The following is a 57,671-nucleotide window of genomic DNA, read 5'->3' as shown; positions in this document are numbered from 1 at the left end:
TTGCAGTCCACGCTCGTCCACTCGCCCTGTTCGTCGAACTCCAGTTCCGCTCCGTCCGAGAGCCATGCCTCATATTCGGTCGTTCCATCGTCCTTGTCACGCACCGCACGGGTGCATTCCGCACCGGGGAAATACTGCGCGATGAACTGCCGCGCCTTTTGGGGCAGCGCGTCGTAGCCGATTTCCTTCTCGTCCTTGTCGCAGGATGCCCCTGCCAGTATCACGAGCAGCAGCAACAGAGGTTTGATAAATACCTGTTTCATTGTCCTTTTCTATTTAGGTTTCTGTTTGTTATTATTCAATTCTTATCCTTCTCAAAGCGTCTTTTTGTTCCGCCCTCCGGGGCGGTTGTTCAGCGGGCGGTTCATCCGCCTGAGCAGTGCGGCCTTCAGGCTGTCAAGGAAAGGCGTCTGCCGATTGCGGATGCGCAGGTCGCCGAATGTCCGGGACAGGTTCTTGTCCAACTCGATGTTGAATGCCCTCTGCACATACTCCGACAGCCTTGTCAACGGGACATCCCCGAATGCCTTGCGACTGTCCAATGCAAATAGTAGTTCGGTCAGTTCCGTCTTCGTCGCTTTCCACGTCAGGCACACCTTCAGCAAAGATTCTTCGGCTTGCCGCAGCTCGAACACCTCCAATTCTTTCGTCAGGTAGCGGATCAGCCGCTCGTTGGCGAGAAGCCGTGCCGCCATGAAGTCACAGTTGGTCGAGAAAGACGGATCACGCTCGTGATGGAACGACTCCAAGTAGAGTGCCGTGTCAAGGTTACCCCGCAGGTAATAGAGTGCGTCCAAGTGGGTCAGTCCGGAGCGGTAGTAACGCACGAAGTCCGAACGTTTCTCGTTGTAACGGTTGATGCCCCGTATCTCGTCTATCAGGTAGCTTCGCTGCGACTTGTTGCCTACGGGACGGTTCATCTCGATGTTGTATATCTTGCGGTAGTAGATGAGCCGGTGGCAGATTCGGGGTTTGACCGTCTTGAAGAACTCGATTTCCTCTGCCTCGTCACGGAAAGTATAGTCCGCGATGAAGGCTTTCAGTTGCAGGAAAGCGTCCGCGAGCACCAACGAGGCTTCGAATGATTTCTTGATCATGTTCAGGTCTCCGGCCTCTATCTTCTCCACCTTCTTTTCCGCCTCTTCCTCAAGCCTTGCGGCGAAGTCCTTCATGTCCGTTCGTTCAGCCATGCACGGGTATCTTCAGTTTCAATCTCTCGTCGTCCACCGCCACGCAGTAGTCGGCAAGGCCGTACCGCTCGAACTGTTCGGTGGTCACTTTCAGGTGTGTCACCTCTGTGCCGTCCAAATTCATCTTGTCCGTCAGCGCACGGAGTTCCAGGTTGATGCGTAGGGCGTTCTCCGCCGATTTGCCGTAGGCGTTCCAAGTCTCGTCCGCTTCGTTCCAATAGAGGTGGACGGCATCCTTGTTTTCTTTTTCTGTCTCCAATATCTTCGTTGTTTCCATCTGTATTCAATTTTATTGAAATAAAGGGTAACTTGCCGGTCTTTCACAAGGGCGGCAAGTTGTTAGGGTTATTATACATAATCCCTCCCGCTGTGCTGGGGAGAGTCTTGATGTAATTAAAGTGTATATATAATCTTGTTGGTTATTAAAGCGATTTGCCACTATTCGTTAACCGATGTTCCGGGAATGGGAGTGTCGTCTGTAGGGCGTGCGTTCAATCCGCAATGGGAGTCAGTGTATACTACCGGAATCCATACTGTAAGAGGTCCCGGATAGTTTTGCCAAGATGACCATCTCCAGTTACGACCATTTACGCCAATGGTGATGAATCGGCCGCCATTATAGACATCATTGTAATTGGGATTTTCAGGATCAGTAATGCAGTTTGCCTGATTGCATGCAATGTATGACCATTCCCCCGACATACTATTGCGGTAGATGCTTCTATTATTCCATCCGTTCCACTGTCTGGCACTACAGAATATCATATATAGGGCGTTCCCCATTATATTTGCATCAGCGTTGTCCCTAATTATAGACCATCTGTGCAAGCCAAACATCGGGTGTTTCTGATGCACTTCATAATAATCCCGGACTATTGGAAGTGCACCATTATCCCAATTATTACCACGTCCGTGGTATTGGTTATATCCTATTGCAAAATTATTTCCCCACGTGAACCTATCACTCATCAATCCGTCAGGTCCGCAATCGTACCACTCGTCCAAGTTGTCATTTTTCACCTGTACGTTTACCTTGCGTGTTCCATTGTTAGCCGTATTGTTTTGCAAGTTATCCCAACGTTTCTTCACGTAAGGAGTGGCAGATACACCTGTCGATGTTGCCTTATCCACAGATATGGCTACCGGATCACCGCAAGTAAGGTCACGTCCCAAATCTGTGATTTGCGTATCGGGAACATCGGACGAGATTACCACTCTGGCTTTCAGGTTTGTTACATCCTCCTTGAAATGTCCGCCGTTCAACACGATATTCCATTTCTCCGATTCGCGCGAGATATTGCGCTCGCAATCCTTGAACCCGAAATCGGCGGTAAAGGCTTTCTGCTCCACGCAGTACATCACATTTTGGTCAAAGTCCTCTTTGGTGGCAAGCAACGAGGCGAAGCGGTTCGCCGACGGGATGCTCAACGTCTGCAGGTAAATGTCGCCCTTTGAGGAGTTGTCATAAATGACCTGCGAATAATTGTCCTTCGTGTACGTAGGAGACGAGGTCATGGCTATCCAGTCCGATTCCGATGCGTTCTGCAAGCCGATGATGTCATTTTCCAAGTGCTGGCTGGTCGTCTCGGGCAGGGAATAGAGCCAATAGGCATCCCCTTCGGTGGGTGTCTGGCGGGACATAAGAATCTGTTTTTTCTTGCCAGCGAAAGAAATCTCCATGCTTACATAATTCCCCATGTCCTTGGGCCAAGTGACCTTCACGGAGAGGTTGGACGCTCCGCTTGCAAAAGTGGTGGGTGTAACGGTTACTCCAGCCGGGGCTAAGATTTCACCCGTAGTCCCGGCAGTAGTTGCGGACGCACTCAAGAAGAAAGCCACCTGATCCGTCAGGGTTTCATCCGTAAAGGCAACGAACTTGTCGTTGGTGGTAACCAGCGACACAAAATTGTTCGAGATGTGGTAGGTATAGGTCTTGCCCATTTCCCATTTCGTGCCTCCAATGGATGCGCCCACCGTAAAGTCGGCAGTTCCGTCATTCAGCACCACCTCGATCTTCGCGTCGTCGGACAATGTCTGCGGCATCATGAAGAGGGTCTCGCCTTTGCCATCCTCCGTAATGGCTCCACCGTTTCCTGCCACCACTTTGTTTAAACGCAGGGTAAAGGCTTGCGTGTCATCAGTCAATGTCCATGCGTCCGTTCCTAACGTGTAAGTACCTTTGTAGCGCACGCCATCCAGCTTGATGGACTTCACCACGCAGTTGGGCAGGTCATCCCCTGCCACGAACTTCACTGCCGAGAGGGCGTGGTTGAACGTCAGGCCGGTGGTGGCGAAACCGTCTACCGTCGGATTATCCTTTCCGATGACTACGGCACTCATCACATCCTATTGCTTCTTCACGTCGTCGGGCACGATATAGGTCATCACGGGTGCGCCCGGATGGGTATTGTCGGTGAGCGTCATGCCGTCCGCCGCACTGGGAAACCATGCGTAGAAGCTCAACCGCTTCTTGGCGGGCCAGTAGTATGTCCCCGTGGGATACCAACGGCCTTCGTCCTTGTTTAAGGTGACCGTCTCGTTGTACATGAAGTCGGGCGTGCCGATGGCATTGGTGTAAGCCGATATGGCAAAGGTCTCCATATTCGTCTTGTTGGTCTCGGAGATTTGCGTGCCGCGCGTTATCGGGCGGTTGTCGCCGGGAAATCCGTCCGTCACTTCTGCGGTAAGGTAGACGGTCTTCCCGTTCACCTTGCCTTCCATCTCAACGGTTTCCAGCTCGTACGTACTCTCCCCTAAATCGGAAGCCGCACGAGTGCCGGCTGTCGGTTTCCATGCGTTCGTGCCCCCCATACTTACGGCGAAGCTCAAACGCTGGTCTCCCTTTCCTGGGTGAGTGCCGTTCTCCATCTCGTTGGTACAGGCGGAGAATACCGCCAGCGCGATGAGCGAAAGGCTCATTAGTTTATTCCTGTAGTTCATATCTTGTCTTTTTTATTGTTCAAACTGTTATTGATCTTGCCTTGCCTGTTTCTCAATTTGAGACCTTTTCAATGGAGTAGTAGCCGAACTTGTTATTCTTGATGGTGTGGTAACCGGGATAGCGGAAAGTAGAACTACTATAGTCATACGCTTGGTCATATCCCCAGTTACCCATGGCAGTGCTTTGCCAAACAGGCAAATCCATACCCATGTCGTCTACGTGAGTCTTCACATTATAGTTGTCTTTGGTCACCGTCCATGTGCTACCTATTGGATAGTAAGTTCCACCCCAAGTCATGAAGTTCTTTTCATCGAAAGTTGAACCGCCATAGTTCTCCAAGGTGATTCTGGAAAGGTTCACCAAGATGGTCGAACCGTCGGCTTTGGCTCTGCGGATACCGAAGTAAGTGAAGACGGCCGGATCGCCATCATAAGAAGTTCCTCCAGTTCTTGTCGCTACCAGTTCGCGACTATATGTCACATCGGCACCTACCACCTTGGCTATAGCCGTGGCAAAGTCGGCATTATCGGGCAAGGTGGGCGTATCGGTGGTCATCAAGTCGTGGCAACTCATAGACCCTTGGGACAGTTTGTACCAGATGTCACTTCCTGTCGGATATTCCACCATCAGACTGGAAGTCAGCGTCACCTCTTTCTCTACCGTCTTTCCCGGTTTGGAAGGGAACGTAAACGTGAGCTTCACCTTGCCCTTGCGCGTCTCAGTGTCGGTCGGTTGGATGGTTTCAAGGGTGAGTTTCGCGTTTTCATTATCGAAACTGTCCGACTGCACTCCGCTGGTGCTACCTTTCAGCGTCGGCTTGCACAAGGCCGGTGCGGCGCTGCCGGTGATGCCGTTCGGGTCGCTCAGTGTACACTCCCAGTCACAGTTGCTCTTCACATAAATCACGGCGTCGGCACCCGAAGCCACGAAGACATCCTTGTTCAATTCCAACTCGACATTCTGGTCGAGCGAGATATTATATGTAACCGCTATTCCTGCTACCCAATAGCTATAACCAGACCCATTAGCCATAATGTCCTTCAACTTTGCACTCAATGTCTGTTCTACCCCATTCATCACCAACGTCACTTCCAAACGGGCTTCGCTGTCATCTCCAAATGTCTGCGGCATCATGAAGAAAGTCTCGCCCTTTCCCGTGAGTTCGGTCTCGGTATTCTCGGCTACCTCCTTTCCATTGGGAAAGTCCAAGGTGAAGTCTCTGGTGTCAGCATCCGGATTCCAAGATAATATAATGCTGTTATGTGCTTGCCAGTTATGATAGCCTTTGTATTTCACTCCTTTCAGGGAGATGGACTTGACGGTGCAGGCAGGGATGTTGTTGCTCGTCTTGAACTTCACCGCCGTGAGCATATGTCTGAAAAAAATCGGCACGCTTGATGTCTCGCTCACTTCATAGCTGTTGGCCATCATAAAGTCCTCTTGGTCGGCTACCTGTTCGGGTATCTCGTAGAACAGCTTTGTATCCTTGACATTGTTGTCTTTCGGGATGGTCAGGTTCTTCGAGTTGTAAGGATACCAAGCGAAAAAAGTCAGTTTCTTGCCGGTAGGCCAGTAATACGGCGTTCCGGTAGTCCATGTGGAAGAGGCGTTGTCTTTCGCCACCTTCACGTTGTACATCACATCCAACGTCTCGGGTTCAAAAACGTTAGCATCTAAAATAGCAGCCGACACGCTAAATTCATCCACCTGTGCGCCCCCCGTCACCTGCGTACCTCGTGTCAAGGGTTGGTCGTCACCCGGGAGACCGTCAGAGACTTCGGCAGTGAGGTAGACGTTTTTTCCGTCCAGCTTGCCCTGCATCTCCACGGAATTGGTCTCGTATGATCCGGCGGCATCCGGAAGGCTGCCGTCCGCCCGTGTCCGGGCATCGGGGGATTCCGTGCCCACGGCAAAGGTGATGCGGTGGTCGTCCGTGCCCGAGTCACGTCCTCCGTTCTCCACATCGTCCGTACAGGCGGAGAACGCCGCCAATAGGATGAGCGACAAGCCCATCAGTTTGTTCTTGTAGTTCATATCTGTCATTCGTTTTTTATTCGTAATTCGTTTTCTGTCTTACTGATTCACGTCCTGATGGCGAATCACCCAGTTATTCACCGTAACCGTGAAGCGGATGGGCTGTTCCAGCACCGGTTCACCGGGATCGGGGCTGTCCGGGGGCATTACCCCTGCACCGTTACTCAAGTCGAGCGTGTAGACAAACTTGTCGCCCGGCTGCCAGAGGTTCTTCTTGCTCTCCGCGTGGCCTCCGATGGACACTGCCGCCCAGCCGTATTCACCCTCGGCGGAGGGATAGACCTGTCTACCCGCTTCAGTGGTTATCTTCAACAGCAGGGCGATATAGGAACCGTTCTTTTTGTTTTCCTTGTCGTCTTTCGTGTCCCATGCCGTAAGTTGTTGCGGAAGGAGCATCGCCGTGCCACTGTCGTCCATCAGTCCTTTCGCGTCAGACGTGAGGCGTATCGGATCTGTCAGCTCTGCGGTGGTATAGGAGGCGTAGCTTCCGTCCTTCAGTGTCCAGCTGCCGTTGGCATTTGTTTCCGAAGGGAACGTGTAGTCGCCCGTGGAATGGACGGAACCGATGCGTACCGCCTTCACGTCGTAGCGGTAGGTCGCATTGGTGTTCTTGGCACGTACCTCTACCTGCGTGAGCACGTGGCGCAACTCTATCTCCGTCTTGGCGGCATTGTTCCTATCGCCCGAGGCATAACCTGCCAGCAGGTCTTTTTGTCCGGTGATGTCCGCTACCGGACTGAAGCCGGTCACTTTCAGCTCACCGGGCTTTTCGCCCTCGTAGGTGCCACCCCAAGCAGAGGCTTCGGGACAGACCGCCACGAAGCGCAACTCGCTGCCGTCCTCCGGCCAATACTTCACGGGGTCAGACGTCCAGTCGTTCTCCGTGCCGTCCTCGTGCGTGAACAGCAGGTCCCGAAATCCGTATTTCTCCTCGTTGTCAGTCGTGGCGAACGCCGACACGCTGAAGCCGGCGGCTTTCAGCCCGGCAAGGTCGGCAGGGAGGGCACGGGTGCTCATGCCCACTACCGTGCGGAAGTGGATGTCCGTCCCGGAGGCTACCTGCACCGTGTCATCGTTGGAACACGAGACAAGGAGCAACGCCGCTGCCGCCAATACATGAATCGCTTTATTTGCCATAGTTATTCTTTATTTTAGATTGTCTTTTCTGTGTGACCGGAAAAGGAGCCGCCCCGTATGTGGGCGGCCTTGCATTCAACCTCGTCCGGCCTGATGGGCGCACTCCCTACCTTGGCTGTACTGTGCTATCCAGCGGACAGCCACCGGGCGGAAGTGCGGTTTGGATTGATTCTTGATTATACGGATATCGGATTACATATTGATACCGTTATCCTTGGGATTCCAAGGAGTAACCGTAACGGTGAACTTGATCGGATCGCCAAAGATCTTGTCTCCCTTGTCCGGGTCTTTTCCGTCCGGTTGCGGTTTAACGTCTGGTCCGGGGGTTACAGGGTCAACACGTCCGGCACCGTTGGTGAAGTCCAAAGTATAGACATACTTGTTGCCCTTTTCCCAAGTGAATGAAGCAGGAACGGCAACCCAACCGTAAGCATCATCACCTTCAGCAGGGAAAACATTTTCAGTACCTTTCTTGATTTTCAACAGTACAGAGATGTATGTACCTTTGTTGGTATTTATCTTGTCGTTTTCAACGTTCCAAGCCGTGGTAGCTCCTTGCGGGATCAGCATGAGATTGTCACTGTAGTTAGTGCCGTTATCCGGCTTTTGTTCCATAATGCTCTGGGCAGTACCATTCAAAGTTACCGGAGTGGCATACTTCACTTCATAAATCTGGTCGTTTGCAGCGTTGTTGCTCCACGTACCATCTACGACATTGAAGTTGGCCTCTCCGTCAACATTTGAGATACGGATACCTTTCACCTGGTATGTGTAGACCGTATTGTCGCTCTTTGCAGAGATTTGGATCTGGGAAAGGGCGTGTCCCAATGTCAATGCGACACCGTTCGTTTCATTGGCAGCCTTGGTTCCGGTCACGCCTGTAACGTATACCATGTCTTTTTGGTCAGCTACTGTACCTGCAATCTTCACACCAGCCACGCTGATGGTATTCTTGTCTGTAATGGTTTTCGTTCCTGTCCAGTTGTCAGAGAAAGCGGTGAAACTCAACACTTCATTTTCATCTTTTGGCCAGAATTTTGAAACGGCAGAATTAAATACACCACCATCCTTTACATAATCAACTTCAGTATCAAAACCGTCGTACTTGTTGTTGTTCTTATCCCAAAAGGCTGTAACCTTGAGGGCACTCAGGTTGGCTGTTGTCACTTCAGAGGCACGTGTGTTTAGTCCTGTTACGGCACGAAAACTGATGCCTTTCTGCTGTGCCACTTCCACAGTCTCGTCGTTTGAACATGATGCCAGCGTCAAAGCAGCCGCTGCGCACAAATAAATCATTTTGTTCATAATTGAAAAAATAAAATTAAAATTAAAAAATATTTGATTGATAACCTTTTGTATAATTTTTCAGATATAAATAGATTTGTTCATATACTTGTATTTTTACTTTTCTGTTCCACTTGTTCTCTGCTTAGCTCATCGGCAAGCTGATGTGAACTTCCTCCCAGTCCTTTACGGTAGGCTGCAAGCCTCCGCCGCCGGTGATGGGTTTCGGAAGCGGCAGTTTGTCGATCACGATGACGATGTGCGTCGGATCCTGTGCCGGATCATGCAGCTGGCCGGTCACGTCCGCCTCGAAGTAGTAGGTGTTGCCGTCTGACATCAGCGCGTAGATCATCAGCTTGTGCTCTCCGGCTTCCTTCGGGCAGTGTCCGAAGAAGCTCAAATCGCCCGTCAGCATAGTCTTGTCCTCGTTGGCGCATACCTCGAACGGGATGGTCACCTTCTCAGTTGTCAGCTCGTCAATTCCTGCCAGCCAGCCGCCAGCCATGCCCGTCAGCGATGCGCTAAGGGCACTTACGTGACGCAGGTTCTCCACGTTCCTGACCTCCACCGAGCAGGTGTTCACCCGTGGCTTCGGGGTCAGGACGATCCGCCTCACGCCGCTCGCCGGGCTGATGTCCAATCTCTCGGCATGGTCGCTCCACAGGGCTTCGGGTTCCATTACGTTGCGTTCCTCTTCTGCTCCGCGTGCCTTCGGTGCCGTTTCCGACCTCGTGGCCAGTGTCCCACGCAGTGAGCGGGTGTTCCCCGTTGTCACTTGAAATGTCTCCATACGTTCCTTGTCAACTATGCGGTGCGTCTCCTTGTCGCTGTTTACGCAAAGGGCATCGTACATACCCTCCGGAACGACGATGGTACCGCCCTCGCGCTTGGTGAACTCGTAACGCATCGGCTCGGAACCGTCCTCCGGATAGAGGTAAAGGCTCATCGTGGCAGGGTGGGCGTCGGGAGCTTCCGTCCAGTCGAACACCACCTCCACGCTCGCCGAGTGCGGATGGTCGTAACACAGATCCTTGTGCTCACAGGCCGTGAATAAAGGCAGCAGCATTACCGCCAGACATCCTGCGATTACCTTGCGCAATTCCTTGTATATCCGTATATGTGTCATTTCGTTCCTCCTTTCTTGCTATTCTGATTGCCGTTTCCCAGCAACCAAATAAGTGAGATTTCAGCCCGGGTCGGACCGAACCAGTGGCGCTGTTTTGTCTCTTTGTACACGTAGCAATCGTCCTCCGGCTCATATACCTTGTACTTGCCGCCACCGTAGCCGATACAGAGACCGAAGTCTATGTTCAGACGCTTGGCGACAGGCAGCGAATAACCGTATTCCAACCCGAAACCGTAACTGAAGTTGCTCAGATATCCTTTGCCGCCCGTCTCGAAGTCGAAGGTCAAACCTTGGGCGTACACGCCGAGGTGGTGTCCCTGTAATGGCTTTTCGGCTGCCTTCCGTCCGAAGTACTTGCGGATGTCAAGCTCGCCGCCGTAGATACGCCAGTAGCGGTGACGGGTGTCGTTCTTCCACCAGGCGTACATCCAGTTCCCACTGATACTCCACCCCTGGCCGAGGTAGAACTCCAATCCCACGTTCGGAACGAGGGCCACGTCGTAGAGCAGGTTCGTCTTTACCGCCATGAAGAACGGTTTCTTTTCCGTTTCTTCCTTGTCCGCGTTGTCCTGCGGAATCGTATCGTCCTCCTTATTATAAAGTGTGGCTGTCGTATCGATCTCCTTCTCGGTGGTGTCCGCCGTGTCATCGGGGTTCATTACGTTGTCGGATGCCGGTTTCAATTCGGCCTGTGCCGGCTCGGGGTCCATCACCCGCTTGATTCGTTCCACCTCGCATACTACCAACACTCCGCTACGTAAGCTATCAAAGAGGTTCTCCTTCATGTATTGCCATGCGCGTCCGCCGGCAAGGTTCATTAGCTGACGTTTGCGACCGTCCACCACCTTGCCCTCGCGTACCACCCACTCGGGTGTGTCACGGATGATGGCGATTGCCTTGTCGCGCCAAGGGGCATCGGTACGTCCAAGCTTTTCAGCCAATTCGCTCCAGCCCTCTCCTTGCGGCTGGAGTGTGAAGATGCTGTCGGGCAGAGAGAGGTTGTCTTTTAAATAATCCCGCAAATTCTCGCCACGTTTCCGGGCGAGTTCCTTGTTGTACTTCGTGTTACCGTCGGGAGAGGCGGACCCCTGAATGAGGATACGCCTGAGCACTACAGCAGGGTCGGCTCCCAGAGAACGGATGCTGTCGCCCAGTGCCGCAAGGTGCCGGTCGTTGTCCATGTAGGGAAGCTCCAGCCGTGCGTTTGCCGTGCGGTAGTAGATCGTGGTGCGGAGGCTGTCCGACACGATACCCGCTTGCGCCTTTCCGGCGAGCAGTGCCGCCAGCAGCAGGGACGGAATGATTTTTTTTCTCATATCGTATTTTTTAATTTATTAATTCTCATGTGTCCATCGCCCGGTATTTTTCGGATGATTTATTATCTTATTGGTTTGCAGGGTTTTACCCCCCCCCGAAAATTCTTCCGTGGCGGCGTGGTCTTCGAGCGAAACGCTTGACAGCCGCGACCGAAGCTCGTCGAGCATATCCCGGAACACTCCGCAAACCCGACTGCTGTCTGTCTCGCACGAGCACTGGACGCAGGGGAGAACCGTGCGACAGCAGTCCATGCGGAAGTTGCCTTCCAACGCACGCACCACCTCCAACATCGTCACCTCCTCCGGTGCACGGCTGAGCATGAAGCCCGGTCTTGTTCCTCCGCATTGTGAGCGCAGGATGCCTGCCATCACCAACCGTCGCAACGCCGGCGAGAGGGCACGCACGTTCATGTGGTAACGCGCCGCTATCTCGGGGGCATTGAGCCAAACATTGTTGTGCCAGCCCCATACAAGGTAACGGCAGGCGATTAGCCCGTATCGTGTGGGGTTACTCAGCATGACCCGCCCCTTTCCTTCGTCATTTGTTTCATTTTATCGTCTCCTTATGTTTTCTTGCCTATTTGCCGTACATTTGCGAATAGTACGGCAAATACAACGGTTCACTGTATTTGGATGGGAAAAAGAAACAGGATTTGCTTTCCTGTCTATTTTTTTTCGCTTTTCCATACATCTTGGTGGCACTTTAATGAGCGTCCCTTTCTTAGCAAGAAAGAGACATTACGGGAAATAAACTTATATAATTCTGTGATACAGGCGGTTGAAAATGTGTTTCGCATCGCATGGAAAGAATAGAGGGCGGAAAGGCAGGAAGAAATATCAGGTGAAACAGAAAAAAAAAGCGGAAGAAAATTTGCTGCAAATGTATGAAATATATACCTTTGCAGCGAAAAATATTACGGTGTTCACGTGACACGAAACGAATGTCTCTTTCTTGCTAAGAAAGGGACATTTTTCGTTTTCGGGAGTTTGGGAAACATGGGGATGTGTGTTCCCGTTTTCCATCGGTTGCGATACAGGGGATTCGGATTTTCGATGGCAACCGGACGGGATGTCCCTTTCCTTTCTTTTATGTTTGGGCTTCCGTAGCATACGGTCGTACATGCCGTCCACAGCAGTATCAACCTTCCGGCTACTGATACGGGAAAGGTAGATCTGCGTGGTACGTATCGAGGTGTGCCCCATGCACTGGCTGATCAGTTCCACAGGCTGGCTGTCTTCCAACATTAATGTTGCCCACGTGTGGCGCAGCACGTAGGTTGTAAGAGGTACGGAGAGTCCCACTTTCCGCCCTATCATACGGGCTGTACGATTGATTCGCCGCAAAGCGGATTCTTCCGGCAGCTCCTTTCCGGGACATCCTTTCCTTGCCTCGTGCAGGAAAGGGAAAACGAAAGGCGAATCTTCCCGATGGTACCGTTTCATGATTTCTTCCAGTTCCGGCACTACCTCCACATCAATGGGCACGCCTGTCTTGCTGCGCAGGTAACGGATGTGCCGGTCCGTCACCATCCGGTGGGTCAACCCGTACACATCCTTGAATACCATTCCACGGGCGTAGAAGATGAACAATAACACATCCAACGCCTCACGCTGGTTCTCCGGCAGTGTCTGCCGCAAGCTGGGCGAGAGCAGACGCTGTACTTCTTCTTTCCGGAGCGCACGTTTGGCAGGAAAGCTGCCGCCGGTGTGATGTCCGCTGAAAGGTTTCCCGTCCGTGCCCTCGGAAGAAAGTGCCAGCGCATGGCCGTACACAGCCCGGAACGTGCGAAGATAAAAGTCTACGGTCTGAGGCTTGTCGCCATGGTGGCTTTCCAGCCATGTGGTGAATCTGTCCGTCCAACCTCTTGTGATGTCTTCTACCGTCAGATGTTCCCATCCATCACCCACAAATTCCTTTACCTTATTTATACTACTATGGTAGTTCTCCAATGTTTGCATGCTACGTTGTCCTTTCAACGCATCCAGTGTCCGCTCCAACAATGGAGAAAGCAACCTTTTCTTTTTCCTATCCATCATTATTCCTTGTTTTTAGTTTACTACTGTATTATAATGGTAAAGAAGGAAAAGGATTTTGGATAATTGGGATATTTAACATTTAACAGTATGGACATGCTGATAGCCGCATCCATGATTTTACACTCATGTGATGCAATTGGGAGGAGGCAAGTCATTTAAAGGAAATTAACGGTTTCCTATCAGGATAGTAAAATCACGATCCTGACAGCAAAAGAACAAACTAATATATTTATTTGAATAACCCGTAATGACAAATCAAGCGACTTCGGAGCTTAGGAAGCGGACGGTTTAGCGGCTTAATTGCCGTTAAACCGTCCGGTTTTCGTTTAACGAAAACACAACTTGCTGTCCGCAGGAGCGGACCACGTTTTGAATATCACGCTATATCCTGATAATGCTATAAAGCCTTTTGTCAGGGGCAAAACACATATGTTTTTTGCCAGTTTTTCCGTATTTTCGGTCTTTTGAAGACAAATACTTCATATCGGCTATATGGTTATTTGCGATAGTACTATAACCATATAGCCATATAAGAAAGAACCGGAGGTGAAATATCATTGATTGGCAGTATAATTCACCTATTTTTGGGAAATGTCTTCCCCATAGTCTTTAATTCGCTATATCACTATCGGCGTAGCTTCGCCTATCCCAATATCACGTCCTATGTGGCTCGCCATATCATGATATATTACAATCCGGCTAACCCGTTATACCGCTATCAGCATAACCCGGTCTATCCATATTCCGATATCATGTCCTATGCGACTCGTCATATCATGATATATCACTATTCGGTTAACCCGTTATACCGCTATCAGCATAGCCCCATCTATTCCTATTCCGATATCACGCCCTATGCGGCTTATCATATCATGATATACTCCTATCCGGCTGTTACGATATATTGTCGCCTTTTGTCATCCTGAACTTGCGGCTGATAAGATTCAGAAACCTCAAATAAGGACTTTTAGCCTAAGATAAAGTAAGCTAATAGCATGATAATAAGGCTCTTATAATTACGACTTCTCCTATAAAAGCATTACCTTAGTAGTGTAATAATAAAGGAGTTAACAAGTTATGAACGAGCAAATTAGAAGCATTTTAGCACAAGAGACAACGAAGACAAGCAAGATCCAGCAGCTATTTCTTCTGGGGGTTCCCCGTGCGGAAATCGCGAGGATGGTGACCAACGGCAATTACGGTTTTGTAGTGAACGCCCTGCGCCGGATGAGGGAACGTGAGGAGGGTCTGAATATCCATCCGGCGACAGCCGCACTGGATTACACTTTCAACCGCAAGTTTGGTATTGAGATCGAGGCTTACAACTGCTCCCGTGAACGGCTTGCACGCGAGCTCAGGGAGGCCGGTATCGAGGTTACGGTGGAAAGCTACAACCATACCACCCGTCCGCATTGGAAACTCGTGACGGACAGCAGTATAAGCGGTAACAACACCTTCGAGCTGGTCAGTCCGATCCTGGTCGGCGAAGCCGGCCTGCGGGAACTGGAGAAGATCTGCTGGGTGCTCGACCTGTGTGACGTGAAGGTGAACGAGAGCTGCGGGCTTCACGTACATATCGATGCCGCCGGTTTCAGCATGGAAACCTGGCGTAACCTGGCCTTGAGCTACAAGCACCTGGAACCGGTCATCGACAGGTTCATGCCGGCATCCCGCAGGGACAACTATTATTGCCGTGGATTGGGCCATGTCTCTGACGGGATGATACGTTCCGCCCGGACGGTGGACGAGCTGAAAGGAAGGATCGGCGACCGTTACCATAAGGTGAACCTCGAGGCCTACTCACGGCATAAGACGGTCGAGTTCCGCCAGCATTCGGGAACGACCAACTTCACAAAAATACGTAACTGGGTGCTGTTTCTCCACAAATTGGTTACCTTTGCCACAAGGGGACAGGTACCCGCAGCCACCGCACTTCAGGACATCCCCTTCCTTGACAGTGAACAGAAACTATATTATAAATTAAGAACGAAAAAACTATCGGCATGAACAAGCATATGTATATTTTGGCGGATGGCGGCAGGATTGTCGCCTCCGACCCTTCCGAGTTTGTACGCATCCTGCGTGAGGGCAGCTGGTTTGACAGCGAGTGCACCGACGAGGAGTACATGGTAAATTTCTCCGGGCGGTACAGGGAACTGCACGGGGTGACGGTGAGGACCGACACGCCAGAGCATTTCATGGACGACCTGAAAAAGTACGGTTACATCACGGGTTGAGAAGCCCGCTCCTTTATTATTGCGATCCCCGTCGGCCTTGAAGTGTGCCGGCGGGGATTTTTCTTTTTTCACGGTACCGGATGTCCGCCGTATCCTGTTTTCCCCAAGGGAGGCTGGCTCCACGACTCCCTTCGGGAAAGCCTTTTTTCTTTTCACCGCCCCTTCCGCCATGACAAAAACTGACTATCCATGACAATACATGACAGGGTATTTGAGGTCATTCCGCTTGTTATTTCCTTTGTGGCATGAAACGGCAGGAATCCCCTGCAAGTATAAACCATCAGAATAAAAAGACAATGGAAAAAGAACCTTTATTTATCGCATTCGCCAGCCAGAAAGGAGGAGTGGGCAAGACCGCCTTCACCGTACTCACGGCCGGTATCCTGCATTACCAGCGGGGATACAATGTAGCCGTGGTGGACTGCGATGCCCCCCAGCACAGCATCACCCAGATGAGAAGCCGTGACATGGAACGTATCGGGGAGAACGATTCCCTGAAAGTGGCCCTTTACCGCCAACATGAACAGCTCCGGAAACTTGCTTATCCGATTATAGAGAGCGATCCGGAAAATGCGGTGGCTGACTTCAACCGCTACCGGGAAGAACGTGGCATGGAGTTTGACATCGTGCTGTTCGACCTTCCCGGCACGCTCCGCAGTATAGGCGTAATTCAGACCGTGGCCTCCATGCACCACATTTTCATTCCTTTAAAGGCGGACAATATCGTGATGCAGAGTTCCTTACAGTTCGCCGCCGTAGTCGAAGAAGAACTGGTTGCCCGCCGGAATTGTGATTTGAGAGGAATCCACCTGTTTTGGAACATGATCGACAAACATGAGCGCAAAGAAACCTATGAATCATGGAACAAGGTCATGCGGGCCTCGAAGCTGCACCTGCTGGAAACATGCATCCCGGACACCAAGCGTTATAACAAGGAGCTGAGTGCCCTGCAAGGGAGTGTCTTCCGTTCTACCTTGCTGCCGGCCGACAACCGCCAGATAAAAGGATCAGGGCTTGTAGAGCTTGTAGACGAGATATGCGGTATCACCGGGCTGGGCAAGTATTCACCCTCACCAGACGCATAGTATGGAAAGTTCCGGAAGAAAAAAGATCAATCCCCGGCAGATTGACGAGAAGGCTATCCTGGAGAAGGTGGCTGCCTTGGGTGCGCAAGGGATATACAGCTCCAGCTCGTCCAAAGCAATGCCGGTCCGTAAGGAAGATGACATCCCTCTTCCGGAAGCCGGGGGAATATCTGAGGAACAGGACATCGGGGAATATATCAATTCCCACCTGAATGATTTCTCTTCCCCCGGACGTAATCCCCTGCATATCGATAAGGAAGCATACAGGCTCCTTTCCGACCTGGTCTGGATCGTCCGTCGCAAGGACTTTACAATAGCGGGAGTTGCCAGCCGGATCATCATAGACCATTTCAAGGAAAAAGCCGGCCTGATTGAGAAGATAAAGGAATTCTATAAAAAGCAATTATATTAAAATAATGGATATGAAAATGAAAGAAAACATCAGATCCACAAGGGAAAAAACTGGAAATGCAAATGCGGTTTCCTGCACCGTAACAATGAAACCGGTCCGTAAAGAGCATCCCGAAGAGATGGCGGAAGAAAGTCTGACGCGGCTCATTGAATCCTACCGACGCGCTTCCTATCCGTCAGAGACCACTATCCTGGATATCGACGAGGTAGTTTATGAACGTATGACCGGGCTTGTGCAGGCAATCGGACGCGAGGATGTCACGACAGGCAGCTTTGTCAGCCGGGTGATATTCGAGCACCTGGAAAGACATGCCGACTTGATCCGGAAGATAGAGGAACAGGATCCGAAACGACAATAACAACGGTATGGAGTACGCATTCATTCTTCTGTTCCTGTATGCTTCCTACCTAAGCATAGAGAAGTATGTCCACACGGGCAGCATCCTTAAATGGAGGGGAAACCGGCGTTCTGCCTCCAGTTTCCCGATAAAGGAAAAACCGGCGGAAGCACAGGAAGAAGCGTCTAAGGAAGCTGTCATCGGCAGGAGCCGGTACCGGTTATGGCAATCCCCGCCTATGGACGAGGAATACGCGATGAGCGAAAAGCGGACGGATACGGACACGAAAGAGAAAATGGTACCTGTGCCCGAATTTCCCAATCCTTTCGGAAGACCGGAGGACGGGGAAGTGCCGGAACGCTACGAGATCACCGGTTATGTGGAACGCCCCGATCCGCATCGCGCCAGAGGCGTGACCTTTGACGACATGGACCTGCTCTCCAGGTTCATGACCACGGACCGCCTTTCAGAACAGGAACAATCCCATGCCCGCCAGACATTGGAACGGCTGGAGGGGACCAACGTGGAACGACTTCTGCAGACCGGCATCCTAGGCAGCGACGAGACATTGAAACTGTACATAAGACTGTACGTGGACAGTGGCAGGGAGCCGCCCCTGCTAGCGGGAAAGGACAGGGAAAGCATAATCAGGGATTTCGATATCATGGATTTCATACCCCGATAACCAATAATATAATGTATGGAGAAGTATCATGATTCAAGCTGATCCGCTTTGCGGACATTTTCCCAAGAAAACAAAAGCCGCCGGGCGGCACGGTCCAATTTTAAAGAAGGAGGTAACGATGACCGGATATTACGATTCGGGATGATCCGGCGGACATCCCGTCCTGAAGAGAGCAACACGAGTAGCAAACAATTAAAGAAGGAGGCAACGATGTACAGTTATCATGATTCCGGCTGATGCCGACAGTAAACATACGGTTACAAGAACGGTCCGCGGATATCCGGATCCGCAGCCCGTTAAAAGAAAAATTTGACATAATAGAATACAGGCATGAAAGAATATCATGACTCGGGATGATCCTTACGGACATCCCGTCCCGAAGAGAGAGCGATACGAGTAGCAAACAATTAAAGAAGGAGGTAACGATGTACGGTTATCATGATTCCAGCTGATGCCGGCAGTAAACATGCGGTTACAAGAACGGTCCGCGGGCATCCGGGTCCGCAGACCGTAAAAAAGGAAATCCGACATAATATATAGGTATGAAAGTGTATCATGACTCGGGATGATCCTTGCGAACATCCCGTCCCGAAGAGAGAGCGACACGAGTAGCAAACAATTAACACAAGGAGGTAACGATGTACGGTTATTATGATTCCGGTTGATGCCGGCAGTAAACATGTGGTTGCAAGGACAAGCCGCGGGCCGGATGCCCGCGGCCTGTCAAAAAAGAAAGTCTGACAAACATTTATTATAAATTGGTATAAGAACAATGAGACATTCAAGAACCCATTCATTTTTACGATTCTCCCCTATGGGCAAAGTGACGGACGTATTGGTATCCCTTATCGGGCGCATACCGGCCAGAACAGCCTTCCTGCTGGCATGACTGGCCACATGAGCAGCCCCCGCGTTCGCCGCCGGTGACGGGTCCGCCGGGCTGGTACAGGCCACGCAGATGGTGAACAGCTATTTTGACCCCGCCGTGAAACTGATTTATGCGGCCGGCGCGCTCTGCGGGCTGATCGGGGCCATCCGCGTGTATTCCAAGTTCTCGTCGGGCGATCCGGATACGGGCAAGACCGCCGGAAGCTGGTTCGGGGCCTGCGTGTTCCTGATCGTGGCGGCCACGGTGCTGAGGTCGTTCTTCCTGTAACCCCCATGCCATATGGAATACAAGCTGAACAAGGGCGTCGGGCAGGACGTGGAGTTCTGCGGCCTGAAGGCGCAGTACCTCTACCTCTTTGCCGGCGGCCTGCTCGCCGTCTTCCTCGTGTTCGTCATCCTCTACATGGCGGGCGTGAACCGCTGGTTCTGCATCGCTCTCTGCGTCGTATCGGCCACGGGAATCACCCTGGGCGTGTTCCGCCTGAACAGGAAATACGGCCCCCACGGGCTGATGAAGCTGGCGGCGGCAGGTTACCGTCCCTACTACATCATCAACAGAAAACGTATCACCTCACTTTTTAAACGAAGAAAATATGCGAAACATACTCAAAGCGTCCACCCTGGAAAGTAAGTTTCCCCTTCTCGCCGTCGAGGACGGGTGCATCCTCTCCAAGGACGCGGACGTGACCGTCGGCTTCAAGGTCCGCCTGCCGGAGATCTTCACCCTCACCTCCGACGATTACGAGGCCATGCACGGCGCATGAGGGAAGGCCATTAGGGTATTGCCCTGCCATACCATCGTCCACCGTCAGGACTGGTTCCTTGAGGAGGGCTACAGGGCACGCACCGACAGGGAGGAGCTGGGATTCCTTGACCGCAGCTTCGAGCTCCATTTCAACGAGCGGCCCTTCCTGAACCACTTCTCGTACCTGTTCATCACCCGTACCACGAAGGGGCGCATGCGGCAGCAGAGCAACTTCTCCGTCCTCTGCAGGGGGCATATCCTCCCCAGGGAGGTCCGCGACAAGGACGGCGTCCTCCGCTTCCTGGAAGCCGTGGAGCAGTTCGAGCGCATCATCCGCGACTCCGGGCTGGTCCGTCTGGAACGGCTCACGACGGAGGAGATCACCGGAAAGGGAAAGGAGGCCGGCCTGGTGGAGAAATACTTCTCCCTCTCGCAGGAGGACACCACCACGCTGGAGGACATCCGGCTCGGGGGCGCGGAAATGCGCGTCGGCGACAAACGGCTCTCGGTGCATACGCTTTCCGACGCGGATGACTTGCCCGCCGCGGTGCGGACGGACGGGCGGTTCGAGAAGTATTCCACCGACCGCAGCGACTGCCGCCTCTCCTTTGCCGCCCCCGTGGGGCTGATGCTGCCCCATAACCATATCTGCAACCTGTACGTGTTCATAGATGATCCGGCAGAGACCCTCCGGAATTTTGAGAAAGCGGCCAGGAATATGCGCTCCCTCTCGCGCTACAGCCGCGCCAACGAGATCAACCGGCAGTGGACGGAGGAGTACCTGAACGAGGCGCATTCCTTCGGGCTGGTCCCCGTGCGTTGCCATTGCAACGTCATGGCCTGGTCGGAGGACAGGGAGAGGCTGAGGAACATCCGGAACGACACCGGCTCGGCCCTGGCACAGATGGGCTGCAAGCCCCGGCACAATACCGTGGACGCGCCGACCCTTTACTGGGCGGGTATCCCCGGCGGGGAGGGCGATTTTCCCGCCGAGGAGTCTTTCCATACGTTCATCGAACAGGCGGCCTGCCTCTTCATCGGGGAGACGAACTACGCCTCCTCCCTCTCGCCCTTCGGCATCAAGATGGCGGACCGGCTCAGTGGCAGGCCCATCCATCTGGATATCTCGGACGAACCGATGAGACGGGGCATCACGACAAACCGCAACAAATTTATTCTGGGGCCTTCGGGCAGCGGCAAGTCCTTCTTTACCAACCATCTCGTGCGCAACTATTACGAGCAGGGTGCACACATCCTGCTGGTGGATACGGGAAACAGCTACAAGGGGCTGTGCCGGCTCATCCATGAGCGCACCCGCGGGGAGGACGGGATCTACATAACATATGAGGAGGACCGCCCGATCACCTTCAATCCCTTCTACAGCGAGGACCGGCAGTTTGACGTGGAAAAGAGGGAGAGCATCAAGACGCTGATCCTGACGCTTTGGAAGCGGGAGGACGAGGTGCCGAAACGCTCCGAGGAGGTCGCCCTCTCCGGCGCAGTGAACGCCTATATCCGCAGGATTACGGACAACCCGGAACTCCGGCCGGACTTCAACGGGTTCTACGAGTTTGTCCGTGACGACTACCGCCGGATGATGGAGAAAAAGAGGGTGCGCGAGAAGGACTTCGACATCGACGGGTTCCTGAACGTGCTGGAGCCGTTCTACAAGGGAGGGGACTATGACTTCCTCCTGAACTCGGACAAGGAGATCGACCTGACCCACAAGCGGTTCATCGTCTTCGAGCTGGACAACATATCATCGAACAAGGTGCTGCTTCCGGTGGTGACGCTCATCATCATGGAGACGTTCATTTCCAAGATGCGCCGCCTGAAAGGCATCCGGAAGATGATACTGATCGAAGAATGTTGGAAAGCCCTGATGTCGGCCAATATGAGTGCCTATGTCTTGTACCTTTTCAAGACGGTCAGGAAGTATTTCGGTGAGGCGGTGGTGGTGACGCAGGAGGTGGACGACATCATCTCGTCCCCGATCGTGAAGGAGGCCATCATCAACAACTCGGACTGTAAGATCCTGCTGGACCAGAGGAAGTACCTTAACAAGTTCGAACGGATACAGACCCTTTTGGGGCTGACCGACAAGGAATGCTCGCAGATCCTCTCCATCAACCGTGCCAACGACCCCTCACGCCGGTACAAGGAGGTATGAATAGGACTGGGAGGCGTGCAGTCGGCTGTCTATGCCACGGAGACCTCCACAGCCGAGTACCTTACCTACACGACGGAGGAGGGCGAGAAGCTGGAAGTGGAACGGATGGCGGCAAAGACCGGCAGCATGGAACAGGCCATACGGGTACTGGCCGCCGAAAAGAACAGCGGCAGGAAATAATCTTTGTAAAACATTTAAAAGAACGATTCAATGAGACGAAAAATTTTCAGCGCATTGTGCGCCTTTTTACTTACCGTACCGGCCATGCACGCGCAATGGGTGGTGACCGACCCGGGCAATCTGGCGCAGGGCATCGTGAACAGCGTCAACGAGATGGTGGAGACCTCCGAGACGGCGCAGAACGCCATGTCCACCTTCAAGGAGGCCTCGAAGATCTATGAGCAAAGCCGGAAATACTACGACATGCTCAAGAGCGTGAACTCGCTGGTGAGCGGGAGCCTGAAGGTCAAGGAGTCCGTGCTGATGCTCTCGGAAATCTCGGAGAGCTATGTGACGAACTACGGGAAGATGCTCACCGACGGGAACTACACGCAGCGGGAGCTGGAGGCCATCGCCTTCGGCTACAACAACATCATGAAGAAAAGCAGCGCGTCCGTGGCCGGGCTGAAGGACATCATCAACCCCACCGGCATGTCCATGACCGACAAGGAACGGCTGGACCTCATAGAAAGGGTGTACCGCGAGATGAGGCATTACAGGACGCTGGTGAACTACTATACCCGAAAGAACCTGCGCGTCTCCTACCTGCGGGCCAGGGAGAAGGGCGAGACCGAGCAGGTCCTGAAACTTTACGGGGAGAACGAACGCTATTGGTAAACCTTTAAAAAGATACAGACTATATGGTATTACTATCCCTATCTTTCGACAGCCTGCACGGTATCCTGCGCCGGCTGTATGACGAGATGACCGAACTCTGCCAGCCGATGATGACGCTGGCCACGGCCATCGCCGCCCTGGGCGCGCTCTTCTACATAGCCTACCGCGTGTGGCAGTCCCTCTCGCGTGCCGAACCGGTGGACGTGTTCGGCATGCTGCGCCCCTTCTGCCTGGGCATCTGCATCCTGTTCTTCGACGTGATAGTACTGGGAAGCCTGAACGGTATCCTGAGCCCCGTCGTGCAGGGAACGGGTGCCATGCTCCACGACCAGACCTTCGACGTGAGGAAGTTCCAGGAGGAAAAGGACAGGCTGCTTTCCGAGATGCCCCTGAAGGTGGCCGTGACCGGGGAGTTCAACCCCACGGACGAGGAGCTGGAGAAGGAGATCGCCGACATGGGCTGGAACGGGGAGGACTACGCGGTGATGCAGCGGATGTCCCACACCTGTTACTCCTTCTCCCTGCAAAGCATCGTGCAGACCATCATGCGCAAGGTGATGGAGTTCCTTTTCCGCGCCGCCTCGCTGGTGGTGGACACGATCCGTACCTTCTTTCTTATCGTCCTCTCCGTGCTGGGGCCTATAGCCTTCGCGATCTCGGTCTTCGACGGTTTCCAGGGCACGCTCGTGCAGTGGCTGGCCCGTTATATCAGCGTATACCTCTGGCTGCCCATCTCCGACCTGCTCGGGGTGATGCTCGCCAAGATACAGACGCTGGTGCTGCAAAGCGAGATGGAAATGATACAGGATCCCCTGAGCGTCTTCTCCCCGGACGGATCGACGGCCATCTATCTGGTGTTCATGCTCATCGGGCTGGTGGGATACTTCTGTGTCCCTACCGTGGCGAACTGGGTGGTACAGGCCGGCGGCATGGGGGCGTACAACCGGAACATGAACAACACGGCAAGCAAGGCCGCCAACGTGGGCGGGGCCGTAGCCGGGGCATCCACGGGCAACGTGGCCGGAGTGCTGCTGAAGAAGTAAGGACGAACCGGGTAATAACATTCATTCATTTCAAGACATGGAATTCAAGAGCTTAAAAAACATCGAGTCCTCGTTCAGGCAGATCCGCCTGTTCAGCCTCGTGTTCCTTGCCGCCTGCACCCTCCTGACCGTTTTCTCCGTCTGGAAGTCCTACCGGTTCGCCGAGGAGCAGCGGGAGAAGATCTACGTGCTGGACGAGGGAAAGTCGCTCATCATGGCCCTCTCGCAGGACGCCGCGCGCAACCGCCCGGTGGAAGCGAGGGAGCACGTGCGCCGCCTGCACGAGCTGTTCTTCACGCTGGCCCCCGACAAGGCGGCCATCGAGTCGAATATAAACCGGGCGATGTACCTGGCCGACAAGAGCCTGTACGGGTATTACCGGGACTGGAACGAGAAAGGTTTCTACAACCGGCTCATCAGCGGGAACGTCAACCAGACGGTGGTGGTGGACAGCATGAGCTGCGATTTCGACAGCTATCCCTACCGCGTCACCACCTATGCCCGGCAGATGATCATCCGGGGGAGCAACATCACCGAACGCTCCCTGGTGACACGCTGCCGCCTGCAGAGCACGGTCCGCTCGGACAACAACCCGCAAGGGTTCCTTGCGGAGCATTTCGAGATTCTGGAAAACAGGGACCTGCGTACCGTGGAAAGGTAACGGTGTCCCGCAGTAATCAATCATTCAATAATATCTGGAAAATGGATATAAAATCAACGGCAAGGGAAAGGCTGAAGGCATATTTGGACGGCCTTTCCGAGAAACAGAGACGGGGCATCCTCGTGGCGATGCTGGCCTTCACCTGCATCGCATCGGGTATCGTCCTGCTGCGCGCCGCCGGCCGGCTGACACCGGCAAGGGAGCGCATGGAGCTTCCCTTCGGGGAAGGCAGCCTCACGGATACCCTGCGCAGGCTGCCCGATCCCCTGAAAGGACAAGTAACAAGTATTTACCGGACCATTAAACAACCCCAGCAGAATGGAAAACAGGAAGAGTAACATGGAAGAAGGACACGTGCCCGCCGGGGAAGCCCCGGAAGGCACACGGCCGGCGGAAGCCGGGGATATCCCCTCCAAAGGGACAAAACCGGAAAAGCGGCTTAGCGGGGAGGAAATCCTGCGCCGCAGGAAATACATCGTCATACCGGTCTTCGTGCTGGTATTCCTGGCTGTCCTCTACTGGATATTCGCCCCTTCCGGTGACAACGGGGAAACGGTGGCGGGCGGTTCCGGATTCAACGTGAACGTACCGGACCCGGCAGCGGTCCAACTGGAAGGGAATAAAACGGACGTTTATGAAAGACAGCAGGTCCGGCGTGAGAAAGACAGACGGATGCAGTCGCTCTCCGACCTTGCCGGAAGGTTGTTGGAAGGTAAGGGGCAAACGGACAGCGTCACCGCTCCAAACGGCAGCATACGGCAGTCGGCGGACACTTACGAGAAGATCACGGAGCAGCTGGAAAGTTTCTACGAGACACCGCAGGAAACGGCCGGCGGCCTGGAACAGAAGGTGGATGAGCTGAACCGCCGGCTGGAAGAGGCAGAAGCGGAAAACCGGCGAGCGGAATCCCGCGAGCGGATGATGGAACAGTCCTACCGGATGGCCGCCAGGTACCTGACCCCCAACCCGGAAGGCTCGCCCGGCGAGGCGAAGGAGGAAGAAAAGCCGGAGCCTGTCCCCGTCAGCCGGGCGGAGAGCGGAACGACCTCCGCCCTGGAGCAGCCGCTGACGGATTCCGCGTTTGTCGCCTCACTGGCCGTGGAGAGGAACTACGGTTTCAACACGGCGGTGGGCAGCAGCTACCGGATGGGGATGAACACCATCCCGGCCTGCATCTCCGAGAATCAGACCCTCGAGCAGGGAGGACGGGTGAAGCTGCGCCTGCTCGAGCCCCTGCAGGCCGGAAGTGTCACTGTGCCGGCCAACAGCCTGGTGACCGGTACGGCCGACATCCGGGGGGAACGTCTGGACATCCTGGTAAGCAGCATCGAATATGCCGGGAATATCATCCCGGTAGAACTGGCCACATATGACATTGACGGGCAGCGGGGCATCTTCGTGCCGGGATCGGAAAGCCGGACGGCCGCCAAGGAAGTATTGGGGGACGTGAGCCAGAGCATGGGAGGCAGCATCTCCTTCGCCGGTTCCGCCGGGCAGCAGGTGGCGATGGACCTCACGCGGGGTGTCCTGCAAGGCGGGACACGGTTCATCTCGCAGCGGGTCAAGGCGGTCAAGGTAAAGCTGAAGGCCGGGTACAAGGTGTTACTGGTCACAAAAAAGCAATAACAAGGTTTAACTGTAATTTTTAAGCAATCATTCAAGATGAGAACATTCATTCTTTTAATCATGGCTGCGCTGGCGGGGATGACCTGCCGGGCGCAGGAGCGCAAGCCGGAGGGCGGAGTCAGGATCCTGACCGCCGGCCAGCACATCACGCCCTACAGGATCGGCGTGCCCTTCAGCAAGACGGTTCATATCCTTTTCCCCTCGGAGGTCCGCTATGTCGACCTGGGCAGCACGGACATCATCGCGGGCAAGGCGGACGGCGTGGAGAACGTGGTGCGCGTAAAGGCGGCCGTCCGGGATTTCCCCGGCGAGACGAACTTCTCGGTCATCACGGGCGACGGATCGTTCTATTCGTTCCTCGTCTCCTACGAGGAGGAGCCGGAAGCGTTGAACATCAATATGGACAGCCGGTTTCCGACAGAATCCTCCACTGAGGGAAGCGCCGTCCGTGTGACCGAGCTCGGCGAGGAGGACCCTTCGGTCATCGCCAGCCTGATGTACACCGTACACCGTCTGGACCGCAGGGACGTGAAGCATATCGGTTGCCACCAGTTCGGGATGCAGGCCCTGCTCAAGGGCATCTATGTGCATAAGGACCTGCTGTTCCTCCACATCTCATTGGCCAACTCCTCGCATGTGCCCTTCGACATTGACTTCGTGCGCTTCAAGGTGGTGGACAAGAAAGTGGCCAAGCGAACGGCACAGCAGGAGACCTACATCGAGCCGGTGCGCGCGCTCAACGAGCTGAGGCGCATAGAGGGCAAGGGGAAAGGACGCATCGTCTATGCTTTCCACAAGGTGGTCATCCCCGATGACAAGCTCATCGAGGTGGAGATTTACGAAAAAGGCGGCGGACGCCACCAGCGGTTCCATATCGAGAACAGTGACCTGGTGGACGCCGGACTGGTGGACGAACTGATAAAGGAGTAATTCTATGAGGAAATATCTGTTTATAATAATGATGTGCGCCTTCCTGTCCTCTTTGGCGGGCAAGGTTTCCGCCCAACGCTACCTGCCCGGGCAGACGGGGCTTGAACTGAGGCTGGGCGGCGTGGATGACTTCGGAAGGAACGTAAGGCACCTGAGGGGGAATTTCCAAATCGGGATGGCCCTGAGCCGTTACAACCGCAACCGCTCGCGCTGGGTATTCGGGGCGGATTATGTGAAGAAGCATTACGCCTATAAGAAAATAGCGGTTCCCAAGGAGCAGTTCACCGCGGAGGCGGGCTGTCTCTTCCCGTTCCTCTCGGACAGGGGCAGGAACGTGTTCCTGTCCGCCGGCCTGTCCGCGCTGGCCGGTTATGAGAGGGTAAACCGGAACGGCAGGCTCCTTTATGACGGGGCGACCCTGCTGCACAAGGGTGCCTTCATCTACGGTTTCGCCCCGGCATTCGAGATGGAGGCGTACCTTACGGACCGCTGGGCTTTTCTTTTCAATGTCCGGCAGCGTGTCTTCTTCGGCTCGTCCGTAGGGCACTTCCATACGGTAGTGGCCGTCGGGCTGAAATATATCATCGATTAATCTTTTAAGAACTGGAAACAATGAAATTAGGAACATTCATCATGGGATGCGCGCTGGCCCTGCTGGCGTGCACCCTTGCCGGCTGCGACGACCGTCTGGAGGTGCGGCAGGCATACGACTTCTCGCTCTCTTCCTGGTACCTGCAGGAAGGCATCGCGCCCGACGAGACGGTGGAGATCCGTCTGACGCTTAACCGCGAGGGGGATTACCGCGAGGCCCGTTACCGCGTCGGATACATACAGCTGGAGGGTGACGGCGAGGTGTTCGCCGCGGACGGAACCAGACTGGTGAACCGCGAGCTGACGGACCTCTCCGGCATCGCGGGGCTGGACACGACGGACATCCTCCGTCAGGTATTCACCCTCTTTTACCGGAACACGGGTGGGGACAATCCCGGGATCCGCTTCGTGGCGGTGGACAACTTCGGCGTGGAACGGACACTGGACATCCCGTTCTCCATCGAGGATAAAGATATGACCGACATCGTTAAAAATAAGGAACCATATGTTGATTAGGAGAGTTTGGCAAATGCCCAACAGTCGTACATTCAGTATCAAGCCTATTCGGGAACTCATTCAAAAATACGCGAACGGCTATACCATAGATCCGTTTGCGGCCGGGAACAGGCTTGCGAACGTAACGAATGATATTGATCCCCAGTATGATACTGATTTTCATATGGATGCCACGGATTTCCTGAATTTATTTAAACCGGATAGTGTGGATACGGTTCTATATGATCCTCCTTATTCTCCACGGCAAGTTGCGGAATGTTATAAAGCGTTAGGGATCACGGTCAATATGCAAACCACCCAGGCTTCATACTGAAGCAGGCAGAAAGAGGCCATCGGCCGAATTGTAAAAAAAGGAGGCATTGTAATCACCTGCGGATGGAACTCTGGTGGAATAGGCAAGAAATACGGTTTTGAAATCATAGAGATTCTATTGGTCGCCCACGGCGGGTGGCATAATGATACGATCGTGACAGTGGAAAAAAAAGTATTATAGAATATGACGGAACAGGAAAAATACGGCATGGAGCAGCTTGCCGAGTATCTGGACATGCGGATACGGAACGAGGAAAAAAATATAAAGGAGAACCGGGATAAACTGGACCGGGATTATCTTTATCATTTTGCGTGGAACGGGGAGGAGCTGTTCAAGTCCCATTTCATGGTAAAGCAATACGGGGAACTCCGGCAGGTAATCAGGGTGGCGGAAGCTCCCGGGGAGGTGCATGGATATATACAGCATAAACGGGAGGAATGCCTGAAGGAGCTGGTCAGCGGGAGTATCCGCAGGCGTAGCACGGACGATATTTTCAATCTGGCACATACCTACCGGCTGGAATGTATGCAGGGACTGGTCAAGGATTATGCTGGCTTCGAACGGCTTCTGTCCATGAAGGCTCCCCAGAAGGAGATAAGAACGAAGAAGGCCCCTGAAAGAAAGAGGCCGGACGGATTAAAGATGTAACGTATATGAGGCAGGAAAACTGGAGCGTCCGCAAACTACGGAAATTGCTGGACAACAAGATCGCAGCCGTCGAGAATGTCATGCGCGAGGGGTTGGAGTCCGCCTCTACGGACTACTGCCGTTTCTTTGAGTGGAAAGCCGCGTACCTGTACAAGGGGGAGCTACTGCGCGGGCATTACCGCCTGTTACGTAATAAAGTCAGCAGGACGGATGACGTGGAGGATCTGAAGAGGTATTTCGGGGATATCGCCATGTACCACAGGGAAAGGCTGACGGGCGGAACGCCGGCGGGAAGCGGCACCCACCCGATGGCGGACACCTGCCGCGCGCTGTCGCTGGAATGCTCGCGGCAGGTGCTGAAAGATTGCATGGAGTTCTCGCGTATCCTTTCCCTCGGACAGCCGGAAGAGGACATGAAAAAGGAAAACAGACAACCCGTAAAACATAGGACGAACGGATTAAAACGATAAGGTATGGAAAGACAGAACCCAGGCATGGTCCGGTTTATGGACCGGCTGAATGAGAAAATGGAACTCCTGGACGAAAAGATCCAGAACAAGGCGGCAAAAGCCGGTGAGGATTACCTCTCCTTTTTCGAGTCACACGCGGAAGAGGCGTACAAGGAGTATTACCTGTACAAATGTTTCAGGGACTTGAGAAAGAAGGCAAGGGAATCGGGCAGTCCGGAAAAAGTGTTGGAGTATCTGAAAAAGAGGCAGAATGTCTGCCTGGACACGTTGCTCAGGCAGGACATCGCCGCCCGCAGTACAAGCCCGATGGCGAACATGGCGCACACGCTGCGGCTCGAATGCGTCCAGCAGCTCGTGGAGGATTACGGGCATTTCATCCGGATACTTGCCGACACGCTACGGCAGCAGGAGACGCGGCGGGATACCCGGACACTCAGGGAAAAGGAAAACCGGAGGGGGCCAAAACTATAGCCTTCCCGTTCCCGGATGAGTACGGGAATAAAGAAAAATAAAGTTAAGTTATGGATAATGAGAGTTGTATCATTATGAAAGGTCAGGATGGCCGCTTTACTTTGTAAAATAAACACATAACGAAAAAGTAAATTTGGGCAAAGCGTAGCGAATTAGCTGATAGAGCGTTCGTTACGCTTTGTTTTTCTATGGGGCAGAGCCAACGAAATACCACTTCGAAGCCAAACGGTGCAGAAGTTCAGTTACCACCTCGTTACTCCCGTAACGGGTGCAGATTTCTTGCTAAAAGGTTCTGTTTCTGCGTTTTGCGTTGTTTTACATAGCTGTCAGTAACTCACTAATAACTAATTTTGTAACCCAAAAAAGGAGTGAGTTATGCGTAGTACATTCAAGGTATTATTTTACGTGAAGAAAGGCAGCGAGAAGCCGAACGGCAACCTGCCTTTGATGTGCCGTATCACGGTGGACGGCGAGATTAAACAGTTCAGTTGCAAGCTGGACGTTTCCCCACGGTTGTGGGACGTGAAGAACAGCCGTGCTTCGGGCAAGAGCATCGAAGCGCAGAGAATCAACCTTGCGGTAGATAAAATCCGTGTGGAGGTAAACCGCCGCTACCAAGAACTGATGCAGACGGACGGTTATGTTACTGCCGCCAAGCTCAAAGATGCCTATCTCGGTATCGGCGTCAAGCAGGAAACCTTGCTGAAGCTGTTCGAACAGCACAACGCCGAGTTCGCCAAAAAGGTCGGGCACAGCAGGGCGCAAGGGACATTTACCCGTTATCGGACGGTCTGCAACCATATTCGGGAGTTTCTGCCCCATACCTACAAGCGTGAGGATATTCCGTTAAAGGAACTCAACCTCACGTTCATCAACGACTTCGAGTACTTTCTGCGCACGGAGAAGAAATGCCGCACCAATACCGTGTGGGGCTACATGATTGTGTTGAAACACATCGTTTCGATAGCGAGAAACGACGGGCGTTTGCCCTTTAATCCCTTTGCCGGATATATCAACTCTCCCGAAAGCGTGGATAGGGGCTACCTCACCCAAACGGAGATACAGACGCTTATGGACGCACCGATGAAGAACGCCACCCATGAACTTGTACGGGACTTGTTCGTCTTTTCTGTTTTCACGGGTTTGGCGTATTCCGACGTGAAGAACCTCACCGCCGACCGCCTGCAAACATTCTTCGACGGCAACCTGTGGATAATCACCCGAAGAAAGAAGACCAACACCGAATCGAACATCCGTCTTTTGGACGTTCCCAAGCGTATCATAGAGAAATACAAGGGACTGGCTCGGGACGGTCATGTTTTCCCCGTTCCGAGCAACGGCAGTTGTAACAAAATACTCAAAGATATAGGCAGACAATGCGGTTTCAAGGTGCGTTTGACCTACCATGTTGCAAGACACACGAACGCCACGACCGTGCTTTTGTCGCACGGCGTACCCATCGAAACGGTGAGCCGCCTTTTGGGACACACGAACATAAAAACCACCCAAATTTACGCCAAAATCACCGCCCAGAAGATAAGCCAAGACATGGAAACCTTGTCGCACAAGTTAGAGGATATGGAGAAGAATATCTGCCGAGCCATCTAATTAAAAACAGAATCCCGATGAAAGAAGAAAGGAACATTATCACGATGGACGGGCAGGGCAATATCTCCCTGCCGAGCGATATAGGTGCAACCGCCATGACCGTGCGGGAAATCTGCGAACTGTTCGGGGTTATCGCCCCGACGGTTCGGGCAGGGATAAAGGCACTCTGCAAAAGCGGAGTTTTGAAAGAGTACGGCATAAAACGCCTTATCCGCTTACCGGAGAGAAGTTACATCGAGGTTTACAACCTCGAAACGATAGCCGCCCTCGCTTTCCGTATCGAGTCGTTCGGGGCGGCGAAAGTCCGCAGGGCATTATTAGAGAGGATTATACACGGGCGAAAAGAGAAAACGACGGTATTCGTATCGGTTGTTTCGGACGGCAAGCCCAACAGCCGTTGGAAAGCATGATGATATACCAACATATCAACATACCAACATACAAACGTACCAGCATACCAGCATGCAAACCTATCACTATGGTGATATATTATATTGCAGGTTCTATTCCTCTTTTCAGAGGAAAGCGGAGCAATCATTTCCGTTTACAAAGGCAAAGCAAGCACGGGGCTTTATGTCGGCTAAAAGGTCAGGCGGCTGCGCCGTTTCCCGATAAATCTTCCTCTCGCTTCGCTGCGAGCGTATTTATCGGGAAAACCTTGTATCCGACCGCCCCGTGCAAAAGAGCCTTTGAAAACGGAAACGACCGCCCCGCCGCCCACCATCGACCGAAAGGGAAAAATAATAAGGTGGGGGTTACGGGCAAGCAGGCGGCAGGGACAGCCACCGCCGAAAGGCAGACGGACAGACGGACGGCACGCCGCAGGGTATTTACGGGGAAAATACCGTAGCTTATTAGGGAATTTTCCGAGCCGCAATACTACGTATCGCTGAAAATTCCCCAATAAGGCAAGGGGCAAGCCCCTCTGCACACCCCATGAGGGCGGCATTTGCCGCCCTCAAAGAGAGATTAAACCAATGTTTCACAAGCCAAAAAAGAAAGGAAATATGATATGGGATTCGTAGTATTGCACATGGAAAAGGCGCACGGCAGTTATATTAAAACTGCCCCATAGGAACATACAATGTTGAAAACTTTTTTGTTCAAACATTCCCATACCTCAAAAGATTATTGTATCTTTGTACAAAAATTGTCAAGTCAAAAGATTACCAATGATGTTTGCAGATAAAATCAAACAGCTAAGAGAGCAAAACAACTTGTTGCAACGACAACTGTCCGCTGCTCTCGAAATCGACAATGGTCTATACAGCAAAATAGAACGTGGTGAACGCCGAGCCAAACGTGAACAGGTCGTTAAACTTGCCGAAATACTCAAAGTCGACCAAGAAGAACTGCTTACTCTTTGGCTTGCCGACCAAGTTTACACTGTGGTAAAAGGTGAAAATAACGCCAACAAAGTTCTAAATGTAGTACAAGAAAATATGGTTGAATATGGAAAAAAATAAATATATAAACCAAGTAATACAAGGTGATTGTTTGGAAATTATGCCAAATATCCCCGACAAGTCCATTGATATGATTCTTTGCGATTTGCCTTATGGTACAACGCAAAATAAATGGGATTCAGTAATAGACCTAAAAAAACTTTGGGCGGAATATACTCGAATTATTAAGGATAACGGAGCTATTGTTTTAACTGCGCAAGGTCTGTTTACTGCTAAACTAATAATAAGCAACGAAAGTTGGTTCAAATATAAAATCGTATGGATAAAATCGAAATCGACAAACTTTCTCAATGCTAAGAAACAACCACTTCGCAAACATGAGGATATTTGTGTGTTTTATAAAAATCAACCTACATACAATCCCCAAATGACAAAGGGCGAAAGTTATGACAAAGGCATCCGCAAAGACCAATACACAGGCAGCTATGGCGATTTTAAGCCCCGCCATGTTCAAAGTAACGGACAACGCTACCCTAATGATGTAGTTTGTTATGAAGAACAAAATATTGAGGATTTCGTGTATTTTAAAACAGCGGAATCAGAGGGAAAAGTTTATCACCCTACACAAAAGCCTGTTGAATTAGGACGTTATCTTATTCGCACATTCAGCAATCCGGGCGATACTATATTAGACAATGCTTGCGGTAGTGGTAGTTTTTTAGTAGCAGCAGCATTAGAACACCGTAATTATATAGGCATAGAAAAAAACAAAAATGTCTTACTTCATAAAACAAAGTCTATTGATTATATAAAAGTTTGCAACGATAGAATAAATGAAATTTTACGTTCAAAATTGGCTACTGTTACTGAATATGGATCGTTTGATAATCACACAACAACAGCATTAACCACTGCTAAATAATTATGGCGACTAATACAATAAAGAGGAATGAAAGAGATTGGGCTGGGCAACTTATAAGTTGGATAAAATCAGCCATAGAACACGGCACAACTGTATTTGAAGATGCCACAAACGATACAGGTGTTAAAATGGAATCAGGAAGAACTAAATTTCCAGATGTTCTGTTATTTACCGACAAAGTATCTGGTATTATTTTCAATGGCTGGGAACTTAAATTTCCTGATACTGCTGTTGATGATGCCGTAATGCTTGACAATGCGTTGGAAAAGGCGAAGAAGTTGCAATCCGATTCATTCGTAACATGGAACGGCACGGAAGCTGTGATTTGGAAAATAGACACCGATAATTATTCCATAGATACACTTAGTAAAATTAAGGAATATCAAAAAGAACGTTCTATTTCAACCCGTGATGACCTTGCAGATCCTGTAAAGTTTGCCCACAACGAGACATTATTAAAGCAACGGGCAAATGAAATTTTGCACGACCTTGGGCAATTATACACGACAGGAGAGTTAAAGCCTGCCATAAATATTACGGGAAATATTATTGAAGCAGTCCGTAGTGCTTCCAATATAATTATTCCTCAATTTCAAAAGGCAATAAATGAATGTAAGGGAAGCAATGCTGATTTTAGAAAGGAGTTCAATCAATGGAAAATTTATGAAAGTTCAACATTGAAAATTTTAGCTTCTTCTTCCCGTCGTGCAGAAACGGTTGTACCTGAACAAATTTTAGCGAAATTTACTTTTTATAATTTGATTGGAAAAACCCTTTTTTACCTCACTTTATGCGAAAATTTAAGTGGCGAATTGGAAAATATTACAATAACAGATGTTTCCAATTTAAAATCAACACTTTTCTCATATTTTGACCAAGCAAAAGCAATTGATTATCAGGCAATTTTTAAACCTTATTTTACAGACGATATAAGTTATTCTGCCACAACAAACAAGGCTTTATTTGACTTAATTCATATTTTTACTGATTTTGATTTTAGAATATTGCCGACTGCTGTAATCGGAAATATTCTTGAAAACCTTGTACCCAAAGAGGAAAAGCAAAAATTCGGTCAGTACTTTACACCTGAAACTTTGGCTAATCTTGTGGCTTTCCCTGCCGTACAAACTAACCAAGATAATTTGTTTGACCCGACTTCGGGAACAGGTACATTCTTGAACGCTTTTTACAAGATTATGGCGTTTCATGGAAATACCAATCATTCAGACTTACTGAATCACATTTGGGGTAACGATGTTTCACATTTTCCCACCATTCTTTCGGTTATCAATTTGTACAAACAAGATGTAACACAAACGGATAATTTTCCTCGTGTTACTCGTGACGATTTTTTTAATCTGAATGTAGGTAACAAAGTAAGTTTTCCCGATTCAAAAGATTACAAGAAACACATTGAATTAGCTATACCTCAATTTGATGGTATTGCAAGTAATTTCCCATTTATTCAGCAAGAAGATATTCCAAATGATGTTTTAACCAACTTTTTCAGAGGCGAGTTTCAAGCACAGCAACAAGCATTTCTTAAAGATAAAACATTCAAAATCAATGAACGTTCTGATTATTTTACTTATTGTGTGTACAACTCATTCCGCTTTTTAAAAGATGGCGGCGTTTTATCTATAATAACTTCAAATGCTTGGCTTGGTAAAGAATATGGATTTCAGTTCAAGAAATTTTTACTAGACAACTTTCATATCAAATATGTAGTGAAAAGCTATGCCGAACATTGGTTTTCTGATTCTCAAGTTTCTACCGTTTATGCGGTATTTCAAAAAGGGGCAAATGAAGAACCTACAAGATTTGTAACTATTGATTTTAAGTTGAAAGACTATTTTTCTCAGGATAATACAGCAAGTCAAATACAACAAATAGAAGATTTTTATACTGAAATAGACAATTGCGATGATACCCACAATAATAAGTGGAATAAAGATTCAACTTTCAACGATTTATACTTAAATCAGCAAGACCGTATTTCTGTTTGTATTGTTCCTAAACATAAATTATTACAGTCCATAACCGACAAGGATAATTGGGCAAAGTATTTTATTTCTGCTAACCTATTTGAAAGTTTCGACAGTTCGTTAAAACAATTATATCCTAATGTTATAAATGTTTTTCGTGGAGAACGTACAGGTTGGAATGAAATGTTTGTAATACCCGAAAGAGATGTTGCATCTTCAGGAATAGAAAACCAATATCTTTTGCCGTATGTAAAAAGCCCAACAGAATTAGAACGAATAGAGTTTGATGAAAACTATCAATTTCGATTATTCGTTTGTCCAGATGAAATAGACAATTTGCCCAATGGTGCAAAGTCGTGGATTCAACGTTTTGCAAACACACAAAACAAAAATGGCAGCCAAACAATACAACAGGCTTGTGCCGGACACCGCCCTTATTGGTATTCACTTCGCCCCAAACAAGCAAGTATCATAACAGCAATAAATCCGTTTGAACGTTTCTTTTTCACCTTCTCGCAAACACCATTTACGATAGACCAACGTTTGATTGCCATGTGTGTACAAGATGGTTATGATGTTGAGCTAATTGCCGCCTTATTCAATTCTGCTATTACATTCTTAACACTCGAAATGCGAGGCACTTCACGCAATTTAGGCGCATTAGATCTAAACGCTAATTATCTAAAACAACTGAAAGTATTAAATCCTGATTTACTTAATGATGCGCAGAAATCAGATGTTTTAGTAGCATTTCAACCCTTAAAACACCGCGAAATAGAATCAATATTTAAGGAAGTGCGAAAAGCCGACCGAATAAATTTTGATAAAACTATCTTGCGTTGTTTCGGCATAAATGAGAATCTTTTGGATAGCATTTATTCTCTGCTTATTTCTTCGGTAGATGACAGGGTTTCAATGCAAAACAAATAATTATGGAAGAGGAAGTCCCCGATATACGAACATTACCTTTAGGAATTTGCATTGTAGAAAATAATTCGTACTTTTGTAATAAAAAGAGTTATTTGACAGCACAGCAACGCAAAACGCTGAAATTCGCACGGTTGCCAACTCGTTACCTCTATTTCTCAAATAATTCGCTAAAAGTTTATTCTTCAATCGGTTGAGTCAAACCAATAAAAATCTAAAATAAAAACAATTGGACATGAGGATTGTGGAGCATAGCGTAAGACGTTGGGAGTCTTACCCGGAAGCAGACACGGAAACCTGCCTGTGGGAAGCCTGCGTGGAGCACGAAGGCGAATATTACGAGGTGCAAGTGGAAGCAAGGGAGGTCGGCGGTGACAAGATGTATTATATGGGGTATATCAGGAATACCCAATGTATAAAAGCGCATTTCAGTGACGGCTGGCTGGGCTTCGGCTTTTCCGATATACGTGGCACGTGCAAGTATATCCTGAAGTCAATGCGGAAAGTGATCCGGGGGGATTACAGCTCCATCAGGGGAGCGGGCCATTCGGTAGACATGCCTTGATAAATAAACCAGGTCCGGGACGGAGATTTCAAGGGCTGTTCTCCCAAATAACGGGGAACAGCCCTTTTTTTGTTGCCGCCAGCGGCGAAAGGTTAAAAGAGAGACAGGCTGCTGAAGAGGCAGTGGATGAACAGACGGCCCTTCTCGGTCCACACCGTATGCATGGCCGTACCGGTTTCCCCGCAGCGGCTCTGCCAGCTGTGCGTATGGGTCCGTGTGTATCCTTCCTTCTGATAACGTGCGGTAAGCAGCCAGGTTCCGCCAAGGCGGAACTGGATACCGAGAGCCTTCAGCCTCCGGTTCAGCTCCCTGCCGCTCATGCCCAACTCCTTGGCGATCTGCGTGACCGTGTAAGTGCTTGGAGAGTGGAGCACCTCGTCGAAATAACGTACTTTCGGGGCCTGCAGGCTCAATTTAAGGGCGTTCAGCGCGTTTTCCTTTTCCAGTCCGGATATGTACCGGTCACGCTCTCTCAGCTTGGCCTCCGCCAGTTGCAGGGTCCGCGAGAGCAGTTCCGCGTCCGTTTCCCCCTCTTTTTCCAGCAGGTAGCCGCCCTCCTTGAGCGTGCGGGGGACCAGCTCGTCGAAGATCCAGCTTTCGAACCTCTCGGCCGAGGGCAGGCGGCTACAGGCCATCAGGCGGTACAGGTTCCCCTCGTCGATGAACTTCACTTTCTGCCGGCCGCCTGCCGTCAGGAGGTCGTGGACGCATACCCCCTTCGGCCTGCAATGCCGGTTGACGGCATCCTTGGGATTGGCGTATCCCAATGCCGAGGCCACGTCCCTGGCGCAAAACCAGACCCTGCCTCCGGCTTCCACGGTCCGGACCTTGCCGAACTCGGGATGTTCTGTTATGACTAACGTGCGCATGTCGTTTACTGTTTATAGGTTGATTCTATCGCTTTGAATATCTCATGGATTACCTGGGGGACGATGGCGTTCCCGTATCCCTTGACGGACTGCTGCCGCCAGGAAGAAAAGGTAATACCGTCCAGCTCGTGGGGAACCCCATCATCTCGGCCACAAACAGGGGATTGAGTTGGAAACTCCTCCCAGTTTGGGCAAAGGAATCGGGAAGGCCGCCCTGCCGCGGGTTCTTCCCCTTCCTCCCAATGTGCTCCAAGGTCGGGAGCAGCCCGTGGAAGTCAAGGAAGTCCGTCAGGCCGTTGGGATTCTTCTCCCCGTCTTCCGTCTCGTGCATGGAGGTGCGCCCCTGACGTTTCCAACGTTCCACCCGTTGCCAGTGGTGTATCTCCGTTGCTGTCGGGGTGGGCAGCAGCATCTCGCGGATGATCTCCGGCAGGCCCTTCTGTTGGCTTCCGGGTCCCCTTACCTTGAAGTCCGAGGCTATCGGCGTGGGCAACAAACCAGACACGGTCCCTTCTGTGCGGGGCACCGACGGCACAAGCCGGAATAAGCAGCGGCTGGACGGTATATCCTTCACGCTCAAGATCACGGCAGATGGTCTCGACGACGTATTCCTCCCGCTTACGGTATACAGGCTGATCCTCTCCGAACAGAGAGGGCTGACATCCCACGTGAGCCGCCTTGCCGGGCTGTACCACCTGGAGGATGCCACCAACGTTCTCACCAACAATCCAACCGGGCCGGATCTCGTGAATGGCACGGAGCATGTGAGGCCAGAGGTAACGGCTGTCTTCCGCACCCTTTCGCCGGCCGGCAACGGAAAAGGGCTGGCATGGAAAACCTCCCGTGAGGATGTCGATCCGTCCCCTTCATCCCCGAAAATCCGTAGTTGTAATATCCGTATAACTTTTTGCATGGCTGAACCAGTAATTTAAAATTCGGTTACAAAACTCATCTATCTCACAGTGGAAGGCGTTGCGCCATCCCATTCATTCGGCGGCAAGATCTGCCGCACCAAACCCGCTGAAAAGCGAGGCGTGTACCAGCTGTCTCATATTTATTATCTGATTGAAGGTTCCGTTTCTTTTTTTTCTTTCTCCGCCACTTCCAGAATGAAGGCTTTCTCGTCTATCTTCCGGTAGACACCCCCCATCTCAAGCATGTTCTTGAGCCGGAGGATGTCGGTGATTTCATAGACTGTCATGCCGTTCCGGTGGACGAAGCGGATGTAGCCTTTTTGTCTTTGTCTTTCCACTTCCTCACGGCTTATCTGCAGCAGTTCGCAGATTTCTTCCAATGTGAAGGTCAGCTGCACTTCCTTCGTCGCGCAGGCATAGGCCAGGATACTCAGCATCTGCAGGCATTTGCGATGCGCCTTGACAAGAGACGCAAACTTGTTGCGCTCGATCATGATGACTTTACTTTGATTTTCCATCTTCTATGATTTTTTTACGGGTTTGTTATTTCTGATGTCCGGACTTTCGTCCCTGTATTCCTCACGGAGGAACCGGTATACATCGGAAGCCCAGAAGTATATCTTGCCGCTCAGCTTGAAATAAGGCAGCTTGCCCGAGTTACGCCAGCGGATGAGGGTCCGGTCACAGACTTTCAGCTGCAGGCGCATGTCACGGCTGTCCAGCATCTGTTTGCCATTAAAGCTGGTCATGGCATCCAGTGCCGTTTCCAGCCGGGTGATGAGCTCCCGCTGCTCGGAGAAGCTCTTCTGGATTAATGCTTTCAGCATTTCGATGTCTTCATTTCCTGCTTCCATCTTTTGTTCTTTTTCGTTCGTCATTTATCCTTCTTTCTGCCGCAAAGTTTGGGAAAAAGGAAATGTAAAAATAGGGCTGACGGATACCGCCAGCCCTATTTTTTATCTGTAATACACTTATTATCAATACCTATTTCTTTTATTTTTTTTGTTTGCCCGAATAAAATGCGGCAGGATTGGAAGTTGTCTTTAGATTTTAAAAAGTATCGATATGCCTTCGAATTTCCAATAAAAAAAGGACCAGCAAATAATGCCGGCCCTTAATTAAAAGTTTTCGATTGATTTGTTGCACCCGAAAATATTGACTATCTTTGTGATAGAGATATTTGAAATTATGCAGAGAAACGCAATATGCAGCAAGACTTTTGCTACTAATGTGTTACCTGTTACCTTTGAAATTAGCCCTTACTTTTTGATTTTCAAAAAGATAAAATCAATCACTTAGATTTTAAAAACAAAACACCTATGTTTCGAATCCGAAACATAGGTGTTTTGCTATAAAGGTATGAATGATTGTTTCAATAGTCTTTTTCGTTTGCCAAATTCCACATATTCAGAAAGGAGGCTTTCGTTATGTCGACAATCTTATTCCAGTTGATCTTTTCCACATGATCGCCCGGCATATGATAGTCCGGATGGCCGTCCGTATGATACCAGATGACCGGAATATCCAAGAGGGCGAACGAAGCGTTATCGCTTCCTCCTACCGGTTTGTCCCACGGACGATAATCAGGAGCCAGGTTCAAACCATATTCCTTGATATCGTTTTTCAGCCAGTCGCCAAACACAGGGTGCGCTTCCGTATAGAAATAAACGACGTGTGTCGGCTTGGACTCGTCATTATTACGGCCTATCATGTCATAATTGAGGTATCCTTTCACCTTGTCCATCTCCGGGAATGTCTGCACAAAGTACTTGGAGCCTAACAAGCCTTTCTCTTCGCCGTCCCAGAAAGCAAAAATAACGGTTCGCTCCGGACGGACACCTGTTGCCAAAAACGCCTTTGCGACCTGCAGGACAGCCGAAACACCCGAAGCATTATCGTCAGCCCCGTTGTATATCTGGTCGCCGTCCAGCATAGGATCAACACCGAGATGATCGTAATGGGCACCGATAATCACATATTCGTCCGGGTTCTTCCCTTCGATCTTTCCCAAGATATTGTTCATCGATAACTTCTGATGGACACCTTGTTTCAATTTCGCGATCGAATCCGGATGAACCTGGAAACGGCCCCGCTTCTGCCGTTCCTTATTATAGGCCTCGAAAGGCTGGTAATAGGATTCGAACAGAGGTTCGATCCCTATCGTTTTCAAATTAGATACAATATATTCACCGGCAATGCGTCCACCACGGAAACCGGCCTCACGCCCTTCCAAGGCATCGCTTGCCAGGAAACCGATATAGGCCTCGGCATTTGCCTTGTTAATGACATCCAGCCCTTTCTTTTCGGGCGACTCTGCCCATAACGTAGCACTCAGTGCAATAGAGACTAAGAATAATCCCGCTTTTCTCATTTCGATATTGTGTTTTACAGATTATAGTTTTCTATATCATGCAAATATAAAGAATATATATGTACTTTCGACATCAGGCCTATATATAATCACGGAACACAGAGATAATTTTTAATATGGTCGGATTGGACTAATGCAAGGCTAACTGAAATAAAAAAAGGCCAAACTCCGCTATCTCATAAGCGTCGAATGCCTCCCACATCTATCTCTCACCAGTCTTTCGAAAGACCATGGTGAAGAGACTACATCTAAAAAAATTATTTACTGTTTAATGTTCAATTTTTAGAGCTTTCGCTCATTTGGTTCATCAACTTGCGAATCTCAGCATTTACCCGCTGACACATTGAACCATTTCCTACTGACTGATAACGATCAGCCTGGTAACGCAACATAGCTAAAGTACGCATACTTTTTTCATTTTCTCTCATCATCATAATTTTACTCATTTAAATTCTCCACGCTTGGAGAATGATTAATAATAACTAAACCTAAACTTTCTCTTTCTTTTTGTTTACAGTGCAAAGGTAAGTATTTTATTTGAATCCATGCTGTAAAACATATAAAATATCTCTCATTTAACTATATTTAAAATTACAAGCATAATAGACCTCACCCATCACCACAGCTCTATTTACACCAATAGCAGTTAAGAATCAAATAATATCAAAATGTTTCAGTGCATTATACACTCCATTCTCATCGACAGAGGTCGTCACATAGCCGGCCGCGTTCATCACCTCTTCGGCAGCATTGCCCATGGCAACTCCGATCCCGACATGGCCAAGCATCTGGATATCATTTCCGCCATCGCCAAAGGCCATGCATTCGTCCAGACCGATATGGAAATGTTCCAGCATCTTGTCAATCCCGACCCGCTTACTGCTTCCAAGAGGTACGATATCCGTAAAAAGAGGATTCCACCGCGTGGATTCACAATGGGACAAAACTTGCATAATTCGCTTTTCCTGCTCTGCCGTAAAAAAGGCGATCAACTGGTAAACCGTCTTTCCGTAGATATCCTCGATCGGACGGATGGGAGGAGCCGGGAAGTTCAACAGATGAAACACATCGTTTACGGCTTTATCCGTATAGTTCATGAAAATCTCCTCTTCCTGCACGAAGGCACAAGGGAACTCGCCTTCCATTTCCTGGTAACGCACCAAGGATTCGATATCCTTATCGGGAATGCTGTGCTTATAAATCACATCGTCTTTCCCGGCAAACACATAGCCGCCATTCAAAGTCACATAGCCATCAAACTCAAGATCGCCCAGATTGTTAATCGAACGGCGGTGACGGCCGGTTGCTATAAAGACTTTTATCCCCTTCTTCTTCAACAACTCGATCGCATGAAGGGTGGATTTCGGGACTACATGTGTTTTAAAGCTGACCAATGTCCCATCTATATCAAAAAATACTGCCTTAATCATAACCTAAACTCATTACCCGACAAAGGTAAGAATAAATACGGATTTCCAATGATTAAACAAAAAAAGCGGAACCTCCTTTCAGAGACTCCGCTTTCTGTTTTATCCGGGCGAAAAAGGATTTCCGCCCTTAAATGATCGTAATCAAATTATTCTTCTATGCTCCAGTTTTCAGCAGCCATACGTTTGTAGCTACGCAGACGCCATTTAGCGTTTTCTTCTGCGGCAGCAAACAATTCGGCAGCTTCAGTCGGATATTGCTTCATGACGGATGCAAAACGAACTTCACCTTTCAGGAAGTCTTGGAACTTGCTCCAATCCGGTTCTTTGGAATCCAATGAGAACGGGTTCTTACCTTCGGCTTCCAATGCAGGATTGTAGCGCCACAAGTGCCAGTAACCGCATGCAACAGCTTCTTTTTCTTCAGCCTGAGATTTACCCATGCCTTTCTTCAAACCGTGGTTGATACAAGGAGCATAAGCGATGATCAGAGAAGGACCGTCATAAGCTTCAGCTTCGCGGATAGCCTTCAAGGTCTGAGCCTGGTCAGCGCCCATAGCGATCTGAGCTACATAAACGTAACCGTAAGTAGTAGCCATCAAACCCAAGTCTTTCTTGCGGACTCTCTTACCAGCTGCAGCAAACTTGGCGATAGCACCGACCGGAGTAGCCTTTGAAGACTGGCCACCTGTATTTGAATAAACTTCGGTATCCAGAACCAAGATGTTTACGTTCTTGCCGGAAGCGATCACGTGGTCCAAACCACCGTAACCGATATCGTAAGAAGCACCGTCACCACCGATAATCCACTGTGAGCGTTTTACCAGGAAGTGGCTCAATTCGGCGATAGTAGCGCAGTTCGGACATTTGTCTTTGGTTGCTTCAACCATCGGAATGATCTGTGCAGCCAGTTCTTTCGTCTTCTCGGCATCGTTCTGGTTTTCGATCCATGCCGTGAATACTTCTTTATATTCGGCCGGAGTGCCTTCATAAGCGATAGCTGCTTCCATAGCCTTCTGGATACGGGCACGCATCTTTTCGTTAGCCAGTTCCATACCCAGACCAAATTCACAGAAGTCTTCGAACAGAGAGTTAGCCCATGCAGGACCTTCACCCTTTTCGTTTGTCGTGTACGGAGTAGAAGGAACGGAACCTGAATAGATGGAAGAACATCCCGTAGCGTTAGCAACCATTTCACGGTCACCGAACAATTGCGAGATCAGTTTTACATACGGAGTTTCACCACAACCGGAGCAAGCGCCTGAGAACTCGAACAACGGAGTTGCGAACTGAGAATTCTTCACGTTAGACTTGATGTCTACCAGGCTCTGCTTAGAGCTTACGTTAGCCACACAATATGTCCAGTTGTCAGCTTCAGCCAACTGGCCTTCCAACGGAACCATAGACAACGCCTTGTTGCCCTTGAATCCCGGACAAACATCGACACAGTTACCGCAACCCAAGCAGTCCATAACGTCTACCTGCATACGGAACTTCATACCCTTCATTGCAGCCGGAGCTTTCACATCCAACATCGGGAAGTTTGCACCCTTCTGTTCTTCGTCATTCAGAACGAACGGACGGATAGAAGCGTGAGGACAAACATAAGCACACTGGTTACACTGGATACAGTTTGCTTCATTCCAAACCGGAACAAACGCTGCTACACCACGTTTTTCATATTTTGCAGTGCCCTGATGCCATGTACCGTCTTCGATGCCTTTGAAAGCAGAAACCTTCAACAGGTCGCCATCCTGTCCGTTGATAGGACGAACCACTTCATTGATGAACGCCGGATCGTTGTTTACAACTGCTTCATCATCCGGCAGGTTAGCCCATGCAGGATCGACAGTCAACTGGTTGTATTCGCCACCGCGGTCAACAGCTGCATAGTTCTTGTTTACAACGTCTTCACCCTTCTTGCCATAAGACTTCACGATGAATTTCTTCATCTGTTCGATAGCCAGATCAACAGGGATTACGCCTGTGATACGGAAGAAGGCAGACTGCAGGATGGTATTGGTGCGGTTGCCCAGACCGATTTCCAATGCGATCTGTGTAGCGTTGATATAATAAACCGTAATATTTTTCTGAGCGAAATAACGTTTTACGCGGTTAGGCAGGTGTTTTGCCAGTTCTTCGCCATTCCATACCGTGTTCAGCAAGAATGTACCGTTCTCACGCAAACCGCGAGTCACATCATACATGCGCAGGTAAGCCTGAACGTGGCAAGCTACGAAGTTCGGTGTGTTCACCAAATAGGTAGAGCGGATCGGATGATCGCCGAAACGCAGGTGAGAACAAGTGAAACCGCCGGATTTCTTAGAGTCGTAAGAGAAATAAGCCTGGCAATATTTATTTGTATTGTCACCGATGATCTTAACCGAGTTCTTGTTGGCACCGACAGTACCGTCTGCACCCAAACCGTAGAACTTGGCTTCGAACATGCCTTCGCCACCCAAAGCGATTTCCTCTTTCTGAGGCAGGGATGTGAAGGTTACGTCATCCACGATACCGATCGTGAACTGGTTCTTCGGCATCGGCAATGCCAAGTTTTCATATACGGAAAGAATCTGGGCCGGAGTCGTGTCCTTAGAACCCAAACCATAACGGCCGCCTACGATAACCGGAGCATTCTCCTGACCATAGAAACAGTCTTTTACATCCAGATACAGAGGTTCGCCTACTGCACCCGGTTCTTTTGTACGGTCCAAAACAGCAATACTCTTAGCAGTCTTAGGAACAGCAGCCAAGAAGTGTTTAGCCGAGAACGGACGATACAGGTGAACAGAAACCAAACCTACTTTTTCACCCTTGGCTGTCAGATAGTCGATAGCTTCGCGTGCGGCTTCCGTCACAGAACCCATTGCAATGATGACACGTTCTGCGTCTTCAGCTCCGTAGTAATCGAACAAACCGTGTTTACGGCCTGTGATCTTGGAGATTTCGTTCATATATTCTTCTACGATAGCAGGGACTGCATCATAGTAAGAGTTGCTTGATTCTCTGTGTTGGAAGAAGTGGTCAGGGTTTTCAGCCATACCACGTGCAACCGGAGTTTTCGGATTCAAGGCACGTGCGCGGAATTCAGCCAGAGCCTTCTGGTCGATCAGCGGAGCCAGGTCTTCATTTTCCAATGCTTCGATCTTCTGGATTTCGTGAGATGTACGGAAACCGTCGAAGAAGTTCACGAACGGAACGCGGGATTTGATCGTAGCCAAGTGAGCAACACCTGCCAGATCCATCACTTCCTGTACAGATCCTTCGGCCAGCATGGCGAAACCTGTCTGACGGGCAGACATTACGTCCTGATGGTCACCGAAGATACACAGTGCATGAGAAGCCAATGTACGAGCCGATACATGGAATACGCAAGGCAATAATTCACCTGCGATCTTGTACATGTTCGGGATCATCAGCAACAAGCCCTGAGAAGCCGTGTAAGTCGTAGTCAGTGCACCAGCTTGCAACGAACCGTGGACTGCACCGGCAGCACCACCTTCTGATTGCATTTCCTGTACCATTACAGTTTCGCCGAAAATATTCTTACGTCCGGCAGCAGCCCATTCATCTACATATTCTGCCATTGTAGACGACGGGGTGATGGGGTAAATCGCAGCAACTTCACTGAACATATAGGAAATATGTGCAGCAGCCTGGTTACCATCACAGGTTAAAAATTTCTTTTGTTTTGTCATAGACTCTTACTATTAGTATTTAAAAAGAATTCAATATAAAAAACCAAAAAGCCAAAGCGGGATCATGTTGTCCTCTCCTACTTCGACCTTATCGATTGCATAATACATATCCGGATTGTTTTTCACCTTCATGCTTTCTTCAATCCTGAAGTTGTACATTCCATTGACCAGAAAATGTGCGTTCTTTCCTCCTTCATTCAATTTATTGTCCTTCAACAGTTGGTTATAAAAGAAAGATTCACGGACAGACTGCATATTCACTTCCATCGGCCTGATGGGATACATCAGATTGGAGTTGTACATATATACTTTGGACGGTTTCTTGGGAAACGATTCTCCCACCGGATAAAGCATGTTCACCAAACGGGCATCGGCCAGGTATTTGATATAGTTCATCACGGTGGCCCGCGATGTCTCTATGTCTTTGCTCAACTGGCTCACATTGGGGGAACAAGGGGCACTTGTCGCCAACAAATAAAGCAGCTTGCGCAATTTGGGCAGATAACTTTGTTCGATTTGCTTTATATACAACACGTCTACCTCCAACGTCATATTCATGGTTTTCAAGAGATTCTCCGAGAAATTACGTTTCTCGAGGAAGAACGGATAGAAGCCATGATGCAGATAGTCTTGAAAGTATGCCATCGGTTTCCCCACCGAACAGATACTTTTCGCTATCTCCCGATGGTCGGCCAATATTTCTTCAAACGTATAAGCCGGAACGCTGTTTCCGGACATCAGGTTAAAAAACTCCCGGAATGAAAAACCGCGCAAGTTATACGAAACCACCTTGCCCGACAGATCCGGATTTTCCTCTTTCAACCGCATGACGGACGAACCGGAGAATATAATCTTCAAGTCGGTGAAGTTATCGTAACAATAGCGGAGTTCTTTCGACCATTCCGAATATTTGAACACTTGATCGATCAGCAACACCTTTCCCCCTTTTGCCCTGAACTCAGAAGCAAAATCGACCAGTGTACGTTCCGTAAAATAAAAATGATTCAGATTTATGTAAAGACACTCTTTATTGTCCGCGCCAAAATGCTCACGGGCATAATCCAGCAGAAAAGTCGTCTTTCCCACTCCGCGGGAACCTTTTATGCCAATCAACCGATCATTCCAATCGATCTCATCCATCAGTCCTCTGCGAACCGGCGAATACAAGTGCTCTACCAGGTATTTATGTGTCCTAAAGAATGCTTCCACCTTTTCAATTGACAATTAACAATGGACAATTGACAATTCATCCATCCCGTTAAACGGGGCAAATATAAACATTCTTTTCCAAATTGCAATGCAGAGTTTGCAATTTTCATAAAAAACATCTATTCTAAATTGTCAATTGCCCACCGTCTACTGTTCATTGTCAATCATAATTACTCAATCACTGTCACCCAATTATACACATCGGGCTCATCGCCATACTGGATAGCACGCAATTTATTGTATAGTTTTTCGCAAACAGGTCCCGGTTTGCCGTCTTTTGCAATCACATAAGATTTATTGGCATCCAGGTCGTCGATCTGTGAAATCGGAGCGATAACGGCAGCAGTTCCACATTCGGCAGCTTCATCGAATGTAGCTATTTCTTCAACCGGAACCGCACGGCGTTCAACCGTCAGGCCCATGTCGGTTGCCAGCTGTTGCAGGCTCTTGTTCGTGATAGAAGGCAGGATGGAATGAGACTGCGGAGTGATGTAGCTGTTACCACGGATTCCGAAGAAGTTGGCCGGACCGCATTCGTCCACATATTTCTTTTCCTTCGGATCCAAATACAGAACGGCGGCATATCCCAGTTCGTGAGCCTTTTCGCCTGCAACGAGGCTGGCTGCATAGTTACCACCAACTTTGATCGTACCGGTTCCTTGAGGAGCAGCGCGGTCGTAACTGCGCATGATACATACTTTGGACGGTTTGAAACCACCTTTGAAGTATGGTCCTACCGGCGTCACAAACACCATGAACATATATTCGGAAGCCGGTCTCACACCCACCTGGGCTCCCATGCCGATCATCAACGGGCGGATATATAGAGCTGCTCCGCTTTCATAAGGCGGAACAAAACGTTCGTTCAGTTTTACAACCTTGCGGACAGCTTCCTCGAACTTCTCAACGGGCAACTCAGCCATTTTGATACCATGGCTGGAAGACTGCATCCGCTTGGCATTTTCATCCATACGGAACACACGTATCTTACCATCTTTCCCTCTGAACGCTTTCAACCCTTCAAACGACTCCTGTCCGTAATGCAAACATGTGGCAGCCATATGAATATTGATAATCTCAGAAGAACTTACTTCCAATTCACCCCATTTGCCATCCCGATAGTAACACCGTACATTATAGTCTGTCTTCATATAGCCGAATGACAGATCAGACCAATTAATATTTTCCATATCTTATCGTAATTAGATTATTGACAGGCAAAGATATTAATAAAACGACAGATTAAAACAAAAAAGCCGCTAAAAGATAAAATCATTAAGAACGTCAGGTAAGTTTCAATTAGCCAGACAGAATTGTAAAAACGAATAAAAAGCATTACTTTTGTGTCAAAAATAACAACAATATGAAAGTAATAGATCTGATCAACAACAGCAAGAGTACGGCTTTTTCATTCGAAATACTTCCTCCTCTGAAAGGAAACAGCATACAGAAAGTGTATAATGTCATCGATAAACTGATCGAGTTCGATCCTAAATACATTAATATAACGTCTCATCACAGCGAATATATTTACAAGACCTTGCCGGATGGCAGTTTCCAGAAAGTCAACATCCGCAAACGTCCCGGATCGGTCGCCATCGCTTCGGCCATCCAGAACAAATATGGCGTGACAGCTGTCCCCCACATTATATGTAAAGGGTTCACAAAGGATGAAACGGAATATGCACTGATCGACCTGAACTTTTTAGGCGTTTACGACCTGTTGTTGCTCCGAGGGGATGTCAAGACTCTGGAAGCCGGACAAAAAGCAGACGTTTACCACGAACATGCAACCGATCTCCAAAAACAGGTGAATGATTTCAATAAGGGAATCGCCATCGACGGTTCGACATTCGAGGCTAACGAGACCCCGTTCTCCTACGGAATGGCTTGCTATCCGGAAAAACACGAAGAGGCGCCCAATATGGAATCGGATATTTTCTATCTGAAAGAGAAGGTGAAGAACGGCGCGGACTATCTGGTGACACAGATGTTTTTCGACAACGAGAAATATTATGCATTCGTAGACCGCTGCCGGGCGGAAGGAATTACGGTCCCCATCATTCCGGGCATCAAGCCGATCGTATTCAAGAACCAGCTTACCGTATTGCCCAAGATTTTCCGTTCGGACATTCCCGAACCGTTTGCCGCGGAACTTCGTAAATGCAAGACGGACGACGAGGCTAAAGCCGTCGGCGTCGAATGGTGCATCCAACAATGCAAAGATTTGATTGCACACGGTGTTCCAAGTCTGCATTTCTATACGATGATGGCATCGGATAGCGTCTACAAAGTGGCTAAAGAAATATATTAAAACACGAAAACATCGTTTCATGGGAATGAAACTATATTTCCGTCCCCATGAAACGATGTTTCCATGCCGGAGAAACTATATTTTCAAGCAATCGTAATCTCCCCGATCAGCGAACAATTCAGATGTTCCTTTACTTCGTCCGGTGTCATGCCATGCCCGAACAGGAACATCAGTTTGGCAACCGCACATTCGGTCGTACTGTCATAACCGCTCACCACGCCAGCCTGCAACAGTTTGCGCCCGGTTTCATAGCGATGCATTTCCACACTTCCGGCAAGGCACTGGGTGACGTTGACAATGACAATTCCCCGTTCGACTGCATCCTTCAGCATCTCCAGCAACCAGTCATATCCGGGTGCGTTCCCGCTACCGAATGTCTCCATCACGACGCCTTTCAAGCCGGGAATATTCAAAATGCTTTCCACAACCTGCGGAGAAATTCCGGGAAATATCTTCAGGATAGCAATATTCCGGTCCAACAAGTAATGCGGTTTCAGCGGTTTTCTGGATACCGGGTGGTAAATCTGTGGAATATCATACTTAATCGAAATGCCGGCGTGTGCCAGCGGGGGATAATTATAGGAACGGAACGCATTGAAATTATCCGCATTCGTCTTGCTGGTACGATTTCCGCGCAACAGGTCGTTTTCAAAGAAAATACAGACTTCGGGAACCAACGGCATATCGTTTTCACGGGCAGCGGCAATCTCTATCGCCGTAATCAGATTTTCCTTTCCATCCGTTCGCAACATGCCGATCGGCAGTTGCGAACCGGTCAGGATCACCGGCTTACTCAGGTTCTCCAGCATAAAACTCAAAGCGGAAGCGGTAAATGCCATCGTATCGGTTCCATGCAGGACGACAAAACCATCATAATCATGATAATGGTCCGCTATGATCCGCACGATCTTCATCCATGAATCCGGCCCCATCTCCGATGAATCCATCGGCGGGTCGAACTGAATAGACGATATTTTATATCCAAGATTCTTCAGTTCGGGGACATGCACCTCCAGATGTTCGAAGTTAAAGGCCTCCAGAGAACCTGTCTCAGGATTTTCTATCATTCCGATAGTGCCTCCCGTATATATAATCAGAATAGAAGCATCGTTTTTCCGGACATTCATAACACAACCTGTATTTATATGATTTTCCTTTTTACGACGCAAAGATAACAACTATCATTTTGAAATCAAATATCGGAATAAAATAATTAAAGTTCACACAAAAGTTCATCAACAAGCAAATATACACAAACCATGCATTACTTTTTGTCAATCCAAGCACAGGTTTTTGTCCGGGCTTCTTATTTCCCCCGATTATTCGTACCTTTGCTCTATCAACTCAATAAAGGAGCAACATGTACTTCAAGGATATTATCGGTCAGGAAGAAATAAAAAAACGACTTATACATTCGGCACAGACAGGTGTCGTCCCGCACGCCCAGCTATTCACGGAACAGGGAGGTGCAGGCGCTTTTCCTCTTGCATTGGCTTACGCACGTTACCTGAACTGCACGAACCGGACGGAAACGGATTCATGCGGACATTGTCCGTCGTGTGTGAAGTACAACGAATTGGTCCATCCGGACCTTCATTTCGTATTCCCGATCGTATCCAAGAAGGAAAAGAAAAAGGAGGTCTGCGACGATTATCTCTCCGAATGGAGAGGTTTCCTGAAAGACCGCCCCTATTTCAATATAGACGACTGGCTGGATTATATCGATGCCGGCAACTCCCAGGCTTTGATCTATTCGAAAGAGAGCGACGAGATCATCCGTAAACTGAGCCTTAAGATATACGAAGCGACCTACCGCATCCTATTGGTTTGGTTACCGGAAAAGCTCCATCCGACCTGTGCCAATAAACTCCTGAAGATTATCGAAGAACCTCCCCGAAACACGGTGATCCTGATGGTATCGGAACTTCCCGATCAGATTTTGGGGACGATCCTGTCCCGCGCGCAACGGATCAACGTTCGGGGAATCCATCCGGAAGATATCGCCGCCTCCATGATCTCCCGGTTCAACCTGACTCCCGAAGACGCCAAACATGTCGCCCACCTGGCAAACGGCAGTTATCTGAAAGCGGTCGAGGCAATCAGCCTGGGAGAAGAGAACAAGTTCTACCTGGAACAGTTCAAAGGCATGATGCGCAATTCCTGGGCACGCAATGTCAGAGGCATGAAAGACATGGCGGATGTGTTGGCAAGCATCGGGCGTGAACGACAAAAGAACTTCCTCGCTTATTGCCAGCATCTGATACGCGAGAACTTCATGTACAGGTTCCAGTCGCCTGAACTCAATTACATGAATATAGATGAAGCCGGTTTTGCCGTGAAGTTCGCTCCTTTCATCAATGAACGGAATGTGATCGACATCATGGACGAGTTGGCAAAAGCGGAACGGCATGTGACTCAAAATGTAAATGCAAAGATGGTTTTTTTCGATCTTTCCCTCCGGCTTACCGTATTGATAAAACGATAATGGTTTACACAATATAACCGGGCGACATTCGTTTTTATGGAAACAGTTCGGTTCTATACATCTTTATGAATGATATTCCTATGAAAGCGAAATTATTGTTGATATTCTCTCTGTCGTTTTACCTTTTCAGTTGCAACGGACAGAATACCCATATTCCGGCAGCTGTCACTTCGGCCGCCCCGATCAAGATCAACCGTTTCGACAAGGAGCTTTTTAAGCTGGTCGAAACGAACGACTCATCCTTGCAAACCGGACTTGTCCGCGAATACCCGCAAATGCTCGACATATTGGGGAAAGGCATCCTGAATATGAAGTCTCCGGCAATGCCCGGTTTTTTCGACAAATTGATCAACTATTACTCCGAACCGACACTGAAGGGGCTATACGCCGACGCAGTCCGCCAATATGACGATGTTTCCCCAATCGAGCAAGCTCTCGGCAACGGTTTCGCATGGCTGAAGAGCTGCTTCCCGTCGATGCAGATTCCGGCAATCTATATGCATGTTTCCGGTTTCAATCAGAACGTACTGGTTGGCGACAGCCTGCTGTCCATCTCGACAGATAAGTATTTAGGAGAGGGATATCCGCTGTACCAGGATTTCTTCTACGATTTCCAGCGCCGGTTAATGACACCCGAACATATCGTCCCCGATTACCTTGCCGGATGGCTGATGTCCGAATTTCCGTTTGAAGGAAAAGAGAATGTACTGCTCGACCGGATGGTCTACGAAGGCAAAATAAAATACCTGATTCACCTGGCATTTCCCGAACTGAAGCCTGAAGTACTCATGGGCTACACGGAAACATCCTACAACTGGTGCAAGGAAAATGAATCGAACCTGTGGAAAGCTATCATAGAGCGCAAGCATCTTTATACGCCTGACCAGATGACGACAGGCAAATATTTCGATAACGTTCCTTCCACATTCCTGGCAAGCGATGCTCCCGGCAATCTCGGCAGCTGGATCGGCTGGCAGATCATCGATAAATATATGAAGGAAACAGATTCGACTCCGGAAGCCCTGATGCGGAACAACGATAGCCAAGCCATCCTGACCGGCTCGAAATACAAACCCTAAAACGATTGGGATATATATAAAAAAGAAAACCGCCCTATTCTCGCGAACTGGACGGATAACCTAATCTAACTTAATTCTAATACCATGAAAAACACTCTATCTTAATAACAGGATCGATCTCAAAAAAGTTCAACGGAACGGTTTATTTTTATTTCTTTCACAAAATAACGATCGTGCGAGATCAACAACACCGTTCCACTATAACTCTTTATAGCCGCTGTTATTATTTCAACACTTTGTATGTCCAGATTGTTCGTCGGTTCGTCCAAAATAAATACATCCGGTGCATTATTTCCGATCATAAGGCAGCAAAAGAGCAACCGGATCTTTTCACCTCCGCTCAACGAACACATCGGCTGGGACAGTTGCAGATGCTCCAGATTCCAGGAAGCAAGTGCGGAAAGACAACGTTCTTCCACATCCCAGTCGCCATTCAAACAAGTAAAGTTTTCTGCCGAGGCGTCGCCTTCAAGAATGGCATGGAGCGCCTTTATCCGATCGTCCACCCGCAGGGCTTCCGCCACCGTCAGGTTGTCGAACTGTCCGAAATGTTGTGGAATATAATAAGGGCGTGAAGAACACACTACCTCCCCCGATGAAGGTTTCAGGTTCCCTTCAATGATACGCAACAAAGTCGATTTGCCCGTACCGTTATTCCCCACCAGCGCAAGACGCTGTCCTGTATTGACTGTCAGGTTTATGTTTTGAAAAAGTGGTTCTTTGTCAGCATGAACATAGCATAGCTGATGTACGGATATGCACATAGTTTTCTTTGAATTAAAAGATTATAAACTAAAAAAGATAAATCACAAACGTGCCGAAGGATGGCACAGGATAAGGCCGGAATAAAGAATCGACAATCGAAAATGAACAATTGGCAATTACATCTGAAAGATATTTACGATATGTAGAAACCGGCTTACTTGAATATTTTCATCGGAGTATTTATATAATTAGAAAACAAAGATAATCTTTTTTCCAAGTATTACCACATAATTCATAAAATAGATTCGGACAGCTGTTTCAAAGCATCGGTGTTTTAAAATCGAAACATATATGTTTTGCATGCAAAACACCGGTGTTTTGAAAAGGGAATCCTTTACTGCAATAAACTTCATGCCTCCATGAACAGTTATATATACAATAACAACATAAAATTTAAAAGCTATGGGATTTTTATGGTACATTATCATAGGTATAGCAGCCGGCTTTCTGGCCGGTAAAATCATGCGGGGCGGTGGCTTCGGAGTAATAATCAATCTGATTTTGGGAATAATCGGCGGTGTATTGGGCGGCTGGGTATTCGGATTACTCGGAATTGCAGCTTCCGGTATTATTGGCAGTCTGATTACGGCAACAGTCGGAGCCATTCTGACGTTATGGATTGCTTCGCTGTTTAATAAACGAAATGCAGATCAGTAACAACAGAAAATATAGGGTAATGCAAATCCGCTCAATTGGCAAGATCTACGTTACCCTGTTTTCTTTAGCTATTTACGGAAACACATCTTATTTCAACACCACCAACACCCCGACCGGGCCGTGTGCACCCAATACAAGTGCCTGTTCGATATCGGCGGTTTTAGACGGGCCAGAGATGAAAGCACCGAAATCGTATGTCATGTTTTCCGTCTGTTTATAGGCTTCATGCATATTGTTCACGATCGAATTGCGGTCGATCAGTATGACCAAACTGTCGGAGATAAAATACAAGGCCTTATGCTTTACCTGGCGGGTAATCCAGACAGCCCCGTTCTCGGCTACTCCGAAATGGCCTTCCACGATGGCAAGATCAGTATTGTCCAACTCGCGGGGATCGTCGAGATCGTCCGGGTTAAAGGTGGCACAGGTGATACCGGACAGATTGGAGGCGATGCGGGCTGCATCAGGAAAATGGTGGCGGATAATATCGTTGATATCGTCGCCGGGCTGCATCAGGACGGCTTTTCCTCCGGCAGCATTCAAGGATTCGGTGAACCGAGCGATTTTATCTTCGTAAATGATGGCATCCAGCGTCAGTTCCGGCCTGTCGTAACGTTTGCCGGTATGACGGCGGATAGCGGATAATATATCGTTTTTGCTACTCATTGTCGTATTATTTTATCTTGTTGCTTTTCCACATTTCGTTGAACGACTGTTTGGCGAAAGCCGGCAATTCACGGCCCTTGCCCCATGCATTCAGAGCGTTGTAGATCATAAAACGAGGCATCTTATTGACTACCGGAGCAAATTTCAAAGCCGTATTGAACAGCTTCGGGCGTTCCATCAGGAACTTCATGCCACCGGACATAACCTTTTTTTCCGTACTCGCTTTCCCTATCTTATCCAAGTCCTGACGCCAGCGATAGATCTGTTCGCCGAGGTCGATCTTGACCGGGCAGACGTTCGAGCAAGAGAGGCACAACGAGCAGGCGGAAACATTGTCCGAATATTTCACCGGGTCTTTCAGCATCCCTAAGTTGATCCCGATCGGGCCGGGTATAAAATAGGTATAGGAATAACCGCCGCTACGACGATAGACCGGACAGGTATTCATGCACTCGCCACAACGGATACAGTTCAGCGTACGGATATGATCGGGACGTGCCAGGATATCGCTCCGGCCGTTATCGACAATAATGATATGGAACTCGCCTCCTTCTTTCGGTTTGCAATAGTGAGAAGTGTAGGAAGTAATCGGCTGTCCCGTGCCGGAACGTGCCAGCAGGCGAGTAAAGACACCTAACGACTCACGGTCCGGTACGATCTTCTCCATTCCGAATGTCGCGATGTGGACATTCGGGAAAGAAGTTCCCATATCAGCATTTCCTTCGTTGGTGCAGACCACTATCTCGCCGGTCGAAGCGACTGCAAAGTTAGCTCCCGTCATGGCGACATCGGCTGTCAGGAATTTCTCACGCATATTCTTACGGACGGCATGCGTCAGATAGGTCGGGTCGGAGTTGCCTTTTTCCGTACCTAACACGCGCTCCATCATCTCGCCCACCTCCTGCCGCTTGATATGGATCGCGGGCATCACGATATGGCTGGGATGAAGTTTCATCCATTGAAGGATACGTTCGCCGAGGTCGCTCTCGATTATATCGTAACCTTTTCCGAACAGGTAATCGTTCATGCCACACTCTTCGGTCAACATGGATTTGCTCTTTATCAGCGTATGTGCCTTGTGCTGTTGCAGGATTTCCTCGACGATCGCATTATGTTCCGCCGCGTCTTTCGCCCAATGGACAATCGCTCCGTTGGCCGTGGCGTTCTTCTCGAACTCTTCCAAAAGGACATCCAAATGGCTGTTCGAATAAAGTTTGATCTCACAAGCCAGTTCGCGCAAGCGTTCCCATTCGGGAAGCGAATGGCTCATTTTATCCCGTTTGGCACGCACCATCCAGAGGGTTTCGTCGTGCCAAGCTTCCTGCTTGCGGTTCTCGATGAAGCGGGCTGCTGCTTTTGAATGTTTCGTACTCATAATCCGGAAGCTAATATTTCAACAATATGAATCGTTTTAATCGGAAGGTTGCCACGCTTGATCACGCCTTCCATATGCATCAGGCAGGAGCTGTCGGCGCCGGTGATATACTCGGCTCCCGTGCTCATGTGATCCTTCACCTTATCTTGTCCCATGCAAACGGACACATCGGGTTCCTCTATTGCAAACATGCCGCCGAAACCGCAACACTCGTCTATCCGCTTCGGTTCGAATATCTCGATGCCTTTCACCAAAGAGAGGAGATCACGCAATTTGGAGTAATACGGAATATTACGTTCGCTCGGAGAAGAAAGATGCAGCTCGCGCACACCGTGGCAACTATTGTGAATACTTACTTTGTGAGGAAATTCGGCTTTCAGTTCTTTCACCTTCACGATGTCGTGCAGGAACTCGCAAATGTCATAAATCTTCTTGCTGTTCATACACACATGCCCGGCTTTTTCCAGGATGCCGGGATGATTCTCTTTTACAAAAGCGACGCAACTGGCAGAAGGGCCAACCACATAATCATACGGACGGAACAGTTCTTCCATCCGTAGCGCCAATCCTGCCGATTCATGTTCGAACCCGGCATTTGCCATCGGCTGGCCGCAGCAAGTCTGGTCTAATGGATAATCCACATCCAACCCGAGACTTTTCAATAATTTATAGGAAGCAACACCAACTTCCGGATATATC

General features: G+C 49.6%; 58 protein-coding genes and 2 pseudogenes (2 of these 60 running past the window's edge). 33 read left to right on the top strand and 27 right to left on the bottom strand.

Annotated features, from left to right (window positions below):
- The 12 genes from BQ9893_RS00760 to BQ9893_RS00710 form a co-directional block, all read right to left on the bottom strand.
- On the bottom strand, positions 1 to 263 hold the 5' portion of the coding sequence (locus BQ9893_RS00760) for a PepSY-like domain-containing protein (RefSeq protein WP_081415333.1). 184 nt of this gene lie to the left of the window's left edge; only the first 263 of its 447 coding nucleotides appear in the window; the start codon lies at positions 261 to 263; its stop codon lies off the left edge, out of view.
- Between the two features lie 51 nt (positions 264 to 314).
- The gene (locus BQ9893_RS00755) at positions 315 to 1,190 is read right to left on the bottom strand and encodes an RteC domain-containing protein (RefSeq protein WP_244155020.1); all 876 of its coding nucleotides are present in this window, start codon (positions 1,188 to 1,190) and stop codon (positions 315 to 317) included.
- Positions 1,183 to 1,467, bottom strand: a complete 285-nt coding sequence (locus tag BQ9893_RS00750) for a hypothetical protein (protein ID WP_075964295.1) — start codon at positions 1,465 to 1,467, stop codon at positions 1,183 to 1,185. The genes BQ9893_RS00755 and BQ9893_RS00750 overlap by 8 nt, the downstream gene beginning before the upstream one ends.
- 161 nt (positions 1,468 to 1,628) lie before the next feature.
- Entirely contained in the window at positions 1,629 to 3,533 is a 1,905-nt protein-coding gene (locus BQ9893_RS00745; protein ID WP_244155019.1) for a fimbrillin family protein, read from the bottom strand.
- A 3-nt stretch (positions 3,534 to 3,536) separates the two neighbouring features.
- Positions 3,537 to 4,130, bottom strand: a complete 594-nt coding sequence (locus tag BQ9893_RS21940) for a fimbrillin family protein (RefSeq protein WP_244155018.1) — start codon at positions 4,128 to 4,130, stop codon at positions 3,537 to 3,539.
- 52 nt (positions 4,131 to 4,182) lie between these two features.
- Positions 4,183 to 6,165: a fimbrillin family protein gene (locus BQ9893_RS00740; RefSeq protein ID WP_244155017.1), complete on the bottom strand. Its 1,983-nt coding sequence runs from the start codon at positions 6,163 to 6,165 to the stop codon at positions 4,183 to 4,185.
- A 39-nt stretch (positions 6,166 to 6,204) separates the two neighbouring features.
- Positions 6,205 to 7,182 carry a fimbrillin family protein gene (locus tag BQ9893_RS00735; RefSeq protein ID WP_244155077.1) on the bottom strand — a complete coding sequence of 326 codons (978 nt, stop codon included), beginning with the start codon at positions 7,180 to 7,182 and terminating at the stop codon, positions 6,205 to 6,207.
- Between the two features lie 312 nt (positions 7,183 to 7,494).
- Positions 7,495 to 8,607 carry a fimbrillin family protein gene (locus tag BQ9893_RS00730; RefSeq protein WP_075964292.1) on the bottom strand — a complete coding sequence of 371 codons (1,113 nt, stop codon included), beginning with the start codon at positions 8,605 to 8,607 and terminating at the stop codon, positions 7,495 to 7,497.
- Between the two features lie 124 nt (positions 8,608 to 8,731).
- Positions 8,732 to 9,712, bottom strand: a complete 981-nt coding sequence (locus tag BQ9893_RS00725; protein WP_081415332.1) for a DUF5119 domain-containing protein — start codon at positions 9,710 to 9,712, stop codon at positions 8,732 to 8,734.
- Positions 9,709 to 11,028, bottom strand: a complete 1,320-nt coding sequence (locus tag BQ9893_RS00720; protein WP_075964291.1) for a DUF3575 domain-containing protein — start codon at positions 11,026 to 11,028, stop codon at positions 9,709 to 9,711. Before BQ9893_RS00720 ends, BQ9893_RS00725 begins: the two co-directional genes overlap by 4 nt.
- An 18-nt stretch (positions 11,029 to 11,046) precedes the next feature.
- A complete protein-coding gene (locus BQ9893_RS00715; protein WP_075964290.1) occupies positions 11,047 to 11,547 on the bottom strand; it encodes an RrF2 family transcriptional regulator in 501 nt (166 codons plus the stop codon).
- A 318-nt stretch (positions 11,548 to 11,865) separates the two neighbouring features.
- Positions 11,866 to 13,065, bottom strand: coding sequence for a tyrosine-type recombinase/integrase (locus tag BQ9893_RS00710; protein ID WP_075964289.1), 1,200 nt, complete (start codon positions 13,063 to 13,065; stop codon positions 11,866 to 11,868).
- 584 nt (positions 13,066 to 13,649) lie between these two features.
- Between BQ9893_RS00710 and BQ9893_RS00705 the strand changes: the two genes are divergently transcribed.
- The 29 genes and pseudogenes from BQ9893_RS00705 (at position 13,650) to BQ9893_RS00555 (ending at position 37,143) form a co-directional block, all read left to right on the top strand.
- Positions 13,650 to 13,991, top strand: a complete 342-nt coding sequence (locus BQ9893_RS00705) for a hypothetical protein (protein ID WP_075964288.1) — start codon at positions 13,650 to 13,652, stop codon at positions 13,989 to 13,991.
- Between the two features lie 151 nt (positions 13,992 to 14,142).
- Complete coding sequence (locus BQ9893_RS00700; protein WP_075964287.1) at positions 14,143 to 15,072, top strand: amidoligase family protein; 930 nt, start codon at positions 14,143 to 14,145, stop codon at positions 15,070 to 15,072.
- Positions 15,069 to 15,302: a hypothetical protein gene (locus BQ9893_RS00695; RefSeq protein ID WP_075964286.1), complete on the top strand. Its 234-nt coding sequence runs from the start codon at positions 15,069 to 15,071 to the stop codon at positions 15,300 to 15,302. The genes BQ9893_RS00700 and BQ9893_RS00695 overlap by 4 nt, the downstream gene beginning before the upstream one ends.
- A 296-nt stretch (positions 15,303 to 15,598) precedes the next feature.
- Complete coding sequence (locus tag BQ9893_RS00690) at positions 15,599 to 16,387, top strand: ParA family protein (RefSeq protein ID WP_075964285.1); 789 nt, start codon at positions 15,599 to 15,601, stop codon at positions 16,385 to 16,387.
- Position 16,388: 1 nt separating this feature from the next.
- The gene (locus tag BQ9893_RS00685; RefSeq protein WP_044130067.1) at positions 16,389 to 16,799 is read left to right on the top strand and encodes a hypothetical protein; all 411 of its coding nucleotides are present in this window, start codon (positions 16,389 to 16,391) and stop codon (positions 16,797 to 16,799) included.
- A gap of 10 nt (positions 16,800 to 16,809) precedes the next feature.
- Positions 16,810 to 17,157 (top strand): DUF3408 domain-containing protein, encoded by a 348-nt coding sequence (locus BQ9893_RS00680; protein ID WP_244155016.1) that lies wholly within the window; start codon positions 16,810 to 16,812, stop codon positions 17,155 to 17,157.
- Positions 17,158 to 17,164: 7 nt separating this feature from the next.
- A complete protein-coding gene (locus tag BQ9893_RS00675) occupies positions 17,165 to 17,821 on the top strand; it encodes a hypothetical protein (RefSeq protein ID WP_075964284.1) in 657 nt (218 codons plus the stop codon).
- 904 nt (positions 17,822 to 18,725) lie between these two features.
- Positions 18,726 to 18,977 (top strand): annotated as a pseudogene (locus BQ9893_RS00670) (DUF4134 domain-containing protein); the annotation flags it as partial.
- A 12-nt stretch (positions 18,978 to 18,989) separates the two neighbouring features.
- Entirely contained in the window at positions 18,990 to 19,340 is a 351-nt protein-coding gene (locus BQ9893_RS00665; RefSeq protein ID WP_075964283.1) for a DUF4133 domain-containing protein, read from the top strand.
- A pseudogene (locus tag BQ9893_RS00660) lies at positions 19,303 to 21,804 on the top strand (TraG family conjugative transposon ATPase). The gene BQ9893_RS00665 and the pseudogene BQ9893_RS00660 overlap by 38 nt, the downstream one beginning before the upstream one ends.
- A gap of 30 nt (positions 21,805 to 21,834) precedes the next feature.
- Positions 21,835 to 22,461, top strand: coding sequence for a DUF4141 domain-containing protein (locus BQ9893_RS00650; RefSeq protein WP_075964281.1), 627 nt, complete (start codon positions 21,835 to 21,837; stop codon positions 22,459 to 22,461).
- Positions 22,462 to 22,484: 23 nt separating this feature from the next.
- The gene (gene traJ, locus BQ9893_RS00645) at positions 22,485 to 23,504 is read left to right on the top strand and encodes a conjugative transposon protein TraJ (protein ID WP_075964280.1); all 1,020 of its coding nucleotides are present in this window, start codon (positions 22,485 to 22,487) and stop codon (positions 23,502 to 23,504) included.
- Positions 23,505 to 23,541: 37 nt separating this feature from the next.
- A complete protein-coding gene (gene traK, locus BQ9893_RS00640; RefSeq protein ID WP_075964279.1) occupies positions 23,542 to 24,165 on the top strand; it encodes a conjugative transposon protein TraK in 624 nt (207 codons plus the stop codon).
- Between the two features lie 2 nt (positions 24,166 to 24,167).
- Entirely contained in the window at positions 24,168 to 24,503 is a 336-nt protein-coding gene (locus BQ9893_RS00635) for a hypothetical protein (protein ID WP_244155015.1), read from the top strand.
- Positions 24,484 to 25,791, top strand: a complete 1,308-nt coding sequence (gene traM, locus BQ9893_RS00630; RefSeq protein WP_244155014.1) for a conjugative transposon protein TraM — start codon at positions 24,484 to 24,486, stop codon at positions 25,789 to 25,791. Before BQ9893_RS00635 ends, traM begins: the two co-directional genes overlap by 20 nt.
- A 36-nt stretch (positions 25,792 to 25,827) precedes the next feature.
- Entirely contained in the window at positions 25,828 to 26,721 is an 894-nt protein-coding gene (gene traN / locus BQ9893_RS00625; protein WP_075964278.1) for a conjugative transposon protein TraN, read from the top strand.
- Between the two features lie 4 nt (positions 26,722 to 26,725).
- Positions 26,726 to 27,313, top strand: a complete 588-nt coding sequence (locus BQ9893_RS00620) for a conjugal transfer protein TraO (RefSeq protein WP_075964277.1) — start codon at positions 26,726 to 26,728, stop codon at positions 27,311 to 27,313.
- 20 nt (positions 27,314 to 27,333) lie between these two features.
- Positions 27,334 to 27,828 carry a TraQ conjugal transfer family protein gene (locus BQ9893_RS00615; RefSeq protein WP_075964276.1) on the top strand — a complete coding sequence of 165 codons (495 nt, stop codon included), beginning with the start codon at positions 27,334 to 27,336 and terminating at the stop codon, positions 27,826 to 27,828.
- Positions 27,818 to 28,141 (top strand): hypothetical protein, encoded by a 324-nt coding sequence (locus BQ9893_RS21850; protein WP_199676325.1) that lies wholly within the window; start codon positions 27,818 to 27,820, stop codon positions 28,139 to 28,141. The genes BQ9893_RS00615 and BQ9893_RS21850 overlap by 11 nt, the downstream gene beginning before the upstream one ends.
- A 183-nt stretch (positions 28,142 to 28,324) precedes the next feature.
- Complete coding sequence (locus tag BQ9893_RS00605) at positions 28,325 to 28,789, top strand: hypothetical protein (RefSeq protein WP_075964275.1); 465 nt, start codon at positions 28,325 to 28,327, stop codon at positions 28,787 to 28,789.
- A 5-nt stretch (positions 28,790 to 28,794) separates the two neighbouring features.
- A complete protein-coding gene (locus BQ9893_RS00600; RefSeq protein ID WP_075964274.1) occupies positions 28,795 to 29,259 on the top strand; it encodes a hypothetical protein in 465 nt (154 codons plus the stop codon).
- Between the two features lie 3 nt (positions 29,260 to 29,262).
- Positions 29,263 to 29,730 carry a hypothetical protein gene (locus tag BQ9893_RS00595; RefSeq protein WP_075964273.1) on the top strand — a complete coding sequence of 156 codons (468 nt, stop codon included), beginning with the start codon at positions 29,263 to 29,265 and terminating at the stop codon, positions 29,728 to 29,730.
- A 375-nt stretch (positions 29,731 to 30,105) separates the two neighbouring features.
- Positions 30,106 to 31,338, top strand: coding sequence for a site-specific integrase (locus BQ9893_RS00590; protein WP_075964272.1), 1,233 nt, complete (start codon positions 30,106 to 30,108; stop codon positions 31,336 to 31,338).
- A gap of 17 nt (positions 31,339 to 31,355) precedes the next feature.
- Positions 31,356 to 31,748 carry a MerR family transcriptional regulator gene (locus BQ9893_RS00585; RefSeq protein ID WP_075964271.1) on the top strand — a complete coding sequence of 131 codons (393 nt, stop codon included), beginning with the start codon at positions 31,356 to 31,358 and terminating at the stop codon, positions 31,746 to 31,748.
- 68 nt (positions 31,749 to 31,816) lie between these two features.
- Positions 31,817 to 32,188, top strand: coding sequence for a hypothetical protein (locus BQ9893_RS00580; protein ID WP_244155013.1), 372 nt, complete (start codon positions 31,817 to 31,819; stop codon positions 32,186 to 32,188).
- Between the two features lie 322 nt (positions 32,189 to 32,510).
- On the top strand, positions 32,511 to 32,804 hold the full coding sequence (locus BQ9893_RS00575) for a helix-turn-helix domain-containing protein (RefSeq protein WP_075964270.1): 294 nt from the start codon (positions 32,511 to 32,513) through the stop codon (positions 32,802 to 32,804).
- Positions 32,791 to 33,666: a DNA-methyltransferase gene (locus BQ9893_RS00570; RefSeq protein ID WP_075964269.1), complete on the top strand. Its 876-nt coding sequence runs from the start codon at positions 32,791 to 32,793 to the stop codon at positions 33,664 to 33,666. The genes BQ9893_RS00575 and BQ9893_RS00570 overlap by 14 nt, the downstream gene beginning before the upstream one ends.
- 2 nt (positions 33,667 to 33,668) lie before the next feature.
- Positions 33,669 to 36,581 (top strand): N-6 DNA methylase, encoded by a 2,913-nt coding sequence (locus tag BQ9893_RS00565; protein ID WP_075964268.1) that lies wholly within the window; start codon positions 33,669 to 33,671, stop codon positions 36,579 to 36,581.
- Positions 36,582 to 36,813: 232 nt separating this feature from the next.
- Complete coding sequence (locus BQ9893_RS00555; protein WP_075964267.1) at positions 36,814 to 37,143, top strand: hypothetical protein; 330 nt, start codon at positions 36,814 to 36,816, stop codon at positions 37,141 to 37,143.
- Between the two features lie 92 nt (positions 37,144 to 37,235).
- Here BQ9893_RS00555 and BQ9893_RS00550 read toward each other — a convergent pair whose 3' ends face one another.
- From BQ9893_RS00550 to BQ9893_RS00505, 10 genes are all read right to left on the bottom strand, one after another.
- The gene (locus BQ9893_RS00550; RefSeq protein WP_075964266.1) at positions 37,236 to 38,012 is read right to left on the bottom strand and encodes a phage antirepressor; all 777 of its coding nucleotides are present in this window, start codon (positions 38,010 to 38,012) and stop codon (positions 37,236 to 37,238) included.
- A gap of 275 nt (positions 38,013 to 38,287) precedes the next feature.
- Positions 38,288 to 38,863: a DNA cytosine methyltransferase gene (locus tag BQ9893_RS21935; RefSeq protein WP_241902980.1), complete on the bottom strand. Its 576-nt coding sequence runs from the start codon at positions 38,861 to 38,863 to the stop codon at positions 38,288 to 38,290.
- Positions 38,864 to 39,069: 206 nt separating this feature from the next.
- Positions 39,070 to 39,444 carry a MerR family transcriptional regulator gene (locus BQ9893_RS00535; protein ID WP_008766487.1) on the bottom strand — a complete coding sequence of 125 codons (375 nt, stop codon included), beginning with the start codon at positions 39,442 to 39,444 and terminating at the stop codon, positions 39,070 to 39,072.
- Positions 39,445 to 39,447: 3 nt separating this feature from the next.
- Positions 39,448 to 39,780 (bottom strand): helix-turn-helix domain-containing protein, encoded by a 333-nt coding sequence (locus BQ9893_RS00530; RefSeq protein WP_075965337.1) that lies wholly within the window; start codon positions 39,778 to 39,780, stop codon positions 39,448 to 39,450.
- A 518-nt stretch (positions 39,781 to 40,298) separates the two neighbouring features.
- The gene (locus tag BQ9893_RS00525; protein ID WP_075964264.1) at positions 40,299 to 41,297 is read right to left on the bottom strand and encodes a M28 family metallopeptidase; all 999 of its coding nucleotides are present in this window, start codon (positions 41,295 to 41,297) and stop codon (positions 40,299 to 40,301) included.
- Positions 41,298 to 41,572: 275 nt separating this feature from the next.
- On the bottom strand, positions 41,573 to 41,731 hold the full coding sequence (locus BQ9893_RS21520) for a hypothetical protein (protein ID WP_167369815.1): 159 nt from the start codon (positions 41,729 to 41,731) through the stop codon (positions 41,573 to 41,575).
- Between the two features lie 219 nt (positions 41,732 to 41,950).
- Entirely contained in the window at positions 41,951 to 42,727 is a 777-nt protein-coding gene (locus BQ9893_RS00520; protein WP_075964263.1) for a Cof-type HAD-IIB family hydrolase, read from the bottom strand.
- Between the two features lie 146 nt (positions 42,728 to 42,873).
- Positions 42,874 to 46,422 carry a pyruvate:ferredoxin (flavodoxin) oxidoreductase gene (gene nifJ / locus BQ9893_RS00515; RefSeq protein WP_075964262.1) on the bottom strand — a complete coding sequence of 1,183 codons (3,549 nt, stop codon included), beginning with the start codon at positions 46,420 to 46,422 and terminating at the stop codon, positions 42,874 to 42,876.
- A gap of 30 nt (positions 46,423 to 46,452) precedes the next feature.
- Complete coding sequence (locus BQ9893_RS00510; protein WP_075964261.1) at positions 46,453 to 47,631, bottom strand: ATP-binding protein; 1,179 nt, start codon at positions 47,629 to 47,631, stop codon at positions 46,453 to 46,455.
- Between the two features lie 170 nt (positions 47,632 to 47,801).
- Positions 47,802 to 48,821 carry a branched-chain amino acid aminotransferase gene (locus BQ9893_RS00505; RefSeq protein WP_075964260.1) on the bottom strand — a complete coding sequence of 340 codons (1,020 nt, stop codon included), beginning with the start codon at positions 48,819 to 48,821 and terminating at the stop codon, positions 47,802 to 47,804.
- A gap of 173 nt (positions 48,822 to 48,994) precedes the next feature.
- Here BQ9893_RS00505 and metF point away from each other — a divergent pair, with 173 nt between their 5' ends.
- Positions 48,995 to 49,945, top strand: a complete 951-nt coding sequence (metF, locus tag BQ9893_RS00500) for a methylenetetrahydrofolate reductase [NAD(P)H] (RefSeq protein WP_075964259.1) — start codon at positions 48,995 to 48,997, stop codon at positions 49,943 to 49,945.
- Between the two features lie 83 nt (positions 49,946 to 50,028).
- Here metF and BQ9893_RS00495 read toward each other — a convergent pair whose 3' ends face one another.
- The gene (locus tag BQ9893_RS00495; RefSeq protein WP_075964258.1) at positions 50,029 to 51,072 is read right to left on the bottom strand and encodes an asparaginase; all 1,044 of its coding nucleotides are present in this window, start codon (positions 51,070 to 51,072) and stop codon (positions 50,029 to 50,031) included.
- 233 nt (positions 51,073 to 51,305) lie between these two features.
- On the opposite strand from BQ9893_RS00495, the gene BQ9893_RS00490 reads away from it, so the two are divergent.
- Entirely contained in the window at positions 51,306 to 52,430 is a 1,125-nt protein-coding gene (locus BQ9893_RS00490; RefSeq protein ID WP_075964257.1) for a DNA polymerase III subunit, read from the top strand.
- Positions 52,431 to 52,510: 80 nt separating this feature from the next.
- Positions 52,511 to 53,509 (top strand): gliding motility lipoprotein GldB, encoded by a 999-nt coding sequence (gene gldB, locus BQ9893_RS00485; protein ID WP_075965336.1) that lies wholly within the window; start codon positions 52,511 to 52,513, stop codon positions 53,507 to 53,509.
- Positions 53,510 to 53,628: 119 nt separating this feature from the next.
- On the opposite strand, the gene BQ9893_RS00480 is transcribed toward gldB, so the two are convergent.
- Positions 53,629 to 54,273, bottom strand: a complete 645-nt coding sequence (locus BQ9893_RS00480; RefSeq protein WP_244155012.1) for an ATP-binding cassette domain-containing protein — start codon at positions 54,271 to 54,273, stop codon at positions 53,629 to 53,631.
- Positions 54,274 to 54,676: 403 nt separating this feature from the next.
- Here BQ9893_RS00480 and BQ9893_RS00470 point away from each other — a divergent pair, with 403 nt between their 5' ends.
- Complete coding sequence (locus BQ9893_RS00470; protein WP_075964255.1) at positions 54,677 to 54,931, top strand: GlsB/YeaQ/YmgE family stress response membrane protein; 255 nt, start codon at positions 54,677 to 54,679, stop codon at positions 54,929 to 54,931.
- Between the two features lie 87 nt (positions 54,932 to 55,018).
- On the opposite strand, the gene BQ9893_RS00465 is transcribed toward BQ9893_RS00470, so the two are convergent.
- The 3 genes in view from BQ9893_RS00465 to BQ9893_RS00455 are tightly spaced (at most 7 nt apart) and all read right to left on the bottom strand, a layout consistent with a single transcriptional unit that may run on beyond the window.
- Positions 55,019 to 55,597, bottom strand: coding sequence for a LutC/YkgG family protein (locus BQ9893_RS00465; protein WP_075964254.1), 579 nt, complete (start codon positions 55,595 to 55,597; stop codon positions 55,019 to 55,021).
- A gap of 7 nt (positions 55,598 to 55,604) precedes the next feature.
- The gene (locus BQ9893_RS00460; RefSeq protein ID WP_075964253.1) at positions 55,605 to 56,972 is read right to left on the bottom strand and encodes a lactate utilization protein B; all 1,368 of its coding nucleotides are present in this window, start codon (positions 56,970 to 56,972) and stop codon (positions 55,605 to 55,607) included.
- Positions 56,969 to 57,671, bottom strand: partial view of a (Fe-S)-binding protein gene (locus BQ9893_RS00455; RefSeq protein ID WP_075964252.1) — the 3' portion only. Its footprint extends 38 nt past the window's final position; only the last 703 of its 741 coding nucleotides appear in the window; its start codon lies off the right edge, out of view; its stop codon occupies positions 56,969 to 56,971. Before BQ9893_RS00455 ends, BQ9893_RS00460 begins: the two co-directional genes overlap by 4 nt.

Source organism: Parabacteroides massiliensis (assembly GCF_900155425.1).
Classification (GTDB): domain Bacteria; phylum Bacteroidota; class Bacteroidia; order Bacteroidales; family Tannerellaceae; genus Parabacteroides; species Parabacteroides massiliensis.
This window is presented reverse-complemented; position numbering and strand designations above follow the sequence as displayed.

Bases quoted from the DNA above. Each gene is read 5' to 3' on its own strand.
- BQ9893_RS00590 (WP_075964272.1), top strand. From the start codon at position 30,106: ATGCGTAGTACATTCAAGGTATTATTTTACGTGAAGAAAGGCAGCGAG.
- BQ9893_RS00605 (WP_075964275.1), top strand. From the start codon at position 28,325: ATGACGGAACAGGAAAAATACGGCATGGAGCAGCTTGCCGAGTATCTG.
- BQ9893_RS00525 (WP_075964264.1), bottom strand. From the start codon at position 41,297: ATGAGAAAAGCGGGATTATTCTTAGTCTCTATTGCACTGAGTGCTACG.
- gldB (WP_075965336.1), top strand. From the start codon at position 52,511: ATGAAAGCGAAATTATTGTTGATATTCTCTCTGTCGTTTTACCTTTTC.
- BQ9893_RS00465 (WP_075964254.1), bottom strand. From the start codon at position 55,597: ATGAGTAGCAAAAACGATATATTATCCGCTATCCGCCGTCATACCGGC.
- BQ9893_RS21940 (WP_244155018.1), bottom strand. From the start codon at position 4,130: ATGAACTACAGGAATAAACTAATGAGCCTTTCGCTCATCGCGCTGGCG.
- BQ9893_RS00520 (WP_075964263.1), bottom strand. From the start codon at position 42,727: ATGATTAAGGCAGTATTTTTTGATATAGATGGGACATTGGTCAGCTTT.
- BQ9893_RS00675 (WP_075964284.1), top strand. From the start codon at position 17,165: ATGGAGTACGCATTCATTCTTCTGTTCCTGTATGCTTCCTACCTAAGC.
- BQ9893_RS00735 (WP_244155077.1), bottom strand. From the start codon at position 7,182: ATGAGCACCCGTGCCCTCCCTGCCGACCTTGCCGGGCTGAAAGCCGCC.
- BQ9893_RS00715 (WP_075964290.1), bottom strand. From the start codon at position 11,547: ATGCTGAGTAACCCCACACGATACGGGCTAATCGCCTGCCGTTACCTT.
- BQ9893_RS00570 (WP_075964269.1), top strand. From the start codon at position 32,791: ATGGAAAAAAATAAATATATAAACCAAGTAATACAAGGTGATTGTTTG.
- BQ9893_RS00700 (WP_075964287.1), top strand. From the start codon at position 14,143: ATGAACGAGCAAATTAGAAGCATTTTAGCACAAGAGACAACGAAGACA.
- BQ9893_RS00690 (WP_075964285.1), top strand. From the start codon at position 15,599: ATGGAAAAAGAACCTTTATTTATCGCATTCGCCAGCCAGAAAGGAGGA.
- BQ9893_RS00730 (WP_075964292.1), bottom strand. From the start codon at position 8,607: ATGAACAAAATGATTTATTTGTGCGCAGCGGCTGCTTTGACGCTGGCA.
- BQ9893_RS00685 (WP_044130067.1), top strand. From the start codon at position 16,389: ATGGAAAGTTCCGGAAGAAAAAAGATCAATCCCCGGCAGATTGACGAG.
- BQ9893_RS00695 (WP_075964286.1), top strand. From the start codon at position 15,069: ATGAACAAGCATATGTATATTTTGGCGGATGGCGGCAGGATTGTCGCC.
- BQ9893_RS00550 (WP_075964266.1), bottom strand. From the start codon at position 38,012: ATGCGCACGTTAGTCATAACAGAACATCCCGAGTTCGGCAAGGTCCGG.
- BQ9893_RS00580 (WP_244155013.1), top strand. From the start codon at position 31,817: ATGGTGATATATTATATTGCAGGTTCTATTCCTCTTTTCAGAGGAAAG.
- BQ9893_RS00615 (WP_075964276.1), top strand. From the start codon at position 27,334: ATGAAATTAGGAACATTCATCATGGGATGCGCGCTGGCCCTGCTGGCG.
- nifJ (WP_075964262.1), bottom strand. From the start codon at position 46,422: ATGACAAAACAAAAGAAATTTTTAACCTGTGATGGTAACCAGGCTGCT.
- BQ9893_RS00755 (WP_244155020.1), bottom strand. From the start codon at position 1,190: ATGGCTGAACGAACGGACATGAAGGACTTCGCCGCAAGGCTTGAGGAA.
- BQ9893_RS00650 (WP_075964281.1), top strand. From the start codon at position 21,835: ATGAGACGAAAAATTTTCAGCGCATTGTGCGCCTTTTTACTTACCGTA.
- BQ9893_RS21850 (WP_199676325.1), top strand. From the start codon at position 27,818: ATGTTGATTAGGAGAGTTTGGCAAATGCCCAACAGTCGTACATTCAGT.
- BQ9893_RS00505 (WP_075964260.1), bottom strand. From the start codon at position 48,821: ATGGAAAATATTAATTGGTCTGATCTGTCATTCGGCTATATGAAGACA.
- BQ9893_RS00665 (WP_075964283.1), top strand. From the start codon at position 18,990: ATGGAATACAAGCTGAACAAGGGCGTCGGGCAGGACGTGGAGTTCTGC.
- BQ9893_RS00490 (WP_075964257.1), top strand. From the start codon at position 51,306: ATGTACTTCAAGGATATTATCGGTCAGGAAGAAATAAAAAAACGACTT.
- BQ9893_RS00710 (WP_075964289.1), bottom strand. From the start codon at position 13,065: ATGATGGATAGGAAAAAGAAAAGGTTGCTTTCTCCATTGTTGGAGCGG.
- BQ9893_RS00585 (WP_075964271.1), top strand. From the start codon at position 31,356: ATGAAAGAAGAAAGGAACATTATCACGATGGACGGGCAGGGCAATATC.
- BQ9893_RS00530 (WP_075965337.1), bottom strand. From the start codon at position 39,780: ATGGAAGCAGGAAATGAAGACATCGAAATGCTGAAAGCATTAATCCAG.
- BQ9893_RS00460 (WP_075964253.1), bottom strand. From the start codon at position 56,972: ATGAGTACGAAACATTCAAAAGCAGCAGCCCGCTTCATCGAGAACCGC.
- metF (WP_075964259.1), top strand. From the start codon at position 48,995: ATGAAAGTAATAGATCTGATCAACAACAGCAAGAGTACGGCTTTTTCA.
- BQ9893_RS00600 (WP_075964274.1), top strand. From the start codon at position 28,795: ATGAGGCAGGAAAACTGGAGCGTCCGCAAACTACGGAAATTGCTGGAC.
- BQ9893_RS00480 (WP_244155012.1), bottom strand. From the start codon at position 54,273: ATGTGCATATCCGTACATCAGCTATGCTATGTTCATGCTGACAAAGAA.
- traJ (WP_075964280.1), top strand. From the start codon at position 22,485: ATGGTATTACTATCCCTATCTTTCGACAGCCTGCACGGTATCCTGCGC.
- BQ9893_RS00565 (WP_075964268.1), top strand. From the start codon at position 33,669: ATGGCGACTAATACAATAAAGAGGAATGAAAGAGATTGGGCTGGGCAA.
- BQ9893_RS00575 (WP_075964270.1), top strand. From the start codon at position 32,511: ATGATGTTTGCAGATAAAATCAAACAGCTAAGAGAGCAAAACAACTTG.
- BQ9893_RS00555 (WP_075964267.1), top strand. From the start codon at position 36,814: ATGAGGATTGTGGAGCATAGCGTAAGACGTTGGGAGTCTTACCCGGAA.
- BQ9893_RS00495 (WP_075964258.1), bottom strand. From the start codon at position 51,072: ATGAATGTCCGGAAAAACGATGCTTCTATTCTGATTATATATACGGGA.
- BQ9893_RS00720 (WP_075964291.1), bottom strand. From the start codon at position 11,028: ATGAGAAAAAAAATCATTCCGTCCCTGCTGCTGGCGGCACTGCTCGCC.
- BQ9893_RS00740 (WP_244155017.1), bottom strand. From the start codon at position 6,165: ATGAACTACAAGAACAAACTGATGGGCTTGTCGCTCATCCTATTGGCG.
- traM (WP_244155014.1), top strand. From the start codon at position 24,484: ATGGAAAACAGGAAGAGTAACATGGAAGAAGGACACGTGCCCGCCGGG.
- BQ9893_RS00620 (WP_075964277.1), top strand. From the start codon at position 26,726: ATGAGGAAATATCTGTTTATAATAATGATGTGCGCCTTCCTGTCCTCT.
- traN (WP_075964278.1), top strand. From the start codon at position 25,828: ATGAGAACATTCATTCTTTTAATCATGGCTGCGCTGGCGGGGATGACC.
- BQ9893_RS00750 (WP_075964295.1), bottom strand. From the start codon at position 1,467: ATGGAAACAACGAAGATATTGGAGACAGAAAAAGAAAACAAGGATGCC.
- traK (WP_075964279.1), top strand. From the start codon at position 23,542: ATGGAATTCAAGAGCTTAAAAAACATCGAGTCCTCGTTCAGGCAGATC.
- BQ9893_RS00725 (WP_081415332.1), bottom strand. From the start codon at position 9,712: ATGACACATATACGGATATACAAGGAATTGCGCAAGGTAATCGCAGGA.
- BQ9893_RS00470 (WP_075964255.1), top strand. From the start codon at position 54,677: ATGGGATTTTTATGGTACATTATCATAGGTATAGCAGCCGGCTTTCTG.
- BQ9893_RS00595 (WP_075964273.1), top strand. From the start codon at position 29,263: ATGGAAAGACAGAACCCAGGCATGGTCCGGTTTATGGACCGGCTGAAT.
- BQ9893_RS00535 (WP_008766487.1), bottom strand. From the start codon at position 39,444: ATGGAAAATCAAAGTAAAGTCATCATGATCGAGCGCAACAAGTTTGCG.
- BQ9893_RS00680 (WP_244155016.1), top strand. From the start codon at position 16,810: ATGAAAATGAAAGAAAACATCAGATCCACAAGGGAAAAAACTGGAAAT.
- BQ9893_RS21520 (WP_167369815.1), bottom strand. From the start codon at position 41,731: ATGATGATGAGAGAAAATGAAAAAAGTATGCGTACTTTAGCTATGTTG.